50 protein-coding genes, 1 tRNA gene and 1 pseudogene (2 of these 52 cut by a window edge) are annotated in these 57,097 nt (G+C 74.6%); 18 read left to right on the top strand and 34 right to left on the bottom strand.

Going from position 1 to position 57,097, the window contains the following annotated elements:
* On the top strand, positions 1–125 hold the end of the coding sequence (locus D7I43_RS02005) for an SDR family oxidoreductase (protein WP_120326590.1). 667 nt of this gene lie to the left of the window's left edge; the window shows 125 of its 792 coding nt (coding positions 668–792); its start codon lies beyond the left edge, outside the window; the stop codon is at positions 123–125.
* A gap of 76 nt (positions 126–201) precedes the next feature.
* On the opposite strand, the gene D7I43_RS02000 is transcribed toward D7I43_RS02005, so the two are convergent.
* Positions 202–1,503: a low temperature requirement protein A gene (locus D7I43_RS02000; RefSeq protein WP_120326589.1), complete on the bottom strand. Its 1,302-nt coding sequence runs from the start codon at positions 1,501–1,503 to the stop codon at positions 202–204.
* A 110-nt stretch (positions 1,504–1,613) separates the two neighbouring features.
* Complete coding sequence (locus tag D7I43_RS01995) at positions 1,614–2,516, bottom strand: AraC family transcriptional regulator (RefSeq protein ID WP_120326588.1); 903 nt, start codon at positions 2,514–2,516, stop codon at positions 1,614–1,616.
* 149 nt (positions 2,517–2,665) lie between these two features.
* Here D7I43_RS01995 and D7I43_RS01990 point away from each other — a divergent pair, with 149 nt between their 5' ends.
* From D7I43_RS01990 to D7I43_RS01975, 4 genes are all read left to right on the top strand, one after another.
* Positions 2,666–2,971 carry a putative quinol monooxygenase gene (locus tag D7I43_RS01990; protein ID WP_120326587.1) on the top strand — a complete coding sequence of 102 codons (306 nt, stop codon included), beginning with the start codon at positions 2,666–2,668 and terminating at the stop codon, positions 2,969–2,971.
* A 29-nt stretch (positions 2,972–3,000) separates the two neighbouring features.
* Entirely contained in the window at positions 3,001–3,987 is a 987-nt protein-coding gene (locus D7I43_RS01985) for an alpha/beta hydrolase (protein WP_120326586.1), read from the top strand.
* A 2-nt stretch (positions 3,988–3,989) separates the two neighbouring features.
* On the top strand, positions 3,990–4,748 hold the full coding sequence (locus tag D7I43_RS01980; protein ID WP_120326585.1) for an SDR family NAD(P)-dependent oxidoreductase: 759 nt from the start codon (positions 3,990–3,992) through the stop codon (positions 4,746–4,748).
* A 180-nt stretch (positions 4,749–4,928) separates the two neighbouring features.
* The gene (locus tag D7I43_RS01975) at positions 4,929–5,486 is read left to right on the top strand and encodes a GIY-YIG nuclease family protein (protein WP_120326584.1); all 558 of its coding nucleotides are present in this window, start codon (positions 4,929–4,931) and stop codon (positions 5,484–5,486) included.
* Positions 5,487–5,730: 244 nt separating this feature from the next.
* Here D7I43_RS01975 and D7I43_RS34005 read toward each other — a convergent pair whose 3' ends face one another.
* Positions 5,731–6,708 (bottom strand): DUF5937 family protein, encoded by a 978-nt coding sequence (locus D7I43_RS34005; RefSeq protein ID WP_120326583.1) that lies wholly within the window; start codon positions 6,706–6,708, stop codon positions 5,731–5,733.
* A gap of 66 nt (positions 6,709–6,774) precedes the next feature.
* On the opposite strand from D7I43_RS34005, the gene D7I43_RS01960 reads away from it, so the two are divergent.
* Positions 6,775–8,061, top strand: a complete 1,287-nt coding sequence (locus tag D7I43_RS01960) for an MFS transporter (protein WP_120326582.1) — start codon at positions 6,775–6,777, stop codon at positions 8,059–8,061.
* Here the strand turns inward: D7I43_RS01960 and D7I43_RS01955 are convergent.
* From D7I43_RS01955 to D7I43_RS34000, 5 genes are all read right to left on the bottom strand, one after another.
* Positions 7,974–10,502: a transglutaminaseTgpA domain-containing protein gene (locus D7I43_RS01955; protein WP_420870177.1), complete on the bottom strand. Its 2,529-nt coding sequence runs from the start codon at positions 10,500–10,502 to the stop codon at positions 7,974–7,976. The genes D7I43_RS01960 and D7I43_RS01955 overlap by 88 nt on opposite strands.
* A 2-nt stretch (positions 10,503–10,504) precedes the next feature.
* Positions 10,505–11,800, bottom strand: a complete 1,296-nt coding sequence (locus D7I43_RS01950; protein WP_120326709.1) for a DUF58 domain-containing protein — start codon at positions 11,798–11,800, stop codon at positions 10,505–10,507.
* A 14-nt stretch (positions 11,801–11,814) separates the two neighbouring features.
* Positions 11,815–12,810, bottom strand: coding sequence for an AAA family ATPase (locus D7I43_RS01945; RefSeq protein WP_120326580.1), 996 nt, complete (start codon positions 12,808–12,810; stop codon positions 11,815–11,817).
* A gap of 27 nt (positions 12,811–12,837) precedes the next feature.
* Positions 12,838–15,468: a fibronectin type III domain-containing protein gene (locus tag D7I43_RS01940; protein ID WP_396845204.1), complete on the bottom strand. Its 2,631-nt coding sequence runs from the start codon at positions 15,466–15,468 to the stop codon at positions 12,838–12,840.
* A 152-nt stretch (positions 15,469–15,620) separates the two neighbouring features.
* The gene (locus tag D7I43_RS34000) at positions 15,621–18,965 is read right to left on the bottom strand and encodes a fibronectin type III domain-containing protein (protein WP_275670798.1); all 3,345 of its coding nucleotides are present in this window, start codon (positions 18,963–18,965) and stop codon (positions 15,621–15,623) included.
* Positions 18,966–19,186: 221 nt separating this feature from the next.
* Between D7I43_RS34000 and D7I43_RS01925 the strand changes: the two genes are divergently transcribed.
* A tRNA-Leu gene (locus D7I43_RS01925) sits at positions 19,187–19,273 on the top strand.
* Between the two features lie 359 nt (positions 19,274–19,632).
* Entirely contained in the window at positions 19,633–20,364 is a 732-nt protein-coding gene (locus D7I43_RS01920; protein WP_120326579.1) for a dienelactone hydrolase family protein, read from the top strand.
* Positions 20,365–20,509: 145 nt separating this feature from the next.
* Here D7I43_RS01920 and D7I43_RS01915 read toward each other — a convergent pair whose 3' ends face one another.
* From D7I43_RS01915 to D7I43_RS01890, 6 genes are all read right to left on the bottom strand, one after another.
* The gene (locus D7I43_RS01915; protein WP_120326578.1) at positions 20,510–22,357 is read right to left on the bottom strand and encodes a glycoside hydrolase family 15 protein; all 1,848 of its coding nucleotides are present in this window, start codon (positions 22,355–22,357) and stop codon (positions 20,510–20,512) included.
* A 73-nt stretch (positions 22,358–22,430) separates the two neighbouring features.
* Positions 22,431–23,198, bottom strand: a complete 768-nt coding sequence (locus D7I43_RS01910) for a cation efflux transmembrane domain-containing protein (protein ID WP_120326577.1) — start codon at positions 23,196–23,198, stop codon at positions 22,431–22,433.
* On the bottom strand, positions 23,198–23,527 hold the full coding sequence (locus D7I43_RS01905; RefSeq protein ID WP_120326576.1) for an ArsR/SmtB family transcription factor: 330 nt from the start codon (positions 23,525–23,527) through the stop codon (positions 23,198–23,200). The genes D7I43_RS01910 and D7I43_RS01905 overlap by 1 nt, the downstream gene beginning before the upstream one ends.
* Before the next feature lie 101 nt (positions 23,528–23,628).
* A complete protein-coding gene (locus D7I43_RS01900) occupies positions 23,629–23,964 on the bottom strand; it encodes a YnfA family protein (protein WP_120326575.1) in 336 nt (111 codons plus the stop codon).
* Positions 23,961–24,173, bottom strand: a complete 213-nt coding sequence (locus D7I43_RS01895; protein WP_240032745.1) for a MerR family DNA-binding transcriptional regulator — start codon at positions 24,171–24,173, stop codon at positions 23,961–23,963. The genes D7I43_RS01900 and D7I43_RS01895 overlap by 4 nt, the downstream gene beginning before the upstream one ends.
* Positions 24,170–24,520 (bottom strand): hypothetical protein, encoded by a 351-nt coding sequence (locus D7I43_RS01890; RefSeq protein WP_120326574.1) that lies wholly within the window; start codon positions 24,518–24,520, stop codon positions 24,170–24,172. The genes D7I43_RS01895 and D7I43_RS01890 overlap by 4 nt, the downstream gene beginning before the upstream one ends.
* 265 nt (positions 24,521–24,785) lie before the next feature.
* Between D7I43_RS01890 and D7I43_RS01885 the strand changes: the two genes are divergently transcribed.
* The gene (locus D7I43_RS01885; protein ID WP_120326573.1) at positions 24,786–26,459 is read left to right on the top strand and encodes a Na+/H+ antiporter; all 1,674 of its coding nucleotides are present in this window, start codon (positions 24,786–24,788) and stop codon (positions 26,457–26,459) included.
* Between the two features lie 49 nt (positions 26,460–26,508).
* Here the strand turns inward: D7I43_RS01885 and D7I43_RS01880 are convergent, their stop codons facing one another.
* A complete protein-coding gene (locus tag D7I43_RS01880) occupies positions 26,509–27,453 on the bottom strand; it encodes an acyltransferase domain-containing protein (protein ID WP_120326572.1) in 945 nt (314 codons plus the stop codon).
* A gap of 85 nt (positions 27,454–27,538) precedes the next feature.
* Positions 27,539–28,357, bottom strand: coding sequence for a type I methionyl aminopeptidase (map, locus tag D7I43_RS01875; RefSeq protein ID WP_120326571.1), 819 nt, complete (start codon positions 28,355–28,357; stop codon positions 27,539–27,541).
* 75 nt (positions 28,358–28,432) lie between these two features.
* Between map and D7I43_RS01870 the strand changes: the two genes are divergently transcribed.
* Positions 28,433–28,699, top strand: coding sequence for a helix-turn-helix domain-containing protein (locus D7I43_RS01870; protein WP_120326570.1), 267 nt, complete (start codon positions 28,433–28,435; stop codon positions 28,697–28,699).
* Positions 28,700–28,834: 135 nt separating this feature from the next.
* Here D7I43_RS01870 and D7I43_RS01865 read toward each other — a convergent pair whose 3' ends face one another.
* Positions 28,835–30,220, bottom strand: a complete 1,386-nt coding sequence (locus D7I43_RS01865) for a DEAD/DEAH box helicase (protein WP_120326569.1) — start codon at positions 30,218–30,220, stop codon at positions 28,835–28,837.
* A gap of 173 nt (positions 30,221–30,393) precedes the next feature.
* Positions 30,394–30,612 carry a hypothetical protein gene (locus D7I43_RS01860; protein WP_120326568.1) on the bottom strand — a complete coding sequence of 73 codons (219 nt, stop codon included), beginning with the start codon at positions 30,610–30,612 and terminating at the stop codon, positions 30,394–30,396.
* Between the two features lie 159 nt (positions 30,613–30,771).
* Here D7I43_RS01860 and D7I43_RS01855 point away from each other — a divergent pair, with 159 nt between their 5' ends.
* The gene (locus tag D7I43_RS01855; RefSeq protein WP_120326567.1) at positions 30,772–31,152 is read left to right on the top strand and encodes a VOC family protein; all 381 of its coding nucleotides are present in this window, start codon (positions 30,772–30,774) and stop codon (positions 31,150–31,152) included.
* 62 nt (positions 31,153–31,214) lie between these two features.
* On the opposite strand, the gene D7I43_RS01850 is transcribed toward D7I43_RS01855, so the two are convergent.
* Complete coding sequence (locus D7I43_RS01850; RefSeq protein WP_120326566.1) at positions 31,215–31,556, bottom strand: ArsR/SmtB family transcription factor; 342 nt, start codon at positions 31,554–31,556, stop codon at positions 31,215–31,217.
* A gap of 124 nt (positions 31,557–31,680) precedes the next feature.
* Between D7I43_RS01850 and D7I43_RS33170 the strand changes: the two genes are divergently transcribed.
* Positions 31,681–32,409: a DUF2510 domain-containing protein gene (locus tag D7I43_RS33170; protein ID WP_158610063.1), complete on the top strand. Its 729-nt coding sequence runs from the start codon at positions 31,681–31,683 to the stop codon at positions 32,407–32,409.
* Here the strand turns inward: D7I43_RS33170 and D7I43_RS01840 are convergent, their stop codons facing one another.
* Complete coding sequence (locus D7I43_RS01840; RefSeq protein ID WP_204985138.1) at positions 32,410–33,057, bottom strand: response regulator; 648 nt, start codon at positions 33,055–33,057, stop codon at positions 32,410–32,412.
* Positions 33,058–33,065: 8 nt separating this feature from the next.
* Entirely contained in the window at positions 33,066–34,322 is a 1,257-nt protein-coding gene (locus tag D7I43_RS01835) for a sensor histidine kinase (protein WP_120326563.1), read from the bottom strand.
* 108 nt (positions 34,323–34,430) lie between these two features.
* Between D7I43_RS01835 and D7I43_RS01830 the strand changes: the two genes are divergently transcribed.
* Positions 34,431–35,171, top strand: a complete 741-nt coding sequence (locus D7I43_RS01830; RefSeq protein ID WP_120326562.1) for an ABC transporter ATP-binding protein — start codon at positions 34,431–34,433, stop codon at positions 35,169–35,171.
* Positions 35,168–37,108 (top strand): FtsX-like permease family protein, encoded by a 1,941-nt coding sequence (locus D7I43_RS01825; protein ID WP_120326561.1) that lies wholly within the window; start codon positions 35,168–35,170, stop codon positions 37,106–37,108. The genes D7I43_RS01830 and D7I43_RS01825 overlap by 4 nt, the downstream gene beginning before the upstream one ends.
* A gap of 54 nt (positions 37,109–37,162) precedes the next feature.
* Here D7I43_RS01825 and D7I43_RS01820 read toward each other — a convergent pair whose 3' ends face one another.
* The 6 genes from D7I43_RS01820 to D7I43_RS01795 form a co-directional block, all read right to left on the bottom strand.
* On the bottom strand, positions 37,163–37,453 hold the full coding sequence (locus tag D7I43_RS01820) for a DUF4287 domain-containing protein (RefSeq protein WP_120326560.1): 291 nt from the start codon (positions 37,451–37,453) through the stop codon (positions 37,163–37,165).
* Positions 37,454–37,608: 155 nt separating this feature from the next.
* Entirely contained in the window at positions 37,609–38,265 is a 657-nt protein-coding gene (locus D7I43_RS01815; RefSeq protein ID WP_120326559.1) for a DUF3105 domain-containing protein, read from the bottom strand.
* Positions 38,258–38,890, bottom strand: a complete 633-nt coding sequence (locus D7I43_RS01810; protein WP_158610062.1) for a flavoprotein — start codon at positions 38,888–38,890, stop codon at positions 38,258–38,260. The genes D7I43_RS01815 and D7I43_RS01810 overlap by 8 nt, the downstream gene beginning before the upstream one ends.
* Positions 38,872–41,106 (bottom strand): peptidase domain-containing ABC transporter, encoded by a 2,235-nt coding sequence (locus tag D7I43_RS01805; RefSeq protein WP_120326557.1) that lies wholly within the window; start codon positions 41,104–41,106, stop codon positions 38,872–38,874. The genes D7I43_RS01810 and D7I43_RS01805 overlap by 19 nt, the downstream gene beginning before the upstream one ends.
* Entirely contained in the window at positions 41,094–44,273 is a 3,180-nt protein-coding gene (locus tag D7I43_RS01800; protein ID WP_120326556.1) for a type 2 lanthipeptide synthetase LanM family protein, read from the bottom strand. The genes D7I43_RS01805 and D7I43_RS01800 overlap by 13 nt, the downstream gene beginning before the upstream one ends.
* A gap of 95 nt (positions 44,274–44,368) precedes the next feature.
* Positions 44,369–44,551 (bottom strand): mersacidin/lichenicidin family type 2 lantibiotic, encoded by a 183-nt coding sequence (locus D7I43_RS01795; protein ID WP_120326555.1) that lies wholly within the window; start codon positions 44,549–44,551, stop codon positions 44,369–44,371.
* Between the two features lie 346 nt (positions 44,552–44,897).
* Here D7I43_RS01795 and D7I43_RS01790 point away from each other — a divergent pair, with 346 nt between their 5' ends.
* Positions 44,898–47,522, top strand: coding sequence for an AAA family ATPase (locus D7I43_RS01790; RefSeq protein ID WP_158610061.1), 2,625 nt, complete (start codon positions 44,898–44,900; stop codon positions 47,520–47,522).
* Between the two features lie 218 nt (positions 47,523–47,740).
* Here the strand turns inward: D7I43_RS01790 and D7I43_RS01785 are convergent, their stop codons facing one another.
* Genes D7I43_RS01785 through D7I43_RS01770 form a run of 4 tightly spaced genes read right to left on the bottom strand, consistent with a single transcriptional unit; the run spans position 47,741 to position 51,280 of the window.
* Positions 47,741–48,964, bottom strand: a complete 1,224-nt coding sequence (locus tag D7I43_RS01785) for an ABC transporter permease (RefSeq protein WP_240032762.1) — start codon at positions 48,962–48,964, stop codon at positions 47,741–47,743.
* Positions 48,964–49,626, bottom strand: a complete 663-nt coding sequence (locus D7I43_RS01780; RefSeq protein ID WP_120326553.1) for an ABC transporter ATP-binding protein — start codon at positions 49,624–49,626, stop codon at positions 48,964–48,966. The genes D7I43_RS01785 and D7I43_RS01780 overlap by 1 nt, the downstream gene beginning before the upstream one ends.
* Positions 49,623–50,708 (bottom strand): efflux RND transporter periplasmic adaptor subunit, encoded by a 1,086-nt coding sequence (locus D7I43_RS01775; protein WP_120326552.1) that lies wholly within the window; start codon positions 50,706–50,708, stop codon positions 49,623–49,625. The genes D7I43_RS01780 and D7I43_RS01775 overlap by 4 nt, the downstream gene beginning before the upstream one ends.
* Complete coding sequence (locus D7I43_RS01770; protein WP_147427220.1) at positions 50,705–51,280, bottom strand: hypothetical protein; 576 nt, start codon at positions 51,278–51,280, stop codon at positions 50,705–50,707. Before D7I43_RS01770 ends, D7I43_RS01775 begins: the two co-directional genes overlap by 4 nt.
* Positions 51,281–51,407: 127 nt before the next feature.
* Here D7I43_RS01770 and D7I43_RS01765 point away from each other — a divergent pair, with 127 nt between their 5' ends.
* Together D7I43_RS01765 and D7I43_RS01760 are read left to right on the top strand one after the other, a co-directional pair.
* Entirely contained in the window at positions 51,408–52,064 is a 657-nt protein-coding gene (locus D7I43_RS01765) for a response regulator transcription factor (RefSeq protein ID WP_120326550.1), read from the top strand.
* Positions 52,061–53,251: a sensor histidine kinase gene (locus tag D7I43_RS01760; protein WP_120326549.1), complete on the top strand. Its 1,191-nt coding sequence runs from the start codon at positions 52,061–52,063 to the stop codon at positions 53,249–53,251. The genes D7I43_RS01765 and D7I43_RS01760 overlap by 4 nt, the downstream gene beginning before the upstream one ends.
* Positions 53,252–53,414: 163 nt before the next feature.
* Here the strand turns inward: D7I43_RS01760 and D7I43_RS01755 are convergent, their stop codons facing one another.
* Together D7I43_RS01755 and D7I43_RS01750 are read right to left on the bottom strand one after the other, a co-directional pair.
* Entirely contained in the window at positions 53,415–53,738 is a 324-nt protein-coding gene (locus D7I43_RS01755) for a DMT family transporter (RefSeq protein WP_120326548.1), read from the bottom strand.
* A complete protein-coding gene (locus tag D7I43_RS01750; protein ID WP_120326547.1) occupies positions 53,735–54,406 on the bottom strand; it encodes an FMN-dependent NADH-azoreductase in 672 nt (223 codons plus the stop codon). The genes D7I43_RS01755 and D7I43_RS01750 overlap by 4 nt, the downstream gene beginning before the upstream one ends.
* A gap of 94 nt (positions 54,407–54,500) precedes the next feature.
* Between D7I43_RS01750 and D7I43_RS01745 the strand changes: the two genes are divergently transcribed.
* A complete protein-coding gene (locus D7I43_RS01745; RefSeq protein ID WP_240032744.1) occupies positions 54,501–55,079 on the top strand; it encodes a TetR/AcrR family transcriptional regulator in 579 nt (192 codons plus the stop codon).
* Positions 55,080–55,164: 85 nt separating this feature from the next.
* Here D7I43_RS01745 and D7I43_RS01740 read toward each other — a convergent pair.
* Positions 55,165–57,097 (bottom strand): annotated as a pseudogene (locus D7I43_RS01740) (amylo-alpha-1,6-glucosidase) (it continues 151 nt past the right edge of the window).

Genomic DNA, 57,097 nt, shown 5'->3' with positions numbered 1-57,097 from the left:
TGGCCGAGGAGCGCTTCCTGATCCTGCCGCACCCGGAGGTCGCCGCGTACGCGAGGCGCCGGGCCGAGGACCCCGACGGCTGGCAGGCCGGGCTGCGCAAGCTCGTCCGCCGCCTCACGACCTGACCGTCCCGCCGCCGCGGAGGTGGCCCGGCCGGGATGCCGCGTCGTGCCGCGTCGTGTGAGCGGGCCGGGGCCGCGGTCACAGGTACCGCTGCCGCCACTGGCTCGCGGCCGCCTCCAACGCGTCCTGTTCCTGCTGGATGAGGTCGCGTACCCGGCGGCGGACACCCCGCTTGGCCGCCAACTGGACGACGGCCGTCGCCACGGTGACCACGGCGAGCATGGCCAACCCGATCAGCGCGGGAAACTGGCCGGCGACCGGTATCAACACCACCAGCAGCGCGCCGGACGTGGCGAGGACGACGTCGACTCGACCGGACACCCGCAGCTCGACGGCGACGAGCGCCAGCAGGTACAGGACGACCCCGCCCAGGAGGATGACGACGTCCAGCCCGCCGACGGCGCTGTGCGCGGTGGCCTCCGGCCGGTTGATGATCCCGCCGAGCAGTCGCTCCAGGCCGAGCGCGAACAGGATGACGCCGATGACCAGCGGAAGGTGCAGGTAGGTGTAGACGTCCCGGGCGGCGGGGATGCGCTCCGGCCCCCGCACCCCGTGCAGGATCTGCTCCACCCGCGACGCGAGGACGTCGAAGTAGAGCCACCACAGGGCGGCGATCACCGCGATGCCGAGCATGGCCGCCACGACGACGGAGGCGCTGATCGGCCGCCCGTTGCGGTTCGTCGCTCCCACGCCGAGGGCGAGGACCGACTCGCCCAGGGCGATCAGCACGATCAGGGCGTGCCGCTCCGCCCAGTGCCCCATCGACCGCAGCCGCCAGCCGGTGCGGCCGAGCAGCAGACCGACCGCGTACTCGACCAGCAGCGCCAGTGCCCAGCACCCGATGCGTACGTTGTCGGCGACGTCGCTGGTGAACAGCCGCTGCGGCACGATCGCGCCGACGACGATCAGGGCGACGCCGAGCACCATCGGCACCGCGAGGACCAGCGAGCGCAGCCTCGGTCCCCGCTGCGCCGGCACGGTGCTCCACAGCGCGGCGATCAGGATCACCCACATCAGCGTGTAGGCGCAGGCGAAGACGAAGAGGCCGTCGAAGCTCCCGGGATTCTTCCGGAACGCCGTGTCGGTCGACAGGGCGAGGACGAACACGGCCGCCATGACGCCGAACCCCAGCAGCGGCATGACGCCCTGGTCGGCGCGGAGGATGTTGCCGAGCGCGGCGAAGCCGCTCCAGCACCACCACAGCAGGGACAGGACGAGCAGGGCCTCCACCAGTCCCTGCACGCTGAAATCAGCCTCCGTCAACGAGCTGACGTTCAGGAACGCGAACACGAACACCAGGTCGTAGAACAGCTCCAGCCGGGTCACGCGGGAACCGGGTGCGCCGAGATTCAGTGCGCGCGACGGCAGCTTCGTCCTCACATCGGCAGTGTGTCAGCAACCGATCACGCCGGTGCCGGCTACGCGTCGAACCGGCACCGGCGGCGACCGCCGGGTCGCGTCCGGCCGGAGCGGTCGGGGACGGGCCACCGTCACAGCGCGGCGGGCGCGGCGGCGGCCGGTGCGCGCAGGCGGGCGGTGTCCTGGCTGGGCGGCGCGCCGAACTGCCGGCGGTACTCGCGGCTGAACTGTGAGGGGCTCTCGTAGCCGACGCGACGGCTGACCCCGGTGACGTCGCTGGGATTCGTGGCGAGCAGCAGCCGGGCCTCCTGCAACCGGATCTGCTTCTGGAACTGGATCGGGCTCATCGCGGTGACCGCCTGGAAGTTGCGGTAGAAGGCGGACACGCTCATGCCGGACCGGCGGGCCACGTCCTCGACCCGGAAGGACTGCGTGTAGTGGTCGCGGATCCACTGCACGGCTCGCGCGACGTGCGAGAGGCTGCTGTCGGCGAGGCCGAGCTGGCGGACGACGGCGCCCTGCTCACCGGTGATGAGCCGCCACAGGATCTCCCGTTTGACCAGGGGCGCCAGCACCGTGGCGTCGCGCGGGTGGTCGAGCAGGCGTAGCAGGCGGACGACCGCGTCGAGCAGCTCGTCCGGCGCGTCGCTCACGGCCATGCTGGACGGGGTGCCGCCGCCGACGGGCGGCAGGTCTCCGGGGGCCGCCTGGAGCAGGAGCTCGGCCACGGCGGCGGGGCGCAGGATCATGCCGAAGCCCAGCGCCGGCCGCTCGGGGGTGGCCTCGGTGAAGTGGCCGGTGACCGGCAGGTCCACCGACGCGATGAGGTACTGCCCGGCGCGGTACTCGTAGACGCGGTCGCCCAGCGCGAGCCGCTTCGCGCCCTGCGCGATGACCGCGAGCACCGTGCCGGACATCGACGACGACGGGGGAGTCGACTCCTCGACCCGGGAGACGAGAACGTCGTCGATGGCCGTGGTCGCGTCGGGCCGGGCATGGCGGATGACCAGGTCACGCAGTTCGTCGAGACTCACGACCCGATTGAAGCACCATCCGATGGTCCCGACAATGAGAGGATCAGGCAAGAGTTCGAGACGATCTTTCTAACGTTTTCCCTGGTGGCCCTGTTTCGATTGGGTGGTCGATATCCCACGGCAACTCATCGAGAGGGAGACAGCCAATCATGGTCGTCAACCATGGCTTCCACGCCACCGTGACCGCCCGGCCGGGCCGGGGCGACGAGGCGGTCGCGCTTCTGCTCGACGCGCCCTCCCTGCCGCACCCGGACTGCGTCGTGTTCCTGGTCGGCCGCTCGGCCAGCGACCCGGACGTCGTCCACGTGACCGAGGGCTGGACCAGCCAGGAAGCCCACCAGGCGTTCTTCGCCACCGAGGCGGCGCAGGCGTTCGTCGCCCGGCTCCAGCCGCTGCTGGTCGGCGAGTCGCAGTACACCGACGAGGTGCCCGCCGGTGGCAAGGCCGATTTCTGAGACCGCCCCGCAGCAAGGAAGGACCCACCGTGACGTTGGCACGACCCGACCTCGACCCCGAGCTGCGCGCGCTGCTGGCCGACATGCCGTTCGTGCCCCGGCTCGACATGGAGGTGTTCGCGCAGATCCGCCCGCTCGCGTCGGGGCCCGTCGACGCACTGCTCGACGGCCGTGCCGTCGAACGGCGCGAGGTCACCATCACCGCCCCCGACGGCGGGCAGATCCCACTGTCGATCCTCCGCCCCGCCGCGGCCACCACCGCCACCGCGCCGTGCGTCTACTGGATCCACGGCGGGGGAATGGTCATGGGGGACCGCTACTCGCAGCTCGACATCCCGTTGGAGTGGCTGGACCTGTTCGGCGCCGTGGTGGTCTCGGTGGACTACCGGCTGGCGCCGGAGGTCACCGGGACGACCCTCGTGGACGACTGCTACCACGGTCTGCTCTGGACCGCCGAGCACGCCGCCGACCTGGGCATCGACCCGGCCCGCCTCGTCGTGGCGGGCGCGAGCGCCGGCGGGGGCCTCGCCGCCGGGGTCACCCTGATGGCGCGCGACCGCGGCACCCCGGCGATCGCCGCCCAGGTGCTCATCGGCCCCATGCTCGACCACCGCAACCGCACCGTCTCCAGCCGCCAGTACTCCGGCGAACCCGGCGTCTGGACCCGGGAGATGAACGAGTTCGGCTGGCGCTCGGTGCTCGGCGATCTCGCCGGGGAGGACGTGCCCGCGTACGTGTCTCCCGCGCTCGCCGACGACCTCTCCGGCCTGCCCACCACGTACGTCGACGCGGGCTCGGCCGAGGTCTTCCGCGACGAGGACGTCGACTTCGCCAGCCGGATCTGGGCGGCCGGCGGCCAGGCCGAACTCCACGTCTGGGCCGGCGGCTTCCACGGATTCGACGCCCTCTACCCGCGGGTGCCGGTCTCGGCCGCGGCCCGACGCACGCGCAACGACTGGCTCGCCCGGGTGCTCCACACGACTGCCCAGCCACACACGAACGGAAGGAAGGGCTGACCATGCGGGTCGCCATCGTCACCGGCGCCAGCTCCGGCATCGGACAGAGCGCCGCCATCCAGGTCGCCAAGCGCGGAACCGGGGTGATCCTCACCTACAACGGCAACGAGTCGGGGGCGCTGGACACGGTCGCGGCGATCGAGAAGGACGGCGGCACGGCCGTCGCGCTCCGGCTGGACGTCGGCCGATCGGAGACCTTCCCGGCCTTCCGCGACTCGGTGACCGCCGCCCTGCGCCACACCTGGCAGCGCGACACGTTCGACCACCTCGTCAACAACGCCGGCTACGGCCAGATGGCCATGTTCGAGGACACCACCGAGGAGATGTTCGACGGGCTGCTGCGGGTCCTGCTCAAGGGCCCGTACTTCCTGACCCAGACGCTGCTGCCGCTCCTGGCCGACGGCGGCGCCATCGTGAACGTCGCCAGCAACTCGGCACTGTTCGCCGGCATGGAACCCGGATACTCGGCCTACGGCACCATGAAGGGCGGGCTGGTGGTGCTGACCCGCTACATGGCCAAGGAGTTCAGCGTCCGCGGCATCCGGGTCAACTCGGTGTCCCCGGGCTCCACCCGCACCCGGATCGCCGACGACGCCTTCGCGCGCTTCCCCGAGGTGATCCCCGGCCTCGCCGCGAGGACCGCCCTCGGACGGCTCGGCGAGCCGGACGACATCGGGCTGGCCATCGCCGCCCTGCTCGGCGAGGAGGGCCGCTGGATCACCGCGCAGGACATCGAGGTCTCCGGCGGGTACAACCTGTAGCGCCGAGGGCCGGTCCGCGCCGCGGACAGCCGGCCACGGTCCCGGCCACCGCGTGACGGCGGCCGGGACCGTGGTCACGGCCGTGTCGACCGCGGCGGGCGCGGCGCCGCTACGCTGCCGTACGCACCGACGCCCCGCCCCGGGGACTCACGCGGCCCCTCACCGGGAGGCTGTCCACACATGACGACGCCGGTCACCGCCCACACCCGGGCCGTCCGCGACGGTCTGAACGACACGCCCGTACCCCTCGTCGACGCCGTGCCGCTCCTACCGCGTACGGCCGGCCTCTACGCGTGGTGGGCGGAACCCGGCGTGCTTCCCGACCTGCCCGGCCCACCCAACGACGCCGACCCGGATGTCCGCCTCCTGTACCTGGGGATCGCGACCAGCCTCCGCACCAGGGTCGTGCGCAACCACCTGGCGCGCTCGGGGAGTTCCACCCTGCGCCGGACGCTCGCCGGCCTGCTCCTGCCGACCGAACGCTACCGGACGACCTGGACCGACCGGGTTGTCCTCGTGCCCGAGGACGAGGATCGTCTCACCGCCTGGATGCGGGCCAACCTGCGGCTGACCTGGTTCGCGTGCGAGCAGCCCCGGCAGCACGAGACCGCACTGATCACGAGCCTCCGACCACCGCTGAACGTCGACGGCGCGCGGCCGGGCGAGGTGCGCGACCTGGTGAAGGCCGCGAAAGCGGCCTACGCGGCGAGCGCCGGCCCGCGACCTGCCGCCTCCTGAACGGACGCTCGCGGTCGCGCCCGCCGGCTGGGCCACGTCCCCGCCCGTCCCGGCTCGGGCGCGGGCGGCCGCGTCCCGTCCTCGATGTCGTGGTACCCCATGCGGTTGAAGGCCTTCACGACCCGTCGAGCTCATGGTCAGCCGGCCGCAGCGACGCCGGCTACGGGCCACACCCGACGCGGAGGACGCCGCCGCGGGGGAGGGGTGAGACCACCGTCGGCGGCACCACCTCCTGAGCGCAGAGTCAGTTGCCGACCAGGAGATCGCCGAGCGGCGTACGCCGGTAGAGGACGGAACGGCCGGCGCGGGCGGCGTCCAGGAGGCCGGCGCGCCGCAGCGCGCGCAGGTGGTCGCCGACCGAGCCGGTCGGCACGCCGATCGACCGGGCGAGCTGGGTGGTGCTCGCCGGTTCGCGGAGGGCGACCAGGACGCGGGCCCGGGACCGGCCGATGAGCTCCTCCAGCGCGGCCGACGGCCGGGCGGGATTCCCCGTCCACCATTCGGCGATGCCCCGGGCCGGGTAGATGATGCAGCGCGGCCACGGGTCGTCGGTGTGCGCGGCGAGGCCGGGCCAGACGAAGACCGACGGGATGAAGGTCATTCCGGTGCCGCCGGCCGTCACGGTGGTGTCGCGCATCCGGGTCACCTCGATGGCGCCGTCGTGCCAGCGGACCCTCCGGTGGAGGCCGTCGAGCGCCGCCGCCCAGCCGTGCCGGGCCAGCAGGCCGGAGCGGTAGACGATGTCGCGTTCGCAGATCGCCCGGAGGTGCGGCCAGTCGGGAGCGAGCAGGGCGTCCCACGCGCGCCGCAGTGCCTCGGCGAGGCGGGCGGTCACGTCGGGCGCGTCGAGGATCTCCCGCACCGACGGGTCGGCGGGCGGCCGGGCGGCGAGGCTCGCCGTGATCTCCGACCGTGCCACGTCCAGCGGCGCCGCGCGGACGGCGGCGAGGTCGTCGTCGATGGTCTGGAGGGCGCCGCGGGTCGGGGGTGGCGCCACGAAGCCGGCGCCGCCGCGCGAGTGGTGCAGCGCCAGCAGCGCGCGTACGGCCGGATCGGCCCGGCGCAGCCGCTCGAAGGCCGGCCGCAGCCGGGCGACGAGCTGCTCCGGTCGTCCGCGGTCGATCCGGTCGAGGACGCGCAGCAGGCTGGCGAGTTCGAAGCCCGGCGACAGCGCGAACCGGCTGTGCAGCAGGTCGTCCGCGCCGACGAGGTAGCGGAGCACAGCCCGATGTTACGGCCGTACCCGTAACGTTGGCGTGCCCGCTCCCTCCCGCCGCAGGCTTCCGACATGGCGACGGTGGAAGCTCCCGCGGCCTACCGCGACGTGTGGGCGGTGCCCGCGTTCCGGGTGGTGTTCGTCAGCCGCGTGGTCGCGGTCGCGGCGGACATGCTGCGGATCGTGGCGCTGTCGGTCCTCGTGTTCACCGCCAGCGGGTCGGCGTGGCTGGCCGCGCTCACGTACGGCGTCGGGTTCCTGCCCCAGGTGGTGGGCGGGCTGCTGCTCGGGTCGCTCGCCGACCGGATGCGGCCCCGGCCGCTGATCGTCGCGGGCTACCTGGCCGAGTGCGCGGCCGCCGTCGCGCTGGCGGCGCTGCCGCTGCCCGCGTGGCTGTGCCTCACGGTGGTCGCGATCGTCGCGGCGGGCACACCCGTGTTCGGCGGCGCGGCCAACCGGGTCGTCGCCGACGTGCTGACCGGCGACGCGTTCGTGCTCGGCCGCTCGCTGATCGGCATGGCGGCCGGCGGCGCCCAACTGCTCGGTCTCGCCTGCGGCGGTGTCGCGGTCGCCACGCTCGGCGCCCGGCACGCGCTGTTCGCCTGCGCCGCCTGCCACCTCGGCGCGGCGCTGCTCGTACGCAGGGGCCTCCCGGACCTGCCGGCACCGCCGGCCGCCGGCGTCTCGGCCGTACGCCAGAGCTGGTCGACCGTCGCGGGCCTCCTGTCCGACCCGGTGGTACGCCGGCTGCTTCTCGTCCAGTGGCTGCCGTGCGCGTTCGTGGTCGGGGCGGAGGCGCTGCTCGTCGCGTACGCGGGGGAGCGCGGGTTCCCGCCGGCGGCGTTCGGCGCGCTGCTGGCGTGCTCGCCGCTGGGCATGCTGGCCGGCCAGTTCGTCGTCGGCCGGCTGGTCCGGCCCGCCGTACGCCGGCGCCTCGTGGCGCCGCTGATCCTCGTGCTCGGCGTGCCGCCGGTCCTCCTCGCACTCGACCCGCCGCTGCTGGCCTGTGCCGCGGCCATGGCCACCAGCGGGGTCGGCTTCGCCTACTCGCTCGGGGTGCAGCGCCCGTTCCTCGACGCGGTGCCCGGGCGGGTCCGCGGGCAGGCGTTCGGTCTGCTGTCGACCGGGCTCATGACGTTCCAGGGGCTCGGGCCGGCGCTCTTCGGGGGGCTGGCGCAGGCGACGACCGTCCACGCGGCGATCGCCCTCGCGGGCGCCGCCACGGCGGCCACGGCGGTGCTCGTGCCCCGCCGGCCGGCTGACGGCGCCGGTCAGCGGCGCCACCGCAGCGGGCCGGGATGGACCGGCCACAGCAGGCGGCGGATCCGGGAACGGGTGGCGCGCAGGGCGTCCACGTAGGACCGGGCGACGACGGTGGCCCGCGCGGCCTGCTTTCCGGTGGCGGTGCCGGGGGCGAACGCGACCTGGTTGAGCAGGTCGGCCAGCTCCTCCACGCCGACGCCCGCGCCGGCGTCGGCGGGGCTGGGTGCGTCGTCCGGGTGCGGGACGGCGGCGGTGGCCGTTCCCGGTGCGCCCTGCCCGACGGCGCCGGCGGCCGGGTCGGTGGTGGCCAGGTCGTGGCCGGTGGACGGCACGGCGCGGCGGGCGCGGGCGGCCCGGCCGGTGGTGGCCGCGTCGCGGCCGGTGGACAGGACGGCGCGGCGGGCGCGCGCGGCCACCTCGGTGGCGGCCAGGTCGGGGCCGACGGGATGGCCGGCCAGCCGGAGCGCGTCGGTGACCTCCCGCCAGGCGCCGGCGATGCGCTGGGCGGGGTCGCCCCGATCGAGTCGGGCGCGGGTCAGCGCGCGGCGCATCGACAGCAGGGTGAGCAGCACCGCACCGACCAGCAGCAGCAGTCCACCGGTGCCGCCGCCCACCAGCACCGGGGTGGACAGCCCGCCCGCGTCGGCCGGCCCGCCCGCCGCCGCCTCCGGCTCGGGCGACGCGGTCGGTTCGAGGGTGGGCTCGGGCGCCTCCGACGGCGGCGGGTCGTCCGGCGCCGGGCGGAAGTCCTCCTCCACCGGCCGGGGCTCCTGGTCGGGCCGGGGCAGCGGGTGGAAGGGCACCCAACCCAGCCCGTCGAAGAGCACCTCCGGCCAGGCGAACGCGTCCCCGGCGGTCACCGGACCGTCCCCCGTGGACTCGAAGCCGACCACCACGCGGGTCGGCAGGCCGGTCAGCCGGCCGAGGACGGCGAACGCGGCGGCGAACTGCTCCGACGTGCCGCGCTGCCCGCCGCCGTTGCGGGGACCGAAGAGGAAGAACGCCAGGTTCGGGTACGCGTGCCCGCTCGGCGCGTCCGCCACCAGCCGGTAGTGCTCGGCGAGGAACTGCTCGATGGCCGCGGCCCGGGCGTACGGGGCGCCGTTCTCCTCGGCGAGTTGGGCGGCCAGCCGCTGGAGGGGCTCGGGCGCACCGTCGGCCACCCGCAGCACGCGGGCCACCGAGTCCCCGGCCGGCACGTTCGCCGTGGTGAGCAGGTTCGAGTCGACGTGCTCCCGCTCCGAGGTGACCGTGTACCGCAGCCCCGGCGCCAACCCCTCGGGCCGGATCAGCGTCCCGGTCTCCCGGTCGTACGCCACCCGGGCACCGCTGACCTCGCGCGGCGTGGCCACGGCGGGCAGCAGCCGCCCGGTCAGCTCGGCGACGGTGATCTCCTGGTGCACGGTCTCGACGGTGCTGCCCGGCGACGGGACGGCGGCCGGCAGGATCCGCCCCGCGTTGCGGTACGTGGCGCCGACCCGCCAGGTGACCCCGTCGTAGTCGCTGAGCACCGCCAGCCGGATCCGCAGCGGTTCGCGGGCCGGTGGGCCGCCGGTCGCCGCGCCGTCGACCGGTCCGTCGCCGTCGACGGGTCCCCGCGCCGGTACGTCGCCCGTTGACGGGCCGGCGCCGGGCCGGTCGGTGCGCACCTCCAGCAGCTTCTGCTCGGGGTGCAGGGCCCATCCCGAGATCCGGATCAGCGGGTTCTCGTCCAGCGTCTCCACCTGCGGCGGCTCGACGTACCGGCGCGGGTCGACGGGCCGGCCGTCCACGCGTGCCACGACGGCCGGCCCGACGACGGCGACCAGGCCGACCACGACGGCCATCCCGAACGCCGCGCCGGCGGCCAGCCGCACCCGGACGGCCGCGCGCACGCCCGGCGCGAGCCCGGCGACCGGGTCGGCCGGATCCCGGGCGGGGCGGGCGGTGGCCGCCAGCCCGGCGACCGCGACGGCCACGAAGACCACCGTGGGCCAGAGCGCCGGCTCCGCGTTCGGGCCCACCACGTAGAGCGCGCCCGCGTACAGCAGCACCGGTGGCAGGTAGCCGGCCAGCACCCGGCCGGCCCGCAGCGCCACCTCGGCGGCCGTCAACCCGGCCAGCCAGGCGGCGACCACCGGCACCAGCACGGTGTCCGGGGCGGGCTCCACCGGGATCATCGCGGTGAGCAGCCGGGGGATGCCGTTGCGCGCGGCGTCCGCGGCCACCCCGGCCAGCGTGCCCGGCACGTCGGCGTGCGCGGCGGCCAGCCGCAGCGACCACGCCGTCCAACCCGCCAGCGCCAGCACCGAGACCGGGGCGACCAGCCAGGACGGCAGCCGCCGGGCGGCCAGGCTCACCAGCACCGAGCCGACCGCGGCGCCCGCCACGAGCCGGGGCAGCAGCGGACCGGCGTACACCCGACCGAGCACCACCCCGGCCAGCGCCGTCATCACCACCAGCGCCAGCGGCACGGCCGCCGCCCGCAGCACGCCGGCGACACGCCCGCGCCCGGCCGCCGCGCCGTCCGGCTCGGCCGGCGGTCGTCCCTCGCGCACGGTCACCACCGCCTGACCCCGTCCCACTCGGCGGCGAACCCGGCCCCGTCGGCCGCGTCGATGACCACCAGGCCGGCCGCGCCGGGCGGCGTCGGCTCGGCCGCGCCGAACACCGCGACCACCACCGAGGGGTACGTGCCGCGCAGCGCCCCGACGTGCCCGAGGTCGCCCCGGCCGCCCGGACCGGTGAGGAAGACCAGCGTGTCGCCGAACCGGTCCCGGCGCAGCCGGGTCGCGGTCGCGCGCAGCGGGTCGCCCGGGTCGGCGGCCGAGCGGGCCGCGACGAGTTGGGCCTCCGCGAGCCGGTCCAGCGGCCCGGCGGGGGAGTCATCGGCGGACGCGCCGCCCGTCTCCCGGCGGCGGCCGGCACGCCACCCCGACCACCGGCGGGCGAGCCGGCCCGCGCGAACTTCCTCGCCGACCTCGGGACCGGTGACCTCGGGCGGCGGCCGGTCGGTCGCCCCGGCCGAGGGCGCCACGAGCAGGAGGGTGACGGGCAGGTCCGCCCGGTGGGCCGCGGTCACGACGCTGGCGGCAGCCTCGCACGCGGCCTCGAACGACGGGGACGTCCCGCCGCTGCCGTCGGGGTGGGCGGCGGCCCGGTTGTCCAGCAGCACCACGATCCGGGGCAGGCTGGTGTCCACGTTCTCCCGCACCATGAGTTCGCCCACGCGGGCGCTGGTGCGCCAGTGCACCCGGCGCAGCTCGTCGCCCACGACGTACTCCCGCAACGAGTCGAACGTGATCGACCCGTGCGGCACGGCGTCGACCCGGCCGTCGAGGCTGCGCCCGGCCCCGGTCGGCACCGCGGCGAGCGGATGCACGCGCGGGTGCACCCAGACCGGCACCGTCGGCCCGTACGCGCGGGCCAACGCCACCAGCCCCAGCGGGTCGCGGCGGGTCACCCGCAGCGGACCGACCCGCACCACGCCGCGGCGGACGGTCGGCACGTCGTACCGGACGGTGGTGTCCCGGCCCGGTCGCAGCCGCAGCAGCGGCACGGGCACGGCCTGATCGCCGCAGCGGTCCTCGGCGAGCAGGTTCGCCGCCCGCAGCCGCCCGGTGTTGCGGACGGTCAGCGTCATGCTGGCCGGCTCACCGCGCGCCACCCGGTCCGGGTCGGCGAGGCGGGTGACCGTGAGGCGGGGCCGCCACGCCGCGACCAGGGCGGCGTAGCCGACCGCCGTGCCGGCCGCCACGCCCAGCAGCGTCAGCTCCGGGTACGCGAAGCGGACGCCGGTGCCGACCAGCACGACGGCGGCGACGAGCAGCCCGACGCCCCGGGCGGTGATCCCCATTCCGGTGCGGCCGGTCACCCCTGCACCGGGGCCGGCTGGCCCGAGGGGAGCGGCACCGGCACCGAGGCGACCGCCTCCCGCAGCACCTCGGCCGCGGTCACGCCCCGCACCTGGGCGTCCGGGGTGAGCAGCAGCCGGTGGGCGAACACCGGCTCGGCGAGGGCCTTCAGATCCTCCGGCATGATCCAGCCCCGGCCGTCGATCAGCGCGTACGCGCACGCCGCGCGGGTCAGCGCGATCACGCCACGCGGGCTCACACCGACGCGGACCTGCGGGTGGTTGCGGGTGGCCGCGGCGAGCCGCACCGCGTACGCGTAGAGCGGCTCGGCGATGTGGACCCGGCGGGCCATGCGGACCATCTCCCCGACGGTGGCCGTGTCGGTCACCGCCGACAGCGCCTCCGGCGAGCGGACGGTCGCCCCGCGCAGCACCTCCACCTCGACCGCCTCGTCCGGGTAGCCGACGGAGAGCTTCACCAGGAACCGGTCGAGCTGCGCCTCCGGCAGCCGGTAGGTGCCGTCCATCTCCACCGGGTTCTGGGTGGCCACCACGAGGAACGGCTGCGGCACCGGGTGCCGCACACCGTCCACGGTGACCGTGCGCTCCTCCATGACCTCCAGCAGCGCCGACTGCGTCTTCGGCGAGGCGCGGTTGATCTCGTCGGCGATGACGATGTTGGCGAACACCGGGCCGGGGTGGAACTCGAAGCCGCGCGTGGCCTGGTTGAAGATGGTCACCCCGGACACGTCCGAGGGGAGCAGGTCCGGCGTGAACTGGATCCGCCGCCACTGGCCCTTCACCGTGGCGGCGATCGCCCGGGCCAGCGTGGTCTTACCCACCCCCGGCACGTCCTCCAGCAGCACGTGCCCCTGGGCGAACAGGGCGGTGAGCGCCAGCCGGACCACCTGCGGTTTGCCCAGCACGACCGCGTTGACGTTCTCGGCGAGCCGGGCGGCGAGGGCGGCGAAGCCCTGCACCTCCGGCTGGGTGAGCGGCTCACGGGTGTTCACGTGCGTGGTGCTCCTTGCCTGGGCGGGTCAGCAGGTGGGCAGGACGTTGATGTCGTCGCCGCCCTCCAGGTTGAGCCAGGCCCAGGGGATGTAGTTCTTCCCCTCGTACTCGACCTGCACCCACCAGGTGCTCTGCTTCTGGTTGTTGTAGATCCACGCGTCGACGTTGTCGCCCCGCTTCTTGCAGTACGCCTTCAGCCGGGTGCCCGGCTCCGCCCACCCGACCTGCTGGTCGTTGTCCTGCCGGGTGACCTTGAAGATCTCGTTGCCGTTGCGGCCGTCCCGGTCCTTGTCGCAGTAGGTGCGTTGGTCGCCGTCGGGGCCGTTGTTGCAGGTGGCGATCCCGTACATCGCGTCGGTGCTCTGCGCCCGGGTGGCCGTGCCCGAGCCGGCCGCGTTGCTGGCCGTCACGGTGAACGTGTACTTCGTGCCGGGCGTCAGGCCGCTCATCGTGATGCTGGAGCAGCCGCCCGACTTCGCCGGCTCACCGGGCGTGCTCAGCGTGCAGGTGGCCTTGCCGCCGCCGGCGTCCACGGTGAACGACACCGTCGCCGAGGTGGCCGTCGCCGACGAGCCGGTCACCGTGACCCGCGGCTCGGCGACCGTCCGCGCGGTGGCGGTCGCCTCGGCACCCGGCCCGGCCTCGTTGACCGCCTTCACCTTCACGGTGACGTTCTGGCCGTTGCCCAGCCCGCTCACCGTCGCCCGGGTGTCGGTCACCTCGCTGGTGCGCCCGGCCACGTCCACCACGTACCTCGTCACGGGACGGCCGTTGGGCTCGGCCGGCGCCCACTGCACCGAGACGGTGCCGGGCTGGTCGGGCACCGTGCTCGCCCGCAGGTCCGCCGGACGCCCCGGCGCCGCGTACGGCACCACGGTGTTGCTGACCGGCGACGCCGCCGAGGCCGCGCCCTTGTCGTTGACCGAGACCACGGTGAACGCGTACTGCGTGCCGTACTCCAACTCGCCCGCCGGCACCACCAGCTCCGTCTTCGTCGACTCGCCGACCGGGGCGTTGGCGCCCGCGGAGGACGCCGTGACCGCGTACCTCGCGATCGTGTTGCCCTGCCCGTTCGCCTCCGGCCAGCGGACCAGGACGGTGCCGTCCGGCCGCTCCTCGGCGGTCACGCTCGCCGGCGGGTCCGGGACCGCGGCCGTCGGCGTGACCGGGTTGCTGGTCCGGGACGGGCCGGCGCCCTTGGCGTTGACGGCGTGCACCTCGAACCGGTACGTCTCGCCGTTGGTCAGGCCCTTGATCTCCACGGACCGCTGGTTGGCGCCCACCTCGTGCCGCTGGCCGGCGCCCTCCACCACGTACCGGATGATCTCCGCGCCGTTGGCCGGCGCCGGGCGCCAGCTCACCCGGGCCAGCGCGTCGCCCGCCGCCGCGGTGACACCGCGCGGCGCGCCCGGCTTGCCCACCTTCGGCTTCTTCGGCGGGGGCGGCGGCGGGGGAGCGGGCGGCGGGTCGCCGCCGAGGACGTCGTTGGCGTACTTGTCGACCTCGCGGACCTGGTGCTTGTCGTCGACCACACGTGCGGTCGACGTGTCGGGAGCGTTGATGAACAGGTGGTTCTCCCGCACCTCCAGCTCCAGCGGGCCGGTCGCCCGGCCGCGGATGGTGTCGACCAGCTGACCGGTGGCGTCGAACGCGTAGATCGTGCCGGTCGCCTCGTCGGCGCAGTAGAACCGGTCCGCCCAGGCGACCGCCGGGCTGAGCTGGTCGCCGCTGCCCGGCACGGTGAACGTGCTGACCTCACCGCCCTTCGCGCCGACCACGTGCACCCGCCGCTCGCCGGGCACGGTCACCGGCACCCTCGGCCCGGTCGTCCGCGTCGGCAGCGCGCCCCGCGCGGCCATGGCGAGCTTCGTCGGCGTCACCGTGCCCCGCTGCACCGTGACCAGGGCGGCGGCGGTGCGGTCGAGCACCGCGACGCCGTCGTCCAGGGTGGAGACGACCAGCTCGTGAGCGGGTTCGGCCACGTCGTACGTCTCGACCTGCTTCGGGCTGAGCCCGCCCCCGGCGGGTGCCGACGCCGGCGTCTCCGGCAGCGGCGCGGCGGTGATCGCCGAGACGGTGCCCTCGCTGGGCACCGCGATCCACAGGCGACCCTCACCGTCGAACGAGCCGCCCGTGATGCCCGGGGGGTAGCGGATCGGCTCGCCCACCGGTGCGAGCGACCGCGGGTCGAGCTGCCGGACGACGCCCTGCACGGCGTCCACGACGAAGGCCGCGTCCTCGTGCAACGCGACGTTGACCCCCAGCCCGGGCGTCGTCCGGGTGGTGGCCGTGATCTGGAGGGTGGCCAGGTCCAGTGAGCTGACCTGCCCGGTGTTCAGGTCGCGCAGGAGCAGCAGCCGGTCGGTCTGGGTGACCTGCATCGGGTGCCGGCGGGCCGCGGGCACCTCGGTGCGCGTGTCGACCCGCGCCGTGACCCCGTTGACCCGGGCCAGCTCGCTGCGCGCCGCGCTCCACAGCCAGGAACTCGCGTCGTAGTTCGCGACCGCGTTGTCGGCGGCGCCGAGCCCCAGGACGGTCAACCCCATCGCGGCGAGCAACGCGGCCACGGTGGCGATGGTGACGATCCCACCCCGCAGCCGGGACCGGCGGCGGACGGGACCGGACCCGGTGTCCACGGCGTCGTCGATGGTGGCCACTACCGGCTGCCTCCCGTGTCGTCGTGCCAGGTGGCGCCCCCTGCCGGCGACCCCTCCCCTGAGCCGGGTGCCATCATATGGGCCCGGTCACGACGGCGGGAACCCGCACCGTCTCCCTGTGGACACTCAGCGTGCGGGTGGATCGTCCCAGGTCAGCTCGACGGCGTACGCCCCTCGCGTTCCGTGCACACCTGCCCCGACGTGGCGAACGTGTCCGTCGACCAGACGGCGAGCACGGTGAAGCAGTAGTCCACCCGGGAGTTCAACCCGTTGACCGTGTAACTGGTGCTGCCCGGGTCCACACTGGCCATCACGCCCAGGGACTGCCCGGCCCGGCCACCGGCCACCATGAACGGCACCACCCCGCCGGACGGGTCCGTCCACGTCAGCGTGATCGTGGTCAGGTCGTCGCGCAGCCGCAGGTCACCGGGGGGCGGCCCGCTCGCGGTGGGGGCCGCCGGCGTCGGTGACGGCGCGCCCTGCGGCGGTTCGGCGTCCCGTCCCAGCACCAGCGCGCCCACCCCGGCCGCCGCGGCGACCGCGACGATGGCGGCGGTCACCGCGACGGCCACCGCGCCCCGCCCGCGGCCGCGCGGCTCCGGCTCGTCGACGGGGTACGCGGGCGGCACCGACACCTGGTACGCCGGGTGACCCGGGACACGGGCCGCATCGTACGCCACGCCTCCCGTTCCGGTCGGTGCCTGCGACGCTGCCGGCTGCGCCGTCGGACCGTACCCGGGCTGCGGGTCGGCCGCGCCTGGCACGGCGCCCGGCGCCTCCGGCCGGTGGTCGGCGGAGTCGGCGGGGTCGGCCGGCCCCGGGTACGCCGGTCCGTCCGGCGCCCGCGTGGCGGGATCCCCGTGCTCCGGGCTGTCCTCCGGGTGGGGCGTCGTTCCCGGGGCCGGCGGTTCGGCCATGTCCGCCGGCCCCGCGGATTCAGGGTCGGACTCCCCGGTGGTGGGCAGGGGCTGGGGTGGCGCCGTGGTGCTCCACGGTGGTGCCGTCAGACCCCACGGTGGCACCGGCGGGGCGCTCACCGGCGCGCCGCTGACCGGCGGCATGAACCCGGGCGGCGCGCTGACGGGTGACGTGTAGCCGGGCGGTCCGCTGACCGGCGGTGTGAGTCCGGGCGGCGCGCTCGTGGGTGGCGCGCTGACCGGCGGCGCGTAGCCGGGCGGTGCGCTGACGGGCGGTGCGCTGACCGGCGGTGCGTAGCCCGGCGGTGCGTAGCCCGGTGGTGCGCTGACGGGCGGTGGGCTCACCGGCGGCGCGTAGCCCTGTGGTCCGCCGACCGGTGGTCCGCTGACCGGTGGTGCGGCGACCGGCGGCGGCACCTGCGGGGGGATCGGCGGCGGCACCGGCTGCGGGTGGCCGGAGGCGCCGGCCGGACGGAGGCCGGCTGCCTGCTGGTGCGGTGCCGGCTGGGCGGACGCCGGGGCGTTCGGCGCGGGCGGCGGACTCACGTGCCCGTGCTGCGGTGCCGGCCGGGCCGGTGCCGCCGCCGGGACACCCGGTGCCGGTGGGCTCGGGTGCCCGGAGGGTGCGGGCATCGGGGCGTTCGGCGGGGGTGGTGCGCTCACGTGTCCAGGAGGCGTCGGCATCGCGGCGGTCTTCGCGGTCGGTGCGCTCGCGTGTCCGGGAGGTGCCGGCATCGGGGCGTTCGGCGGGGGTGGTGCGCTCGCGTGTCCGGGCGGTGGTGCCGGCATCGACGAGGCTGGGCCGCTCGGCGCGGCTGGTGGGCTCACGGGCTGGACCGGCGGAGCCGCCTCCGCAGGGCGCCGGAGGATGCCGCCGGCGGCGTGGTCGGCCGTGGGCGCGGTGGCCGGAGCCGACACCGGCGCCGGGCCGACCTGCGGGGCCGGGCCGACCTGCGGGGTCGGATTGACCTGCGGGCCGGCGGCCGGGCCGGACGTGCCGGGACCGCCCGGCCCGGGCTCCTGGTCCCGTTGGCGCTGGCCGGTCCGGGCGCGTGCGATCTCGTCCGCCAGCAGCGGCTCGATCTGCCGAACCTGGATCGTCGGCCGGTCCCACCCCGGCGCGGCCGGTGGGGTGGCGTGGCTGACCGGTGGGGTGGCCGGGCTGACCGGAGTCGGCTGCGTCGCCATCTCCGGCGGCGTGGACGGCGGACGATCGTCGCCTCCCGGCGCCCGGGTGGGTGCCTGCTGCGGAACCATGCCCGGGGCGGGAGCCGGCGAGGGCGCCACCGGCGGCGGCAGGTTACCGGCCGGTGGCGTCGGCACGGGCGGGACCGGCGGTCCGGAGGCCGGAGCCGGTGGAGCCGCCAGTGGCGTGCCGGATGGCGCCGGCGGCGCGGGTACGGAGCGCGCCGGTGGCCCGGAGGCCGGAGGCGGTGGCGCCACGGCGGGAGGTACCGGCGGCGGCACGGGTGCCGTCGGGCCGGAGACCAGTGCTGCGGGAGCCGGCGGTGGCGGCGCGACACGTACCCCCGGGGCCGTGGGCTGGACGGCCGGGGTGGCCTGCGGGGCGACCGGGCCCTGGTGGGGAGGCGCGGGCGGCGCCGGCGGTACGGGTGGCGCGACCTGCGACATCGCGGGCGCGCCCGGGGGAGGAGGTGGAACCCGCGGCGGTGACCCCGCCGGCGCGGTGGGTGGTGCCCAGGGCGACTGCGGCGGTGGCGGCACCGGGGCGGCGGTGGAACCGGGTCGTGCCGCCGGAGCGGCGGGGGAGCCGCCCGGCCGTGGCGCCCAGGGCGACGGGGGCGGTGGCACGGGGTTCGCGGCCGGCGTGCCCGGGGGAGTCGGGGCGACCGGGGGAGCTGGCGGCGGCGCCGGGACGCCACCCGACGGCGGCGTGGCGGGAGCCGCGGTCGGCTGCGGAGCCCAGGGCGACGCGGGCGGAGGCGGCACGGGAGCGCCGGACGCGGCGGGGGCCGGTGGCGGGGGCGGCACGGCCCCGGGCGGGTGCGCGACGGGCGGCTGTCCGCCGGCGGACGCCGGGGCGGGTCGGGCCGGCGGCAGCGCCGAGAACGCCATCGTCGGCCCGGCCAGGGCGGCCATCGTGCCGGCGTCCGCCGGTGCGGCGGCGTGCGGGGCGGGCGGCGTGGAGTCGGCCGGCTGGCCCAGGTAGCGGCGCGCGGCGCGTACCGCCGGGTGGTCCTCGCCGAGCACGGCGGGCCCGGCGGTGGCGATGCGGCTGTAGTTGCGGCGGGCCTCGTGCCGGTTGCCCAGCTCCTCGGCGACCCCCGCGAGCTCGTAGCTGAGGGCCAGCATCAGCGGGTCGCTGGGATCCCAGCTCCGCTCCGCGGCGGCGTACGCCTCCTCGAGCACCCGCCGGGCGGCGAGCGGGTCGTCGGCCTCCCGGTGCAGCCGGGCCAGCAGGTGCGCGGTGTTGAGCACCTCCGGGTGATCTCTCCCGTACGGCGGGTGGACGGATTCGACGGCCTCGGTCAGCAGCTGACGGGCGGCGGTCAGATCACCCGCGGTACGCAGGGAGAGCGCCGCGTGCTGAACGGCGGCCAGTGGGGAGGGATGGGACACATGGTCATGCTGCCGGTAGATCGCCCCCGGACGCTACCCGGACCCGCCGCGGCTGCCTCTGGGAGGCGCCTGACCAGGGTGAAGATCGCCTCCAGCGACCCCGGGGGACGGCGATGTGCATGATCCATCCGGGCCGTGTACAGTAACTCCCCGTGCGGCCCGCCGGGCCGGTCCTCGGGTGTCGAGAACACCTGGGCTGGCGCGGTAGGCTGGACAGGCAAGTCCGGGTGGCGGAATGGCAGACGCGCTAGCTTGAGGTGCTAGTGCCCGTATAGGGCGTGGGGGTTCAAGTCCCCCCTCGGACACCATCTGATACATGATCCGCTTGGGGTCGCCCGAGCGGATGTTCTCCCGCTCCGTCTCGGGCACGGCCCGGGGTCGTCTGCGGTCCTCCAGCAGCTCAGCCCCCTGGCGTCGTGGGCCACTTCGCGGCCCGGCCGCCGCCACCCCACCTGCCCTGTGCCGGGTATCGAGCGCTTCAGGCACATGCCTCCGTAAACCCGTTGGCGGCCACGGCCACCACTGCTAGCTTCCGGTAGGCCGTGCCGGAGAACGAGGAGGTGGTACCCGTGAACGCAGTATCGACGTGGGTGCTCCCCTCGGGGGTCACGGTCGGGCGATAGGTCGTCCGGGAGCGCCGTTTTCCGCGCTTCCGAAAGGCACGACCATGCGATTCACGTCCGAACAGCGCCTCGACGACGGTGTCGTCGAGCGCGGATTCACCCTCGGCGAGGTCCCCGGCATCCTGTGGACGCCCGGATCCGCGTCCGCGCCGGCCCCGCTGATCCTGCTCGGCCACCCCGGCGGACTGCACAGGATGTACCCACGACTGGTGGCCCGGGCCCGGCACACCGTGGCGGAGGGCTTCGCCGCCGCCACCATCGAGCTTCCCGGGAGCGGCGACCGGCCCCGTCTCGCCGCCGTCGACGAGGCCCGCGCCGACCTGCAGCGGGCGCTCGCGGCCGGTGCGCCGGTCGACGGGGAGATCGTCGACCGGCTCGTCCTCCCGCTGGTCGAGAAGGCGGTCCCGGAGTGGCGGGCCGCCCTGGACGCCCTCCTCGCGCTGCCCGGGATCGGCGGCCCGGTCGGGTACGCGGGAGGGGTGATCGCCATCGGCGTGCGGCTGGCCGTGGTCGAGCCGCGCATCTCGGCCGCCGTGCTGTTCGCCGGGAGTTACGTGCCCCGCAGCATGTTCGAGGAGGCCCGGCAGGTCACCATCCCGCTGCTGGTCCTGCTCCAGTGGGACGACGAAGGGAACGACCGGCAGATGGCCCTGGACCTGTTCGACGCCTTCGGGTCCCGGGAGAAGACGCTGCACGCCAACATGGGCGGGCACACCGGCGTACCCGGGTTCGAGGGGGACGACGGGAGCCGGTTCTTCGCCCGGCACCTGAGGTGAGGCCGGGCCCGGGCGGCAGGCGGTAGGAGCCGTCGGTCCGGATCCCGCTCGTCGACGGCAGCCGGCGACCCCACCCCGGCGACCCCACCCGCGGCGACCGGCGGGCGGCCCCAGCCACAGGTGGTCCACCTGGGCTGGGGTCGCCCTACTGGCGGCGCCGGGCGTTGGCCTCGACGTCGAGCAGGTCGTTCAGCGCCAGCGCCGAGTTGATCAGGGAGAGGTGGCTGAACGCCTGCGGGTAGTTGCCGATCTGCTCACCGGTCGCGGCGATCTCCTCGGCGTACAGGCCGAGGTGGTTGCTGAAGGTGAACATCTTCTCCAGGGTGAGCCGGGCGTCGTCCAGGCGACCGGAGCGGGCCAGCGCCTCGACGTACCAGAACGTGCACATGTTGAAGGTGCCTTCGTGCCCGGGGAGGCCGTCGGGGGAGTGGACCGGGTCGTACCGGTGGACCAGGCTGTCGGACACCAGCTCGCGCTCGATCGCGTTCAAGGTGGACTGCCAGAGGGGGTCGCTCGGCGTCACGAAACCGACCGCCGGCATGGTGAGCAGCGCCGCGTCCAGCATGTTCTCGTCGTACGCCTGCACGAAGCAGCCGCGTCCCCGGTGGTATCCGCGGGCCATGACCTGGTTGTAGATCCGGTTGCGTTGCTCGGTCCAGCAGGCGACGTCACCGGGGCGGCCGGTGCGGGTGGCGAGGCGGATGGCCCGGTCCAGCGCGACCCACGACATCACCCGGCCGAAGGTGTAGTTGCGGGGGTGGTGGCGGCTCTCCCAGATGCCGGCGTCCGCCTGGTCCCAGTGGTGACAGAGCCAGTCGACGAGGCGGACGGTGCTCTTCCACACCTGGTGCGAGACGCGGATGCCCTGCTCGTCGGCCAGATGCATGGCGTACAGCGCCTCGCCGTGGATGTCGAGCTGGAGCTGGTCGGCCGCGCCGTTGCCGATCCGCACCGGGCGGGAGCCGCGGTAGCCCTCGAGGTGGTCGAGCACCTCCTCGTGCAGCTCCGAGGAGCCGTCCACCCGGTACATGATCCTCAGCGGGTCCTGGTGGTCGCCAGCCTCGCGGATCCGCTCGTCGAGCCAGTTCATGTACCGGCTGACCTCCTCGGTGAAGCCGAGACCGAGCAGCGCGTGCACCGAGAACGAGGTGTCGCGGACCCAGGTGTAGCGGTAGTCCCAGTTGCGGGTGCCGCCCACCAGTTCGGGCAGCGCGGTGGTCGGGGCCGCGATCATGGCGCCGGTCGGCGCGTACGTCATGAGCTTCAGCGTGATCGCCGAGCGCTCGACCATCTCCCGCCACCGCCCGGTGTAGCGGGAGCGTTCGACCCAGCGCCGCCAGTAGTCCCGGGTCCACTCGAACATGCCCTGGACCTCTTCCGCCGGGATGAACCGCGGTTCGGTGCCGCCCGTCTCCAGGACCACCCCGCCGGTGTCACCCTCGTTGAGCGTGCCGTACGCGATGAGGTCGCCGTCCTCCATGCGGACCTCTCCGGTTTGGGCCCACAACTGCCGCACGGGGTCGACGGGGTTGAAGGTGAGCGTCGCCGACGGGCTGCGGAACAGGTAACCGTTGCGGTGGCGCTCCAGTGCGTGGTTCTCCCGGGCGTAGTCGAACCGGGGTCGGCACTCCACGCGGAAGCGCATGGTGCCCCGCACCATGTTGACCACGCGGACGAGGCGGTGCGAGTCGGTGGCGCGCTCGCCGGTGACCGGCATGAAGTCCATCACCTCGGCGACGCCGTCCGCGCTGATGAACCGGGTGATCAGGATCGGGGTGCCGGGCAGGTAGAGCTGCTTGGTGACGTACCGGACGTCGTGCGGGGCGATGCGGAAGTAGCCGCCGCGCTCGCGGTCCAGCAGGGCGGCGAAGATGCTCGGAGAGTCGAAGCGCGGCGCGCAGAACCAGTCGATCGTCCCGTCGCACGTCACCAGCGCGGCGGTCTGCAGGTCACCGATGAGCCCGTGATCCTCGATCGCCGGATAGCTCTCCACGTCGCCTCCCGGTCTCGACTGCCCCTGGGCAGTAACCTAAGGGAGGGAATGTCGAGTTTCGCTCGATTCGCGGTCAGCCACCCTCCCGCGCCCCGCGTCCTGCGCCTGCCGCCGGGCCCCGGCCCGCACCGGCGCAGCAGGAGCAGCCCGGTTGGCATCCGCAGCCGTCGCCACCCGCGCCGGTGCCGGCGAGGGGAGCGGCCACCGCGCAGCAGGCGTCGCCGCGCCACGCCTCGCGGCCCTCCTTGACCGCCACCGCCGCGATGACCAGCGCGGCGACCGGGTCTGCCCAGGACCACCCGAACAGGCTGTTCAGGCCCAGGCCCACGAGCAGGACCGCCGACAGGTACGTGCACAGCAGGGTCTGCTTGGAGTCCGCGACCGCCGAGCGCGAGCCGAGTTCGCGGCCGGCGCGGCGCTGGGCGTACGACAGCACCGGCATGATCGCCAGCGACAGCGCGGCCAGCACCAGGCCGATGCTGGAGTGCTCGGCCTCGGCGCCGCCGACCAGCGCCCGCACCGACTCGACGGTCACGTAGGCGGCGAGGGCGAAGAACGAGACCGCGATGATCCGCAGCGCCACCTTCTCCCGCGCCTCCGGGTCGCGGCCGGCGAACTGCCACGCCACCGCGGCGGCCGAGGACACTTCGATCACCGAGTCCAGCCCGAAGCCGATCAGCGCGGTCGACGACGCGATCGATCCGGCGGTGATCGCCACGACGGCCTCGACGACGTTGTAGGTGATCGTGGCGGCGACCAGGAGCCGCACCCGGCGGGCGAGCACCCGACGGCGCGCCGGCGTCGGCCCCGCCGGTGCCAGGTCGACCAGGGGCAGGTTCATCAGCAGCAGCCCTTCTCGCCGGAATCCGGGCAGGCTGCCGGGTCGACCGCCAGCACGAGGCCGAGCAGGTCCGCCAGGGCGTGGGCCAGGCGGGGGTCGGCCAGCTCGTAGCGGGTGCGGCGGCCCTGCGGCACGGCGACCACGAGACCGCAGCCGCGCAGGCACGACAGGTGGTTCGACAGGTTCTGCCGGGTGGTGCCGAGCAGGTCGGCCAGTTCCGCCGGGTATCCCGGGGCGTCGCGCAGGGCCAGCAGCAGCCGTGCGCGGGTCGGATCCGAGAGGGCATGACCGAAGCGGGCCAGCACCTGCCCGTAGGTCGACGTCTCCACGCGCTGATAGTACACCAGACGCTGTATCAAAGGGTTCGACGGTCGCACCGCCGTCGGTGCCCCCGTGGGCTCCGTCCCGGGCCGTCGGCGGGAGCCGGTGATCAGTCGGCTCGCGGGGCGTACATGATGACGGCGACGCCCACGAGGCAGATGGCGGCGCCGATGACGTCGTAGCGGTCGGGGCGGAACCTGTCGACGACCATGCCCCAGGCGAGGGAGCCGGCGACGAAGATGCCGCCGTAGGCGGCGAGGACGCGGCCGAAGTTCGGATCGGGTTGGAAGGTGGCGACGAAGCCGTAGAACCCGAGCGCGATGACGCCGGCCGCGATCCACAGCAGCCCCCGGTGTTCCCGCCAGCCCTGCCACACCAGCCAGGCCCCGCCGATCTCGGCGAGCGCGGCGAGCACGAACAGCAGGATCGAGCGGACAACCGTCATGCGTCAGACCGTAGCGTCACCACCTCGCGGCCCTCTTGGTCACTGTGCCCGCGGGAGCAGGTGCCCGTGTCGGCCGGGTAGAGCCGGTGCCCGCCCGGCGACCGCTGCGGGGACGGGAGCAGCCCCCGGCGCTCGTAGTAGCGCACCGTCTGGAGGTTGACCCCGGCCGCGTCGGCGAGCTGGCCGCTGCGCAGCCCCGATCCGCTCACCGGGAGCCTGCCGCGCAGGCGGCGCGACCGGCGAGGCCGTCGAGCACGTCGACGTGGGCCGCCGGTACCCGGACGTCCAGCACCAGCGCGTCCGGGCCGGAGCGGGAGATCTCGAAGGCGAAGAACGAGCAGCACGACGACTCCCGGGCGATGAGGTCCCGCGTCGTCTCCTCGACCTGCGCGTCCGCGGCGAGCCGCAGCCGCAGGTGCTGCGGCGTCGGGCGGTCGACACCCCGGACCGCGTCCCGGAAGAGCTGGTCGAACTCGGCGAGTCGCAGTGGCCGTTCGGCCGTCGGAAGGGTGCACGCATCCGGCACCCAGGAGTCGTCGAGATGGCGGTCGCTCATGCTCCGACGGTAAGCCCGTACCCCGGTACCGGATGCAAGCCCCGGTCGAGGTGCGGAAACGACGTGCCCGCCGATCTCGTCACGATTGCCGGGACCATTCGGTCCGGGGTCGACGGCCGTCCTCTAGCGTGGGTTCGGGCTCGCAGGTCGAGGGCGGTGGTGATGGCGCCCTCTGCCGAGGCGGCCGGAGGTGTCCGCCCTGAGCCTCACCAGTGACGGACGGTCGCCGGTCGCGGGGCTGGTGGGCGTGAGGGGGAGTGCGTACGTGAGTCCCGAGGCCCTGCTGTGGTTCGTCCTGGCGGCCGTCGCGGTCGTCGTCGCCGCGCGGTGGCTGGCCTCGCGCACCGGCCTGCCCTCGGCGGCGCTCCTGACGCTGATCGGCATCCTCTACGCGCTCCTGCCGGGACCGAACATCACGCTGGACCCGCACATCGTGCTGACCGTCGTCCTGCCACCGCTGCTCTACAGCGCGGCGCTCGACTCGTCACTGCTCGCGATCCGCAAGAACATGCGAATCGTCGTCAGTCTCTCCGTGGTCCTGGTGCTCGTCACCGCGTTGGCCATCGGGTGGGGGTTCCACCTGTTCGTCGCCGGGGCGACCCTGGCCGCGGGTGTGGCGGTCGGCGCGGCCGTCGCGCCTCCCGACCCGGTGGCGGCGCTCGCGGTGGGCCGGCGGGTGAACCTCCCACCGAAGCTGGTCACCATCATCCAGGGCGAGGGGCTGCTCAACGACGCCACCGCGTTGACGATTCTCAGCGTGGCGGTGACCGCGGCCGTCAGCGGCACGTTCTCCTTCGCCGCGGCCGCCGGGCAGTTCGTCCTCGCGGCGGCCGGCGGCCTCGTGGTGGGGGCCGCGGTCGCGTGGGCCGTGCGTCTGGCGCGGCCGTTGACCAGGGATCCGCTGCTGTCCAACGCGATCTCGCTGGCCACCCCGTTCGTGGCCTTCCTGCTCGGCGAGGAGCTGCACGTCTCCGGGGTCCTCGCGGTGGTGGTCGCGGGGCTGATCGTCGGGCACCACACGCCCCGCCTCGCCTCCGGAGCGAGCCGGCTCCAGACCAGCGCCGTGTGGCGGCTGGTCGACTTCCTTCTCGAAGGGTTCGTGTTCCTCCTGATCGGCCAGCAGTTCCCCAACGTCGTGCGCGGGCTGCGGCAGTACGACACCTCCACGATCGTCGTCGCGGTGGCGGTCTCGGTCGGCGTGGTGCTGCTCCTGCGCCCGTTGTGGCTGATCCTGAACCAGTCGCTGCCGCGCTGGATGCACACCCGACTCGGCGGCGCCTCCGACTACGACGACGACACCCCCGGCTCCGCCCGCCGGGCCGCGCGGGAGGCTCGCAACGCCCGCCGGCTGACCGGTCGCGAGGTCGTCGCGCTCAGCTGGTCTGGCACCCGCGGCGTCATCAGCCTCGCCGCGATCTTCACCCTGCCGCTGGTGACCGACAGCGGAGAACCCTTCCCGGACCGGGATCTGCTGTTGTTCTGCGCGTTCGTCGTCGTGCTCGTGACGCTGGTCGGTCAGGGGCTCACCTTCGCGCCGTTGGTGCGGGCGTTGGGTCTGCGGGCCGACGAGGCGGACCAGGCGCGTGTCCGCAACGAAGCGCGGTCGGCATCCGTCGAGGCCGCCCTGGCCCGGCTCGCGGAGGTCGCCGCCGAGGAACCGGAGCACATCGACGCCGTCGAGGCGATGCGTACGCAACTGCACAGCCGGCTGACCCGCTACCGTGGCCGCCTCGACCAACTCCAGGCGACCGACTCGTCGCGGCTGCCGGACTCACCGCGGTACGAGGCGGCGTTGCGCATCCGCCGGGCCGTGATCGACGCCCAGCGCGAGGAGTTGCTGCGGTGGCGGGACGCCGGTCGACTGCCGGACGAGGGGCTGCGCGTCCTGGAGCGCGAGCTGGACCACGAGGAGCTGCGCCTGCCGGCCCGGAAGCCGTAGGAGCGCCCGCGGGCCGCGAAACATGTGCCTGCCCGCGGGCCGGACCTGGCTAGATCGGGAATCGGCCGCGGCGCCAGCGCCAGTGACGGCCGGACTTCAGGTGGTCGACGACCGCGCGTTGGAGCACGGTGCGGCGCGGCAACTGGTCGAGCGGCGTGCTCAGGGTGCGGAACACGAACCGCAGCACCTCGATGTCGGCGTCCAGCCCTTCCGGCTCCTCGTAGGGCTCCAGCTCGAACATGCGCTGGAACCGGACGATGTTGGAGTCCTCCGGCAGGTACTCCTGAAGCTGCGGGTCGAGCAGCCACGAGCCGCAGGCGAACGCCGTGTACTGCTCGTCGGGGAAGTGGCGCGGGAAGAACGCGCGGGCCTCGTCGAGCGACGCCGCGATCGCCTCCGGGGTCAGCGGCCCCGACTCCGGGACGTGCAGGTCGATGGTGGTGTCGCCGCGCTGGTGCTGCAGCCGGCCCAGTTCGTAGACGCCGCCGCGCGCGTGCAGGGTCAGCCAGCTCTGCATGACCGGCCAGCCCTCGCGGTGCATCCGCCGGTCGATGGCGAGGTTGCGGCCAAGGTCCGCGAGGGTCGCCCACGACACGGCATCGGGGATGCCGTGGTCACGGTGGTACTCCCTGACGACGTCGACCAGGGCCAGGTACGCGTACACGTAGAGGTGCCGCCAGGCGGGGCCCCGGTCGCGCGGAAGCGCCGGACCCGGCGGCAGCCAGGCGTAGCCGCCGAGGTCGGCGCGGACCAGGGCGGTCGAGCGGTCGAGCAGCCAGCGCAGCTCCGGAGTCCACAGCGGAGAGTCGGCGTCGGGCCAGCCCGCCATGATCTCGGCGGCGTCGTCCGGCCGTACCGCGAGCCGGTCGAGGAGAGCGGGCGCGTCGGCCTTGGCGGGCAGCGGTGCCGCGGGCCGGTCGCCGGCGAGCCGGTGTACGCGGTCGACCTCCTCGACGGGTACGCCGAGCCGGGCGGCGATGTCGTCCAGATCCACGCGGACGACCCTACCCACCGCGGGATCGCCGCGACAGGCGTCGGAGCGTCCCCGCAATGCCCTCGCCTCGGGAGCGGGCGGTGGATCAGGAGGCTGCGGCGGGCCGCCCGGTGGGGCGGGTCGAGGTGGCGCCGGGGGTGGGACGGCGGGTCAGCACCTGGGGGCCGGAAGCCGTGATGGCGACGGTGTGTTCCGAGTGGGCGGTGCGGGAGCCGTCGGCGGAGCGGATCGTCCAGCCGTCGGCGTCGAACGTGATCCTGTCGGTGGTGCGGCAGAACCAGGGCTCGATGGCGATGGTGAGGCCGGGTTCGAGCTTCATGCCGCGGCGGGCGCGGCCCTTGTTGGAGACGTGCGGGGCCTCGTGCATGGTCCGGCCGATGCCGTGGCCGCCGAACTCGGCGTTGACGCCGTAGCCGTAGGAGTGGGCGACCTCGCTGATCGCGGCGGAGATGTCGCCGAGGCGGCCGCCGGGCTGGGCGGCGGTGATGGCGGCCTCCAGTGCGACCTCGGTGGCCTCGATCAGCCTCAGGTCGGCCGGGTCGGGGGTGCCGACGACGACGGAGACCGCGGAGTCGGCCACCCAGCCGTCGATGCCGACCGCCATGTCGATGCTGAGCAGGTCACCGTCGCGCAGAACGTAGTCGTGCGGCAGGCCGTGCAGCACCGCGTCGTTCACCGACAGGCACAGCACGTTGCGGAACGGGCCGCGCCCGAACGACGGGGCGTAGTCCCAGTAGCAGGATTCGGCGCCGCGTTCGGCGATCCGGCGGCGGGCGTGGTGTTCGAGGTCCATCAGGTTGACGCCGACCGCGGCGACGTCGCTCAGCTCGGCGAGCAGTTCGCCGACGAACTGGCCGGTCACCGCCATCCGGCCGATCTCCTCGGCGGACTTCAGCTCGATCACGACAGCCTCCCTCTCCGGAACCGGTATTTTTATACCACGCCCCGGTCGGGAGGCTTCGAGGGATATCCTGCTGGCATGGTTCGCCAACCACTGACCGCCGAACAGATCGCAGCGGGCCAGCGCCTCGGAGCCGCCCTCCGGGCCGCGCGCGCCGGGCGCAGCCTCGTCGAGGTGGCGCTGGCGGCCGGCATCTCCCCGGAGACGCTACGCAAGATCGAGGCGGGTCGCCTTCCCGCGCCGGCGTTCGGCACCGTGGTCTGCCTCAGCCAGGCCCTCGACGTCCCCCTCAGCGACCTGGCGAACGTCTGGCTGGCCGACATGCCCGTCCGGCAGGCGTCCTGAGGATCAGCCACCCGGTTCCGATGGGCCGTCGCGGCCGCTGGCCGGGCTCGCGCTGGTCGCGGCCCTCGTGGTGGCGTACCTCATGAGCCGCTGAGGCGGCGGGCCCGACCGCGGTGATCGACGGGCGGGCCGGGGTCAGCGCCCACCGCGGCGCGCGGCCGGCCGGGCCCGGGCGGAGAAGGCCGCCGCACCGGATCGCGTCGGCGCGGATCGCGTCGAGGTGGTCGGCGCCGGTTTGCCGCCGCGCCGGCTCCGGCCGTCGTGGGCGGTTTGCGCCTCGTGCCGCGGCCGGGCGGCCGGCGGTACGGGCTGGGGGACCAGCGTCCGTTCACCCGGGGCGAGTTCGCGCAGCAGCGCGTCACCCGGGCGCAGCCGCGTCGTGGTCGCCGTGATGCCGGCCTTGCGGGTGAGTTCCCGCACCTCGGGCACCTGCCGGTCGGTCATGAGCGTGACGACGGTCCCGGCCGCGCCGGCCCGGGCGGTACGGCCGGAGCGGTGCAGGTAGGCCTTGTGCTCCTCGGGCGGGTCGGCGTGCACGACGAGGGTCACGTCGTCGATGTGGATGCCCCGGGCGGCGATGTCGGTGGCGACCAGCGTGTGCGCCGTGCCATCGGAGAACGCCTGCAGGTTCCGGGTGCGTGCGCCCTGGGCCAGGTTGCCGTGCAGCTCGACGGCGGTCACGCCGGCCGTGACCAGCCGGCGGGTGAGCGTCTTCGCGCCCCGCTTCGTACGCGTGAAGACCACGGTGCGGCCCGGCGCGGCGGTCAGCTCGACCAGCACGGCGAACCGGTCGTCGGCGTGGACGTGCAGGACGTGGTGCGTCATCGCGGCGACCGGCGACAGCGTCGAGTCGACGCTGTGCACGACCGGATCGGTGAGGAACCGCCGCACGAGGACGTCGACACCGGCGTCCAGGGTGGCGGAGAACAGCAGACGCTGCCCACCGCGCGGGGTCCGTTCCAGCAGCCGCCGCACGGTGGGCAGGAAGCCGAGGTCGGCCATGTGGTCGGCCTCGTCGAGCACGGTGATCTCGACGGCGTCCAGGTGCGCGTGGCCGGCGTCGACGTGGTCGGCGAGCCGGCCCGGGCAGGCCACCAGGACGTCGACCCCGGCGCGCAGCCCGGCGATCTGGGGTCGGGCGGCGACGCCGCCGAAGACGGTCATGGTGCGGAGCGACAGCGCCTGCGCCAGCGGCGCCATCACGCTGTCGATCTGCGTGGCCAGTTCACGGGTGGGCGCGAGGATCAGCGCCCGGGGGCGTCCGGCCCGCCGTGGCGTGGCCGTGGCGGCCAGGCGGGTCAGCACCGCCAGCGCGAAGGCGTACGTCTTGCCCGAACCGGTGCGGCCTCGGCCGAGCACGTCCCGCCCGGCGAGGGCGTCGGGCAGTGTCGCGGCCTGGATCGGGAACGGCCGCTCCACCCCGGTCGCGGCCAGCACGCGGGTGAGCGCGTCGGGCACGCCGAGGTCGGCGAAGGTGAGGGAGTGGGACGAGGTGGTCTGGCGTGGGCGGCTTACCGCCATGAAGGCTCCGAACGTCGATGGGATGTCCCGCCCGGCGCTGACCGTTTCGGCCGCGGCGCGTGGCGTGGGGCATCGGAACCGGCCGGCATGCTGCGCGGGCCGTGCTGCCAGTCTACCCGCACCCGCTGCCCGGTGCCTGCCAGGTCACCTGCGCGGAGACGAGCGTCGGCCGATCAGGGCGCCACGACCTGCCACCGGCTCTGTCCGTCCATCCATGCCTGGGCCAGGATCTCCGCCGACTGCCGGCCCGGGCACTGGTAGATCTTCGACCGGCCGGCCTCGCCGCCGGCCCGGGCCTCGACCTCCCACGACTCGCCGTCGGTGCGGATGTACACGTCGCGACGCCCTCGTGGGGTGCGGTTGCCGTTCCACCAGTGACTCTCGGTCTTCACCTCCCGACCGTATAGCACCGGGACCGGGGGAGGGAATGTTAACGATCTTGACAACCGTCGGCGGGAGGCCGGAGGGCGGCCACCGACGGGGGCAAAGTGGGGCAAAGCGAAAGATTGTCGGCCTGCTGCCGCCTACGCTGTGGCAGGAGGTGAACCGTCATGTTGAGAGATGCCCCGGTGCAGGCCGCCCTTCCCGCGAGCGACATGGAACGGGCCAAGCGCTTCTACCGCGACACCCTGGGCCTGACCGTCTCCGGGGAGGCCGAGGACGCCGTCCACTTCGAGTCCGGTGGAACGCGGTTCTTCATCTACCCCACCTCCAACGCCGGGCAGGCGCCCCACACGTTGGCGGCCTGGCTGGTCGCCGACCTCGACGCCGAGATGGCGGACCTTCGGGGGCGCGGTGTGACGTTCGAGGAGTACGACCTCCCCGGTCTCCGGACGGTCGACGGCGTCGCGGAGTTCCCGACGATGCGCGGCGCCTGGTTCAAGGACAGCGAAGGCAACATCCTCGGCGTGACCCAGCCCCGCGAAGGCTGATCCCCGGTGCCGCCCCACCTGCGGCGACGGGACCAGCGTGTGGCGACGGGACCAGCGCCGCCTCAGCGGGCCTTCTTGGTCGCCCGCTTGCGGGGCGGCGTCAACAGGTCCGCGATCGCCGCGATCGCGGACGGCACCAGACGGTAGTACGCCCACACGCCACGCTTCTCGCGTTCGAGCAGACCGGCCTCGGTGAGGATCCGAAGGTGGTGGCTCACGGTCGGCTGGGAGAGGCCCAGCGGCGCCGTGAGGTCACTCACGGTCGCCTCGCCCTCCGGAGCGGACTGGATCAGGCTGAGCAGTCGCAGCCGGGCCGGGTCGGCGAACGCCTTCAGCACTCCCGCGAGCCGCTGGGCGTCCGCACTCTTGATCGGCTCGCCGGCGAGCGGCGAGATGGCAGGCATGGCAGTCTTGGCAGGTCCCACGCCCTCATCGTCGCACCCTGTCCCACCGGCCGGCCCCGCGATCCACGATCTGGGCGGTAAAGCCCCCTTCCGCACCAGGAGGCTCTCGTGGCACGGTTTCCCGGTGCGCGGTGGCGGGGTTGGTACGACGGGTGGGCCGGGGCCCGGCTGGTATCCGGATCCCTCGGGGCGGCAGCCGTTGCGCTGGTTCGACGGCGGCCGGTGGACGGCGCACGTGATCGACGTCCGGCAGCAGCCGCAGGTCGACCCGCTGCCCGATCACCCCGTCACGCCGCCCGTTCCGCCGGGCCCGCCGCCGCAGGTGTCCGTCGCGCCGGCTCCCGCGCCGGGGCAGCCGCCGGCGAGGGTTCCGGTCGGGTCGCTGGTCGTACGGTGTCTGGCGCTCGGCGGCGTGGCGGTGCTCCTGGTGCTCGGCTTCCTCGTGCTGCCGTACGCGGGGGTCGACGGCTTCCCCCGGGACTTCACCTACGCGCCGGTGCGCTATCCCGATCTGGGCGTCTGGCTCGCCGCGTACGACACGAAGATGGGCGGCTGGGGACGGGCGTACTCGAAGGGCCTCGGCGCGCTGATCGCGCTCGTGGTGTGGGCCGCCGTCGTCGGCACGGCGCTGCTGGTGGCGCTGGTGCCCCGCTACCGGTCCCGTGAGCCGTGGTGGACGGTGCCGGTCTTCGTGCTGGCGGTCGCGGCGCTGTTCGGGGCGATGGTCGCCTCGCCCGGCAACGGCACCGTCGCGCTGCGGTCGGCCGCCGGTTACTTCACCGTGCTGGCGGCGCACGCGCTGCTGGTGGTGGCCTGCCCGCTCACGCACAAGCGGCGGCGGCGACCTCGCTGATCACGACGCGCCCCGCAGGTAGGTGAGCACGGCCGAGACGCGGCGGTCGGAGTCGGGGTCGAGATCGAGCTTGGCGAAGATGTTGCCGACGTGTTTGCGTACGGCCGCCTCGCTGACCACGAGGTGCTCGGCGATGGTGGGGTTGGTGTACCCCTCGGCCATCAACGCGAGGACCTCGCGCTCGCGTGGGGTGAGCGTGGCCAACGGGCCGTCGTTGCGGCGTCGGGTGACGAGGTGGCGTACGACGTCGGGATCGACGACCGTGCCACCCGCGGTCACGCGGTCGAGGTTGTCGAGGAACTCCCGGACGTGACTGACCCGGTCCTTGAGGAGGTAGCCGATGCCGCCGCCCGTGGTGGAGGCGAGCAGGTCGGTGACGTACGCCTCGGCGACGTACGCGGACAGCAGGACGATGGCGATGTCGGGGTACCGGGCGCGGATGGCGACGGCGGCGCGCAGCCCCTCGTCGGTGTGGGTCGGCGGCATGCGGATGTCGGTGACGACGACGTCGGGCCGCTGGTTCGCGGTGTAGACGAGCAGTGCGTCGGCGTCCGCGACCGCGGCCACGACCTGGTGGCCGGCCCGCTCCAGGATCCCGACGAGCCCCTCCCGCAGCAGGGCCGCGTCCTCGGCGATCACGATTCTCAACGGCTTGGTCACGTCGGGCCGATCGGGCATGTCATTCTCACGTGGGTCGGGCCCCCGGGCGGGCTGGTGATGTCGAGGGTGCCGTCGATGGCGTCGATGCGCGCCGCGAGTCCGGCGAGCCCGGACCCTCGGGCGGGGTCGGCGCCGCCGCGGCCGTCGTCGACGACGGTCACGGTCAGGGTGCCGTCGGCCATCCAGGCGTGCACCTGGGCGTCACGGGCGCCCGAGTGGCGGGCGACGTTGGTCAGGGCCTCGCTGACGAGGAAGTACGCGGCGGTCTCCACCCGTGCGGGGAGTCTTCCGGCCAGGTGGAGGTCGGTGTCGACCGGGACCGGGGAGCGGTCGGCCAGTTCGTGGATCGCGGCGGCCAGGCCGTGGTCGGTGAGCACCTGGGGATGGATGCCGCGCACCGTGGCCCGCAGGTCCTCCAGCGCCTCCTCGGCGAGGGCGTGGGCCCTGGTGACCAGGTCGAGCGCGGGGCCGTCGTCCAGTTCGAGCTCGGCCTGCCCGAGTGTCATGGTGAGGGCGACGAGGCGTTGCTGCGCGCCGTCGTGCAGGTCGCGCTCGATGCGGCGGCGCTCCGCCTCGAAGGCGTCGACGAGCCCGACGCGGGAGCGGCGCAGCTCGGTGACCGCGGCGACCAGCCGTGCCTCCGGCGGATCGAGCAGGAGCCGGGTGAGCGCGGCCTGGGCGCTGGCGAGAGCGGTCAGCAGATAGGCGACGACGGCGAGGACCAGGACGCCGACCGCCACGGCGGGCCAGGCCTCGGCGACCGTGTCGATCCGCCACCCGAAGATGTCCACCGCGTCGTACCGGACCAGGGCCGGCGCGAGGATCAGCACGACCGGGGTGGTGACGGCCAGGGTCAGGACGACGGCGTCGACGACCCAACCGACCGTCGCGAGGAGGGTGGCGTAGCCGATCTCCGACCACGAGACCGGGACGGTGCGCCAGGTGCGCAGCCGCTCGCGCAGCGTCGGGTGCTCGCCGCCGGACGGCTGCGGAAGCACCAGCCGGAGCCGGGCGCGCTCGATCTCCGCGATGACGGTCGCCACCAGGGGGACGCCGGCCAGCAACAGGAGCCCGACGACGATCACGGCGGTCAGGAGCCCGAGGCCGACGACCGTCGCGAGCACCAGCAGTACGCCGATCCCGATCGGCACCGTCGAGGCGAGGTAGGCGAGGGACCGCCACGGCCAGGCCGAGACCAGGAAACGCCACGGCCTGCCGCGTACGGCGGACCAGGCGTCGGCGTGGGGGCTCACTCCACCCAGCGTAGGGCGTGCCCGGCTCCTCGACGGTAGCGCCAGCGCTACCCCCGATCTCGCGTACGGGCCAGTGCGCCGGACCAGCCGACTCGCTGGACTGGACGCATGACGCAGACACCGACGGCGCCCGCTGTCGCGCTCGAGAGCGTGACCCGCACGTACCGTTCCCGCGCGGGCAGCGTCCACGCCCTGCGCGGCCTCACCCACGCCTTCGCCCGCGGCAGCTTCACCGCGATCATGGGCCCCTCCGGATCCGGCAAGTCGACCCTCCTCCAGATCGCGGCCGGGCTCGACCGGCCGAGCCACGGGCGGGTGACGATCGGCGGCACGGCGCTGGACAGCCTCAACGAGACCGCGTTGACGAAGTTCCGGCGCACCTCGATGGCGTTCGTCTTCCAGTCCTACAACCTGCTCGATGCCCTGACGGCCTTCGACAACGTCGCCCTGCCGGCCCGGCTCGCGGGACTGCGGGTCGACCGTGCGGCGGTGACCGACGCGCTGGACCGGGTCGGGTTGCGGGACCTCGCGAGGCGCCGGCCACCGGAGCTCTCCGGCGGCCAGCAGCAACGGGTGGCGATCGCGCGCGCCCTCCACGGCAGGCCCGACGTGATCTTCGCCGACGAGCCGACCGGCGCCCTCGACCGCAACACCGGCCGCGAGGTCCTCGCGCTGCTCCGTGCCCTGGCCGACGGCGGACAGACCATCGTGATGGTGACCCACGACCCGCTCGCCGCCTCGTACGCCGACGAGACCCTGTTCCTCGCCGACGGGCAGATCGTCGGCAGACTGCACCGCGCCGACGCCGCCGCCATCGCGTCGCGCATGAACGATCTGGAGCGTCGATGAGCCCGGCGACGAGCGGGCTCTCCCGCCAGACCGTCCGTACGTCCTGGCCCGCCTACCTCGGCGCCTTCGTCGCCCTCTCGAGCGGCGTCGTACTGATGGCCACCACCGTCAACCTGGTCGGCTCGGTGGAGGCCACCCTCACCGACCTCGGTGGCGCGGCGACCCGGGAGCAGCGCCAGCAACTCGACGACCTGACCTCGATGTTCGGCATCATGTCGGCGATCTCGCTGTTCATGGCGGTCTTCGTCGTCGGCAGCACGTTCGGGTTCGTCGTCGCGACCCGCCGCCGCGAACTGGGACTCCTGCGGCTCGTCGGCGCCACCGGGCGTCAGGTGCGCCGCCTCGTCCTCGGCGAGTCGGTCGTCGTCGCCGCGGCCGCGGTCGTCGCCGGGTGCCTCACGGCGACACCGCTGGCGGCGCCCGTACTCGGCCTGATCCGCCGCCTGGGCCTCACCGACCTCCACCTGGTGGCCCCTCCCGCGTGGCTGGCCTGGGCGGTCGCCGCACCCGCCGGCATGGCCGTGGCGCTGCTCGGAACCTGGCGGTCCTCCCGCCGGGCCGCCCGCGTCCCACCGTCCGCGGCGCTGCGTGAGGCAGCCGTCGAGCGCCGCCGCCCCAGCGTCGCGCAACTGGTCGTCGGCACCCTCTGCCTCGCCGCCGTGCTCACCGCGACCGTTCTGGCCCGGCACGCGGAGCCGCTCTTCGCGCTGGTGGCCTCCGTCCTGCTGCCCGAGGTCGTGGTCATCGCACTCATGTGCTTCGGCACCCTGCTCGTCCCACGACTCGCCGCGCTGCTGGCCCTCCCGTTCGTCAGCCGCGACGTCGCCGCCCGGCTGGCCCGCGACGAACTGCGCGCGGCCGTACGCACCACCACGTCGGTGGCCGCGCCCGTCCTCGCGATCTCGGCCGTGGCCGGCTCGATGCTGCTCGCGCTGAGCTTCACCGCCGACTGGACGTCGGCCCAGGACCGCGCCCAACTCCGCGCGCCCCTGGTGGTCCGCCCCGGCGCCGGACACGCCACCGAGGTCGCCGCCACGGTGGCCGGGCACCCCGCCGTGAAGCTCGTCGACGCCCGCCGCCGGCTCACCGTTGCGTTCGGCGACGAGGGACGCCTGGAGGTCGACGCCGTCGACGTGACGACCGCGAGCGTGGCGCGGGGCCTGCACGCCACGAAGGGCAGCCTGCGCGACCTTCGCGGGGCCACCGTCGCGGTCTCCGAGACGCAGGTGGTCGACAGCGGCACCGGACTCGGCGGCCATCTCAGGGCCAGGATCGACGGCCGCACGGTCGACCTGACGGTCGTCGCCGTCGTGCCCGCCGCGCCCGACCTGTACGGCGACATCCTCCTGCCCGTCGACCTCGTCGCCGGGGAACTCGACGACGCGCCGGCCGACGAGCTGTTCGTCGTCCCCGAACCCGGCACCGGGACCGGCGCGGCGAGGACGGCTCTCGGCGAAGCCCTCGCCGGCACCGGCAGCCGCGTCCTGACCGGGGAGGAGTGGATCGCGGAGGTGACCGACCAGGTCCGGCGCAGCAACAACGTGGGGCTCACCATCCTGCTGGGCCCTGCCGGGTTCTACGCCGCCATCGCCGTCGTGAACGCCACCCTCATCGGCGCGAGCCAACGACGCCGACAGCACCGGGCGCTCGGCCTGCTCGGCGCGACGCGCGACCAGTTGCGCCGTACGGCGCTGTGGCAGGCCACCCTCGTCACCGGTGCGGGCCTGGTCCTCGGGGGGCTCACCACCGGGTACCTCGGCTGGCTCGTGCGGCGCGCGGTCACCGCGGACCTCGCCGGCACCGGTGTGGACGTTCCGATGACCGTCCCCTGGGCCCCGCTGATCGCGATCGTCGCGGCCTGCGTCGGCCTCGCCGTGGCGGCGGCCACGGCGGGCGCCGTCGGGCTGCGGAAGGGCCTGTATCGAGGCCGGCCGTAGGGGCGGTGGCCACCTGCCGGCCGGCCCCGGACCCCGGGTCGGGTCCCGGCTCGGTCAGGCCGGCCGGGTGGCCCTGCCGTCGAGCCAGAGGGTGTCCGTGGCGTCGCGGTGCGAGCCGTCCGAGCCGACGTGCTTGGTGCTGATCTTCGGGCCCTTCTTGATGACGTGCACCAGGGCCATGGCGTGCCCGCGGCCGAGGCCGTACTCGTTCTTCAGCCAGTCCACGATCACGCCGGCCTTCACGTCGGCCTTGTCGTAGCCGCGCTGCTTGGCCTCGTCGACGAGGACCCGCGGCGTCTTGCCGGTCTTCTCCTCGATGGCGTCGAGGTACGCCTGGAAGGACATGTCGCCAGTCTCCGATCCGGTGGTGCGGGTGGACAAAGGTCGATGTGGCACCGCGGCGTGCCCGGTCGACGAGCGTACCGTCTGATCGGCCCGCGATCGGTCCCGCCGACCGCCGGACGCCGCACCGCCGAGGGCCGATCCGCGACCCCGGCGGGTCACATGCCGGTCGGCTCGGGCGAGTCGACCGGCGGGTGGGCCAGCACGAACCGCTCCACGGCGGCGCCACTGACCGCGGCGCAGAACTGCCGGTACCCGGCCGTGGCGCCCCAGTGTGACAGGGCGAGCGGGCGGCCGGCGGGGAACTCCCCGTACCCGGGATCCCACGGCGCCACCACGAACCGCCCCCCGTACCGGTCGTCGCCGAACTTCTGCGCCAACGCGCGCAGCGCCTCGATCTGGTCCCGGACCAGCGGCTCGACGTACCAGAGGATGGTGTAGCCGTGCTCCAGGTTGTGCACCAGGATCTCGATCGCCGGCCGGTCGCGGGTGGTGTAGAACCGTCGCACGGCGGGCGCCGGCACCACGAAGTGGGGCCCGGACGACGGGGGGACCAGGTCGTACTGGATCCGGGTGGCGTACGGCTCGGCGGTGCCGGGTCCGACGTGGACACCGACGCCCCGGACCGGGTCGGTCAGCTCCGGGTCGCAGCCGGACCGGGCGAGGTCGACACCGATCTCGGCGGCGGGCCGGTGGGCCGCCGAGTCGGCGTACGCGCGGACGAACGGGACCACCGCCACCGCGAGCAGCAGGGTGCCGAGCGTGACCGTGACGGCGGCGATCCTCGGCCCGGCCGCCCGACGCGGCTCAGCCACGGCGCCCGTCCACGCGTCGCAGGTGGTCGGCGGCGAACTCCAGCACCACCTCGATGGGCGGCGTTCCGCGGCCGGAGAGGGTGCCCGTGCTCAGGGCGAGCACCGGCACCGGGGGCACCACGGCGTACCCGTCGTCGCGCAGCTGCGCCACGTTCCGCTGCACCGCGGGGCGTTCCCACATCGCCTGGTTCATCGAGGGCACCAGGACGACGGGCGCCGACGCGGCGAGCAGGCAGGTGCCGACGAGGTTGTCGGCGATGCCGAGGGCCGCCTTGGCCAGGGTGTTGGCGGTGGCCGGCAGGACGAGCACCAGGTCCGCCCAGGTCGTGAGGGCCAGGTGCGGCACCTCGGTGGTCGCCTCCTCGTCGACGAGGGCGGGATGTCCGGTCAGGAGGGTGAACGAGCGGGCGGGCACGAAACGCGCCGCGGCCGGGGTGAGCACCACCCGCACGTCGAGCCCCAGCGCGTGCCGCATCACCATGATGGACTGGGGGAGGGTCAGCACGTCCGCGGAGCCGCAGGCGGCCAGCAGGACCCGGCGCGCCGGGAACGGACCGGCGCCCGCCGCGGGCGGCCCGTCCGGCCGCCGCGGCTGCTCGGTGGTCGTCACGGTACGGGTAGCCACGGATCGCCTCCTGGCAGGGGAGAGTTGTCGTCGGTCAGTTGGCAGCGGACCAGGTCGGCGTAGACGCCGTCGGCGCGCAGCAGGTCCTCGTGCCGGCCGCGCTCGACGATGCGTCCGTCGGCGACCACGAGGATCTGGTCGGCGTTGCGGACGGTGCTCAGCCGGTGCGCCACGACGATCCGGGTGCAGCGCAGGGCCGAGATCGCCTGGTCGACACGTCGTTCGGTGGCCACGTCGAGGTGGCTGGTCGCCTCGTCGAGCAGGAGCACCGCGGGTTGTCCGGCCACCGCGCGTGCGATGGCCAGCCGCTGCCGCTGCCCGCCGGAGAGGGCCTGGCCCCGCTCGGCGACCTGCGTGTCGTAGCCCATCGGCATCGCCGCGATGTCCTGGTCGATCGCGGCCACCTCGGCGGCCGCCCGGATCGCCGGCATTCCGATGCCGGGGTGCACGAGGCTGACGTTGCGCCGGATGGAGTCGCGGAACAGGTAGCTCTCCTGGAGCACGACGCCGAACTGGCGGCGCAGCGCGGTCGGATCGATGTGCGACAGCGGCACCCCGTCGAACAGGATCTCCCCGGTGGTCGGCCGGTAGAGACCGGTCAGCAGCATGGCGAGGGTGCTCTTGCCGCTGCCGGAGGGGCCGACGATGGCGACCTTCTCCCCGGGTGCGACGTCGAACGAGATCCCGTGCAGGACGGGCGGTGTGGCGCCGTCGTAGCGGAAGCTGACGTCGCGGACGCTGATCCGGCCGGTGAGGTGGGGCGCGGGCAGGTCCGGGTCGCCGGCCGGTTCCGGGCGGGCGGCGAAGACGTCCCGCAGCCGTTGCAGGTGCGACACCACGGACTGGAGGACCTGGGCGCTGGCCACCAGGGAGGCCAGCGGGGTGAGGGCGGACATGGCCAGCGCCTGCAGGCCGAGGGTCTGGCCGAGGTTGGCGCCGTCGAAGAGCCGCCCGGTGCCGAGCCAGAGCAGCGCGAGCGGGCCGGCGAGCTGGACGCTGGCGGTGATGTTGGCGACCGTGGCGGAGAGCCGGTTCTGGGCCACGTCGGCGTCGAGCGCCGTGGTGTAGCGGCGCAGCCAGCCGTCGAAGACCTGCCGCTCGGCACCCATGGACTTGACGGTCGCGATGCCGTTCAGCGCTTCGATCAGTGCGCTCTCCGCGTCGGCCTGCACGGTGAGGTGCCGTTGGCTCAGCCGCAGCAACCGGCCGTTGACCACCGCCACGGCCACCACCTGGGTGACGCCGATCGCGGCGGCCATCCCCGCGAAGGCGAGGTCGCTGGCGAGCAGCACGCCGAAGTACGCGATCACCAGCACGCCGTCGATGACCGCGGTCAGCACCTGGGTGGTGACCAGTTCGCGCAGCAGGATGCTGCTGGACAGCCGCTGCATCAGGTCGCCGCTGGAGCGTTGCTGGAAGAAGGCGTACGGCAGCCGCAGCAGGTGCCCGAACAGCCTCGTCATGAGCGCGGCGTCCACCCGGGCCTGGAGGGTGACCAGGAGCCGGGACCGCAGGTAGGCCACCCCGAACTGGGTCAGCACGAGCGCCGCGATGGCCAGCGCCAGGTACGGCATGAGGGCCGTCTCGCGGGCCGGCATGATCCGGTCGAACGCGACGGTGGTGGCCATCGGCAGCGCGAGGCCCAGCGCCTGCAGGACGAGGGACACGGTGAACGCGGCGCCGAGCTGCGGCAGGAACGGCCGCAGCAGCGGCCGGGCGCGTCGCAGCCGGGCGATCGGTCCCGGTCCGACGGTCGGCGGCGCGGGCGGGGACTGCGGGTCGCGGGTGTAGGTGAGCACGGTCCCGCTGAACCCGGCCGCGAACTCGGCCGGGGTGAGCAGCCGCCGCCCGAGCGCCGGGTCGACCAGGCGGACCCCGCGCTCGCTGACGTGCTCCACGACGACGAAGTGGGCGTTCTCCCAGTGCGCGATGGCGGGGAGGGGCAGCGCGCCGACGTGCGCCGCGTCGGCCCGGAAGGCCCGGCCGCGCAGCCCGAACCGGGGCCCCGCGGCCAGCAGCGCCCGCGCCGTGATCCCGTCGCGGCCGATGTCGAGCACGTCGCGTACGGCGGCCAGCGAGGCCCGTACGCCGTGCCGGCGGGCGATCATCGCCAGGCAGGCGGCGCCGCAGTCGGCGTCGGCCATCTGGAGCACCAGCGGGACCCGGCGCCGGCCCGGCCAGAACCGGCGCGCCCCGCTCCCGGTCAGGCGGCCCACTGTCGCTCCCGGCGGGCCGGGGCGCTGGCGCCGGAGCGGGCCGGCCCGGCGCTCGCGGGTGGTGCGAGCAGGAGCACGGACGGCACCCGCTCGGGTGCGGCGAGCCGCAGCAGGGCGAGTCCGACGCCGGACAGGCCGGTCATGAGTTCGGGGGACGCGAGCGCCGTCGGGTTCGCGCAGCGCCAGCCGCCGCCCAGCCCGTCGCGGAGCACCGCCGCGGCCGGCGCGGTCGCCTGCCGCGGGTCGGCGGCCAGCAGCAGGTCGAGGTTGCCGAGGTCGCCGTGGCACAGCGAGTGGTTGCGCCCGAACCCGGTCGCGAGCGTGGTGGCGACCGCGGTGGTGATCTCGGTGTCGAGCGTGTCGTCCGGCCCGAGGGCGTCCCGGATCAGCAGCCGTGACAGGCCGATCCCGGGGGCGCCGTGGCACCAGGTCACCCCGCAGCGTCCCGGCCGGCGCAGGTCGGCCCAGTTCGCCTCGGCGGGGCGGAACAGGCTGCGGTCGTACGCGAGCGCGCGGGTGGCGGCGTCGGCGTACGCGGGGTCGCCGGTCACCGCCCAGGCGTGCGCCAGCGCGGCGGCGATCCCGGCCGCGCCGTGGGCGAGTCCACCCAGGGGGGCGCCGGCCGTCCCGCCCGGCGGGTCGGCGTACGCGGTGTCGGCGGCGGCGAGCAGCCGGCGGGCCGCACCGCGCACGACCGGGGCGACCCGCTCGGGGTCGAGACCGGCGCGGGACACGGCGAGGACGGCGCCGGCGAACCCGTCGACCAGATCCGGGGCCTGGTCGGTGGCGGCGAGCGCGGTGACCCGCGCGAGCGCCACGTCGACGGCCGGGGCGAACCGGCGGGTCTGCCACAGCTCCCCGAGGTGGCCGAGGGTGTAGACCAGGCCGCCCCAGCCGGTGAACGCGCCGATCCGGTCACCGGGGACCCGGCGGTCGAGGATCCGGGCCGTGAGCCCGGCGGCGGCGCGGTCGGCGAGGTCGGTGAACCGCTGCTCGCCGGTGAGCCGACCGGCGTGGGCCAGGAAGAGCGTCACCCCGGCGATCCCGTCGTAGAGGTGCGGGCCGAGCGGCGCCGGCGCCCAGCGGCCCGGGGTGGCGGTGTCGGGGGTGAGGCCGAACCAGGTGGGTTCCGTGCCCGGGAAGGCCAGGGCGGCCACCGCGTCGGCCACCGAGGTCGCCGCGGCCAGGTACGCCGCCGCCGGCGGCACCGGAGCCGGCGGCACCTCCGCGAGGTGCCAGCGCACCCGGGCGTGCGGGGCGTCCGCCCCGTCCACCTGTGGGGTGAAGGCGGCCCGGACGAGCCATCGCTGCCGCTCCAGGTCCGCCTCTCCCAGCCGTCCGAGCCGGCGCCGCGCCTCGGCGAGGCCGGACCGGGCGAGCAGACCGGGCAGCCGGCGGCCCCGGCTCGTCCACAGGTCGCGGGAGTCCACCGTGGTGGTGAACATCGGCACGTCGCGGCGCGCCAGGTCGGCCCGTTCCGCCGCGACGGTGGCGGCCAGCAGCGGCAGTTCGGCCACGCCCGACCAGAGCCAGTCGTGCAACCGCTCGGTGTCCAGGCCGTCCTGCAGCGCGTCGGTGTGCAGGGCGGCGTCGCGCAGCCGGAGGTACGTCCGGGTCGGGCGCAGCACCACGCGGATCTCGTCGGCCGCGAACGCGGTGACCGGTCCGTCCGGGGCGAGCAGTTCGTCGCGTACGGCGGCGAGCAGCCGGTACGTGGCCGTGAAGCCGTCCAGCACCTGCGGCAGGTGCGCGGCGAGGTCGGCCGGGTCGGCGCCGGGGTCGAGCGGGCCGTGCTCGTCGTGGTGGTGGCCCGGCGCGCACAGCCGCATCTCGTCGGTCCCCTCGGCCTGCCAGGCCGAGCAGTTGCAACGGTTGGCGGCCGGGCCCGCCGCCTCGTCGGCGCGGGGCAGCAGACCCACGGCGAGCACGGAGTCGGCGATCGCGTCGCCACCGCCGCGGGCCCCCGCGGCCCGGGCGACCGCGGGGGTGAACGCGGTCTCGAGGTCGACCAGGACGGGATGCTCGCCGTGGACGACCACGTTCTCCCGGTGGCAGTCGGTGGCGCCGACGGCCTGCAGCAGGGCCAGCAGTGACCCGTAGCGGCGGGCGAACCGCCGCCGCCCGCCGGGTGTCGTGGGGGCGGCGGACTCGACGTACTCGGCCCAGCCGTGATCCCCGCGGGGCAGGACCGTGAACGTGTGCAGGTCGGTGCCCCGCTCGTTGAGCCATTCCAGCAGGTGCTGGAAGCGGGCCTCGACGGCGACCGGTCGGGGCTTGTAGACCAGCCGCAGGCCACTGTCGAAGGTGGCCACCAGCACCCGCCGGCCGTCGCGGTGCGGGTCACCGGTCTCCTGGATGTCGACCAGGCGGCCCGGCCGGGCGCCGCCGTGGAAGGTCGTGGCCAGCGCCGGGGCGTCGTCGGCGAGCCGCCGCAGGAACTCGATGGTGCGGTCGGCCCAGCCGCGCGTCAGGTCGTACGCCTGACGGGCCAGGACCGGGTACTCGGCCAGCAGGGCCAGGGCCGCCTCGGGCGCGCGGTGGCGGCGGAAGAAGGCCGCGTACCGTTCCTGCGGCGTGTCGCCGGCCGACGCCCCGCGCAACCGGTCGATGTTGAGTTCGAGGACGACGGCGCGGCTGAGGACCACCACCAGCTCGTCGAGCAGCCCGGTCACACCCAGCCGGTCGGCGTCGGGGGGCAGCAGGTCGGGAGCGTCGTCGGCGAGGTGCCGGACGTGTCGCGCCACCCGGGCCCGGGCCCGCGCGACCAGCGGCGCCACCAGGGCGAGGGACGCGTCGAGCGGGCGGCCGGGCAACAGCTCCGGGTCGATGTCGGAGGTCGACGCCGCGCGGTAGCACGCCACGAGGTCGCGGATCCATTCCGGGGTCCCGCCGAGGCGGGCGGCGAGCCGCGCCGGCGACTCGTCCAGCAGCGCGAGCAGGGTTCCCTCGTCCAGTCCCTCCGCCGCCAGCCGGCGCCGCCACTCCTCGTCGTCGGCGAAGGCGCCGCCGGTGCGCCAACGGGACAGCCGCCACCGGGACCGCTCACCGGGCTCGGCGTCCGCGGGCGGGGGAGCGGCCAGCCGTTCGGTGACGGTCAGGGCGGCCAGGAGTCGCTGTTCGATCGGGGTGGTCGGGTCGTCGTCGGCGGGATGCGGGACAGTGGACATGCGGCGCTCCAGCGGCGGTGGATCGGACGGAGGGTGGGGCCCGGGCCGTGGCCCGGACCCCCCTGGGACCCGTGGTCGGGTCGGCCCGTGCGGACTCAGCAGACGCAGTGGCAGCAGGCCGTGGTGTGACCGGTGGTGGCGGCGGCGCCGCCGGCGACCGTCTCCAGCTGGTCGCGGTCCAGCTCCACCACGCCCACCGGGTGGGCCTCGGCGGCCTCCGGGGCGGCGGCGCGCCGGTACTCGTCCTTCCAGCCGTTGACGATGTCGGTGATGGACATGCGGTTCTCCTTTCACGACGACCGTCCGGCCTGCCCGGCGGTCGCTTGCAGGACCAGCCTCCGCGCCGCGGGCCGCCGGCACATGAGTAGCCGCTACCTCAGTCCGGCCCGGTCCTGTCGCGCCGGTGACAACCAATCCGGCGGGCCGGAGCGTTCCGTGTGCGGGCGTGTCCGGAAGGCGACGGCCCCACCGCGTGCGATGTGTGAAGGTGGGCCAGAGTCACACTCAGGCCGCCGCACGTCCTGATCCGGTCGGCCGAGCGGATCGAGGACGAGATTGGCGACCGGGCCCCGGGGTGGTCCGGCCCGGGGTTGAGGGGGTCCAGTGGCTGCGCCGGGATGTCTCGTGGACGGCAACGGCGGGTGGCCGTTCGTCGGCCGCGCGCGTGAGCGGGAGCAGACGGTCGCCGCGCTCGACACGGCGTCCGGTTCGGGCGTCCTGCTCACCGGGGATCCCGGGGTCGGCAAGAGCTCACTGCTCGACGAGGTGCTCGACCACGCCCTGCGGCGGCAGCGTGTCGTCCTGCGGGTCACCGCCACACCCGGCTGGCGGGACGTGCCGTTCGGGGTGCTCGCGAGCCGCCTGCCCCAGCCGTCCGACGCGAACGTGGCCGACGTGTTCCGGGACGTCGAGCGGCGGCTGCGCGACGTCGCGGCGGGCCGCGGCGTGGTCATCGGCGTCGACGACCTCAACTGGCTCGACGACGCCTCCGGAGCCCTGCTCGAACGGCTCGTCGTCGGCGGCACCGTCCAGGTGGTCGCCACCGTACGCACCGACGCCCTGGACGCCGCGCCGGTGGCCGCGCTGCGGCGGTCCCGCTCGGTGGACCGGGTGCACGTGCCGCCGCTGGATCCCGACGAGACCGCGCTCGTCGTACGGGAGGCGCTGGGTGGCCCGGTCGACGGCCTCACCCTCGGCGCGCTGTGGCGGATCAGCCAGGGAAACCCGCTGTTCCTGCGGGAGGCGCTGCGGTGCGGGCTGCGCGAGGGCGGGCTGGTCCGCCGCGACGGCATGTGGACGTGGCCCGCCGAGTCGCTGTGCCCCACCCACCTCGCCGAGCTGATCGAGCAGACCCTCGGCACCCTCGACCCCGACGAGGCCGAGGCGTTGCAGTACGTCGCCCACGCCGAGCCGGCACCGCTGGCCCTGATCGAGCGGATGGTCCCACCGCGCACCGCCGAGCAGTTGGAGGAGCGGGGCCTGATCCGGCTGGTGCAGCACGGCGCGGACGTGCTGGTGCAGACCGGCCACCCGCTGTACGCGGAGGTGGTGCGCAACCGCACCGGCGCGTTGCGTGCCCGCCGCCTGCGCCGGAACCTGGCCGAGGCGCTGGCGGCGGTCGACGGCGGCGGCGAGGGCGACCTGGCCCGGGTCGTGGCCTGGCGCTGCGAGGCGGATCTCCCGGTCGCCGCGGACGACCTGCTCACCGCCTCCGAGTACGCGCTGCGCCGGCACGACTCGGTCCTCGCCGAGCGGCTGGGCCGCCGCGTCGACTCCGCGCGCGGTGACTGGCAGGTGGCGCGGGCGCTGGTCGCGCAGGGCCGCAGCGACGACGCGGACGCGCACCTGGCCCGGGCGGCCGCGGACCTGACCGATCCGAGGGACCGCGCGGAGGCGGCGGCGCTGCGGGCGCTGAACCTCTTCTGGGGCGGTCGCCGGCCGGACCAGGCCCGCGAGGTGATCGACGCCAGCCACCGCGACCTGCCCGCGGAGGCGCACCCCGGGTTGCTGGCCGCGCAGGCGGGGATCGGCGCGTTCAGCGGCGCCAGCGGCGGTGCCCGTGAGTCCCTGGCGCGCCTGGCGGTGGATCCGCCGCGCGATCCGCTGCTGGCGACCGCCGTCACGGCCCTGCACCCCTACCTGCTGCTGTTCGACGGGCAGCCGGGCCGGGCGGCCCGGATGTTCGACAGCGGCGAGGTCGAGATCCCCGACACCTGGGCGACGATGCGGGCCGCCACGCAGGCCTGCCACGTGCAGTCCCTGCTCATGTCGGGCCGGCTGCCCGAGGCCGAACAGCTGGCGGAACGCTACTACCGGGATGCGGTGGAGCGGGGCGCCGCCGACGCGGTGGGGCTGCTCGCCTTCGCCCGTGGCAAGTGCGCCTACCACGCCGGTCAGATGCACCGGTCGATGCGCTGGCTGCACGAGGCCCGCACGCTCGCCGGCGACCGCACCCTGTTCCCCGTCCGGGCCTACGTGCTGTCCGCCAACGCGTACGTGGCGGCGCAGCTCGGTGAACTCGCCGAGAGCCGGCGGCTGCTGCAACAGCTGCTCGACGACCACGCCGGCGCCGGCGACGGGCAGCTCAGGGGCCTGGTAGCCGCCGACGCCGAGCTGACGGCCGCCTGGCTGGCGGCCGCCGACGGCCAACTCGCCACGGCCGTCGGCACGCTGCGCGAGCTGCCCGGCCGGGCCGACCAGGCCACGACGATCACGGTGGAGTGCCTGCACCTGCTCTCCCGCCTGGAGCCCACCACCGGCACCGCCGAGCGGTTGGCGCAGGTCGCGGCCGGATGCGACAGCCCGCTGTTCACGCTCTGGGCCGACTACGCCCACGCGCTCGCCGCCGACGACCCTTCCGCGCTCGAACGGATCGGCATCGAGTTGGAGGCCAGCGGATACCTGGCTCTCGCGTTGGAGGCGATGGTCGCCGGGGAGGCGGCGTACGGCCGTCGCGGCGACCACCGGCGGGCGAACCTGCTGGCCCGCAGGGCCGACCTGCTGCACAAGCGGTGCGGGGGCTACTGGCCGCCGCTGAGGCCGCGCCCGGTCGGCCGGGACGATCTCACCCCGCGGGAGCGGCAGATCTGCGAGCTGGCGGCGACGGGGCACGACAACGCGGCGATCGCCGCCGAGCTGGTGCTGTCGGTGCGGACCGTGGAGAACCACCTCCAGCGGGCGTACGTGAAGCTCGGGCTGCGGGGGCGGGCGGGTCTCGCCCAGGCCCTCGGGCTGCAGCGGGCGGGCTGACCGTACGCCGTCGGCGGACACTGACCGGCCCGGCTGCCGCCCGGATCGGCCGCCCGGACCGGGGCCGCGGTGCCGCCCGGATCGGGCCGCGGTGCCGCCCGGAGCGGCCCAGGTGCCGCCCCGGGCGGAGACGGGGCCCGCCGCCCCGCCCCCGCCCGGAGGGCGCCGCGTCGGGAGGACTCACGTCTGGCGCATTCGCGGGTCACCTGCCCCGGCCGCTAGGACGCGGCGAGCGCCTCGGTGGGTGCCAGCCGGGCGGCACGGACAGCCGGGTACAGGCCGGCGATGCCTCCGATGAGCAGCGTCGCCCCCACCCCGCCCACGGACGCCCAGGCCGGCACCACCGCCGGCCAGGACCGGGAGCTGGCGTATCCGGCGGTCACCGCGACGCCGATCAGCACCCCACCGGCACCGCCGATGGCGCTGAGCAGCAGGGACTCGGCGAGGAACTGGAGCCGGACCTGCCCCCGGGTCGCGCCGAGGGAACGGCGCAGTCCGATCTCGGCGCGGCGCTCCAGCACCGAGATGACCATGGTGTTGGCCACCCCGACCCCGCCCACCAGCAGAGCCACCGCGCCGAGGCCGAGCAGCAGACCGGTGAACGCCTGGTCGGCCGCCCGCCGGGCGGCCAACGCGTCCGAGGGCCGGGACACCGTCACCTCGTTCGGTGACTCCGGGTTGGCCGTCGCCGCCAGGACGCCACGTACCGCCTCGACGTCCGCGTCACGGGACCGGGTGTAGACGGTGGTCGGGTGACCGTCGAAGCCGAGCTGCCGCTGCGCGGCGGGCCAGCCGACCAGGGCGGCCGAGTCCAGCTCCGGGGCGAGCGGCACCGGGTCGAGGATGCCGACCACCGTGAACCACTGCCCGTCGAGGTGGACCTGGACGTCCGGGTTCACCTCCGGGACACCGAGCTGGCGGGCGGCCGCGGACCCCAGCACCACCACCGGGTACCGCTCGGTCGCCGCGTTGAGCCAGGCGCCGTCGGCCAGCGTGGCGCCCACCGTCTCCAGCAGGTTCAGCTGCGCGGCCAGCACCGCCAGGCCGCCGGTCTGCATCCGTGGGATCCGGTCGTTGCGGTAGACGCCGGCGTCGGGGACGGTTCCGGTCGCGGCGACCTGGCGTACCGGTTCGATGCGGGCGATCATCGCGACCGACTCGGCCGGCAGCGTGGCGGTGTCGCCGCTGAGCGAGTGTCCCGGCGCCACCGTGAGCAGGTTCGTGCCGAGCGCGTCGAGCTGGCGGTCCAGTTCGACACGGCTCGACGACGAGATGCCGACCACGGCCACCATGGCGGCGATGCCGATCGCGATGCCCAGCGCGGAGAGGAACGCCCGCAGCGGCCTCGTCCGCAGTCCCGCGCTGCCGACCCGGAGCACGTCGGCGGGTCGCAGTGCCGCGGGGGAGAGCGACCGGCGCGGATCACCGGGTGCCGGTCCGATCACCTCGTCACCTCCCCGTCGCGCATGACCACCCGCCGGGGCAGGGCGGCGGCGATCTCCTGGTCATGGGTGATGACCAGGACGGTCGTGCCGGCCGCGTTCAGCTCCCGCAGCAGCGCCATCACACCCGCCCCCGCGGCGGAGTCGAGGTTGCCGGTCGGTTCGTCGGCGAGCAGCAGCGCCGGGTCGCCGGCCACGGCACGGGCGATGGCCACCCGCTGTCGCTCGCCGCCGGAGAGTTCGTGCGGCCGGTGGTCCAGCCGGTCGCCCAGCCCCACCCGGACGAGCGCCGCCGCCGCCCGGCGCCGCCGCTCCCGCAGGGGCACGCCGGCGTAGAGCAGCCCGTCCGCGACGTTGTCCAGTGCGGTCGCCGCCGGCGCGAGGTGGAACTGCTGGAACACGAACCCGATCCGGTGGGCCCGCAGCGCGGACAACTGGCGGTCGCTCAGCGTCGCCACGTCGTACCCGTCGACGCGCACCGTTCCGGACGACGGGCGGTCCAGCGTGCCGATCAGGTGCAGCATCGTGGACTTGCCCGAGCCGGACGGGCCCACCACGGCGACCATCTCGCCGTACCCGACGGCGAGGCTGACCTCGCGTACCGCCGTCACTCCGCCCGGGTACGTCCTGGTCACCCCGGCCAGCTCCACGACCGCGGTCACGACGGCATCCCCACGGTCGTGCCCTCCGCCACGCCGGCGCCCGAGACCTCGACGCGGCCCTCGGCGAACAGTCCCGTCTCGACCGGCACGACCCGGACGGCGTCGTTCTCCACCACCTGGAGGCCGTACCCGCCCTCGGCCAGGGCGAGCAGCGCGGCCACCGGCACGGCCAGCACGTTCTCACGCTGGGAGGCGGTGAACGCGACCGGCACGGTCGCCTCGTCGAGCCCGGCCAGGGCCTTGGCGTCGGTGACGCCGACGGTCACCCGGAGTCGGGTCTCGGACTCCTGGTCCTTGCCGTCCGCCGGTACGACCACCGTCTCGGTGCTGATGACCTTGCCGGGGGTCGCCGTGCCGCTGGGCAGGGTGCAGGTCACCGCGGCCCCGGTCCGGGCCATGCTCCGGTCGGTCACCTCGAGGTCGACGGTCACCACCCGGGTCGTGCCGGTGTGCGACAGCACGGGCTCGCCGGGCTTGAGGAGGGTGCCGACGGTCGCCTCGTGGCTGGCCACCCGCACCGTGCCGTCCGCGTACGCGACGCGGCCCAGTTCCACCGAGCCGGTCCCCGGCAGGCCGAGGTCCTCCTGCCAGCGTTCGACGGCCGTCGCGGTCGCGGTGGTGTACTCGTCGTCGACGGTGAACCCCGTGTACCCCAGTTTCCGCAGGTTCTCCTCGAACTGCCGGACGTCCGGCCCCTCGGTCCCCGGCGCCAGGTCCCGGTACGCCGGAAGGCGGCCGTAGAGCAGCACGGTCGGCTTGTCGTCGACGCGGAAGAGCGCCTGCCCGTGCGCGACGGTCTGCCCGACCGGCGGGAGGGCCGTCAGGGTGCCGCCGACCCGGTCGGCGAGGACGGTCGCGTCCCCGTAGCCCAGGGTGCCGTCCACGGTCTTGCGCTCGACCAGCGTCTGCCGGGTCACCGTGGCGGTCTCCAGCGACCGGGACCCTCCGGCGGCCGACCCCGTGCGCTTCCTGCCGAAATCCAGGCCGGACCCGGTGGCCGCCACGGCCGTGGTGCCGACGGCGAGCGCCGCCGCCACCACGACCGCCAGCCGACGGGTCCCGCGTCGGGCGAACCCTCTCATTCCTTGTTCTCCGTGGTCAGCCCGCCGGCCGGCGCGCCGTCCTTCGGGTTCGGCCGGTACCTCTTGCACTTCTCCTGGGCCGCGGTCAGCCGCGGGTCGTCCGGCTGCATCCCGAGCGCGTCGTTGCTGACCTGCAGGCCGGCGTCGGTCGGGTCGGGAAAGTTCGGCACCCCGTTCTCCCGCATGCACTTCGAGAAGGCCCGCAGCTGTTCCACGACCTCGGGATCGGCCTTGGTCGGCTCACCCCCGTTCGGCATGTACCGCTTGCACCGCTGTTCCGCCGCGGCGACCTTCTCCCTGCTCACCCCCTCGGGCAGGCTGAGGTTGACGCCGCCGTTCTGGTTGAACTTCGGGTCGGGGTACTCCGGGACGCCGTTCTCCCGCATGCACTGGGAGAACCGCACGAAGTTCTCCCGATCCTGGTCCGCGCCGGACGCCGCGGCTCCGCTGACCTCGGCGGTCGGTGTGCCGCCGGCCGTGGCCACTCCGCCGCCGGCCTCGGCCTCACCACAGCCGGCCACCGCCAGCGTCACGAGCAGGCCGCCGACGGCGAGCAGGGTTCTGATACGCATGGTCTCCATCTCCGTCCGGGCCGAGCGGGCGTCGGCCCTGCGACGAAGTACAGCGAAACGGGGTTTTCCCGGCCGTCAGCGAAAGTGTTGACGCGGAGGTGACGCGGGGGCGGGTCACCATGGACCCATGCGCATCCTGGTGGTCGAGGACGAACCGCTGCTCGCCGACACGGTGGCGCAGGGCCTGCGGCGGGAGGCCCACGCCGTCGACGTCGTCCACGACGGCGCGGCGGCGCTCGAACGGCTCGACGTGCACGACTACGACGTCCTCGTGCTCGACCGCGGCATCCCCGTCGTGCACGGCGACGACGTCTGCCGGGCGCTCGCCGCCCGCGACACCTCCGTACGGGTGCTGATGCTGACGGCCGCCGCCGAGATCGACGACCGGGTCGCCGGGCTCGCCCTCGGCGCGGACGACTACCTGCCCAAACCGTTCGCCTTCCGGGAGCTCGCAGCCCGGGTGGCCGCGCTCGGCCGGCGCTCGCGGGCGGCCGCGCCACCCATCCTCGAACGCGGCGGGATACGCCTCGACCCGCACCGGCGCGAGGTGTACCGGGACGGCCGCTACGTCCCGCTGTCCCGCAAGGAGTTCGCCGTCCTCGCCGAGCTGCTGCGCGCCGACGGCGCCGCGGTCTCCCAGGAGCACCTGATGGAGAAGGCCTGGGACGAGCACGCCGACCCGTTCAGCCACGCCGTGCGGATGACCATCCTCAAGCTGCGGCGCAAGCTCGGCGAGCCACCGGTGGTGCTGACCGACCCGGGAGTGGGGTACCGGATCCCGTGACCGCCGCCTGGCTCGCCAAGCTGACCATCCGGGCCCGACTCACCCTGGTCTACGGCGGGCTCTTCCTCCTCGCCGGTCTGCTGCTGCTCGGCGTGACGTACGTGCTGGTGTCGCAGCGGCTTCCCCAGGGGAACACGGTGTCGACGAGCGGACGTTCGGTCGGTGGAGCGACGCCGTCGCCGATGCCCGGCGGTGGGCCCCCGCCGGTGACCGGCGAGGCCCCCGAGCCCTCGTCCACCCAGTTCGTCACGGACACCCGGCACGACGCCCTGGACGCGCTGTTGACCCAGGGCGGGATCGCGCTGGCGGTGGTCGGCGCCGCCGCCATCGCCTTCGGCTGGCTGATCGCCGGTCGTCTGCTCCAGCCGCTGCACCGGGTCACGGAGACGGCCCGGCGGATCGCGGCCGCCCCGGACGCGGACCGGGGGCTGCACGAGCGCATCGCCCTGGCCGGCCCGGCCGACGAGATCAAGGAGCTGGCCGACACGTTCGACGTGATGCTGGAACGCCTCGACCACGCCTTCGACGCCCAGCGCCGGTTCATCGGCAACGCCTCGCACGAGCTGCGCACCCCGCTCACCCTGAACCGGACGCTGCTGGAGGTCATGATCGATCCGCGTACGGCGTCGCCCGAGATGGCCCAGCTCGGTGGGACGCTGCTGGCCATCAACGAGCGGCACGAGCGGCTGATCGAGGGGCTGCTCCTCCTCGCCCGATCCGAGCGCGAGATCCCGGAGAGGTCGTACGTGGACATGGCGGACGTCGTGGATCACGTGGTGGCGCGCGTCGCCTCGGGCGCGGTGTCCGTGAAGGCCGAACCGGGGGAGGCGCCGACCACCGGGAACCCCGTACTGCTCGAACGGCTGGTCCAGAACCTGGTGGAGAACGGGGTGCGGCACAACGTGGCCGAGGGGGGCTGGGTGCGGGTTTCCAGCGGCACCGGCCCGGACGGGGCGGTCGAGGTGCGGGTGGCCAACAGCGGTCCGGTGGTGCCCCGCTACGAGATCCCGAGCCTGTTCGAACCGTTCCGCCGGCTCTCCGCCGAGCAGTCCTCCGGTCCGCCCGGCGCGGGCCTGGGGCTGTCCATCGTGCGGGCGGTGGCGCGCGCGCACGGTGGCGGCGTACGCGCCGAGCCCCGCGACGGTGGCGGCCTGGTCGTCACGGTGACCCTGCCGCCCGCCGGTTGACGCGACGCCGTCGACCCCTCCGAGCCGAGGCGCGTCCGGACCCGCGGAGCGACGGTGCGGCGGGCGCCGGCACCGGTCCGACGCCCAGGCCCCACCGGGCTGGGCGCCGGCCCCGGTCCTCACGCCCCGGTCCTCACGCCTCGGTCGTCACGCGCGCGGGGCCTCACGCCTCGGTCGTCACGCGCGCGAGGACGACGCCGGCCAGGATGAGCGCGAGCGCGCCGATCCTTCCGAGCGACACCGGGTCGTCGAAGAGGACGACGCCGAGCACGATCGCCCCGAGGGCGCCGATGCCGGTGAAGACGGCGTACGCCGTGCCGACGGGAAGCGACTCCATGGCCCGGGAGAGCAGGTACACCGCCGACACGCCCAGCACGACGCAGAGCGCGGTGGGGCCGGGCCGGGTGAAGTGGTGGGTGGGCTTGATGCTCTGCGACCAGGCGATCTCGACGAGGCCGGCGAGGATGAGGAGCGGCCAGCCGGTCATGACACGGCCTCCAACTCGGCTGCCAGCTCGCTGGCGATCGCCTCGATCCGCGTCAGCGCGGCCGTCACGGAGGCCGTGTGCCGGTCCCGCAGGTGCGCGAGGCCCGGGTCGAGTCGCGCGTTGGTCAGCTCCGCGTGGACGAACCGGACGTCCTGCACCGCGAAGTGCCCGGCGAGGAAGTCCCGCAGGTAGCGCTCCTGGTGGTCGTAGGGAGCCCGCGGAGCGCCCTCGACGTACGAGCCGCCGCGCGCCCCGGCCACGACGAACCGCTTTCCGGCGAGGTTCATCCGGGGAAAGGTCACCTGGTCGATCCATGCCTTGAGGGACGCGGGGACCGAGAAGTTGTACATCGGTACGCCGATCAGGACGACGTCGGCCGCGAGCAGCTCGTCGAGGAGCGGCTGCACCACGTCCCAGGCCCGGTGCTGGGCCGGCGTACGCACCGCCTCGCGGTAGCGCGCGGGGTCGGTGATCTGCTCGGCCAGCATCGTGTCGCAGATCTGCGTCCACGCCTCGCCGATCGGCGGGATCGGCTCCCGCGTCAGGTCCCGGCAGGTGTAGCCGCCGTTCGGGTACGCCTCGCGCCAGCGACGGGCGAAGCGTGCGCCGAGGTCGCGTGAGAACGACGCGGTCCGCGCGCTGGAGTCCAGGTGGAGCAGATTCGGCATGTCTGGCCCTCCTCGAAGTATCCGGACACAATGTCCACTTATGGAGCGTACGGAGAACTGGACGCCGTGTCCAGATGCTCCTAGGCTCGATCGTGTGACGCGTCAGTCGGTGGAGCACCCGCACCATGAGCGTGCCGACGCTGCCCGCAACCGCCGGCTCATCCTCGAGGCGGCTGACCGGCTCTACGCCGAGAGGGGCGCCGCGCACGTGACGATGGACGACATCGCGCGTGCCGCGGGCGTCGGCCGGGGCACGCTGTACCGCAGGTATCCGGACCGTGCGTCGATCGCGCTGGCGCTGCTCGACGCGCACGAGCGGGACCTCCAGGAGACGCTCCTGCGGGGAGAACCTCCGCTGGGTCCGGGTGCGTCGCCGGCCGAGCGGCTGGCCGCCTTCTACGCGGCGATGGTCGCTCTGCTCGACCGGCACGTCCACCTGGCGCTCGGCGCCGAGGTCGGCCGTTCCCGGTTCGAGGCCGGCGCCTACGGGTTCTGGCGAGCCCACGTCCGCGCCCTCGTGGCCGAAGCGGGCCACGCGGATCCCGACGCGATGGTCGAGCCGCTCCTGGCCCCGCTCGCGCCCGACGTCTTCGCCCGGCAGCGGGAGATCGGCATCGGTGCCGACCGCATCGCGGCGGCCCTGGAACGCCTCGCCCGCGCCGCGCTCGGGTGAGCCGGCGGCGCGGAGGCCGAACGACAGCGGTCCGCGTCCCGTCAGCCGGGACGCGCGGCCTGGCCGACCGGTGCGGGGCCTCGACTCACGGCAGCCCGCGGCTGGACAGGAGCCGGCCCGTCTCCACGGAGTCCCGGGCGCGGCCGAGCGCGTCGATCGTGCCCCAGCGGCCGGGGATGTCGAGGAGTTCGATCCGCCCCAATCCCTCCGGCACGTGCGGATCGATGATGAGGTGCCCGTCGTGCGGTCGCAGGCCGAGCAGGACTCTCAGGAGCAGCAGGGGAGCCCCGGCCGACCACGCCTGGGGACTGCACGCGGTGGGGTACTCGACGGGATAGTTCGTCTGGTCGCGGGGGAAGCCGGCGAACGCCTCCGGGAGGCGGCCGCCGAAGTCACGGGCGGCGTCGATGATCCCGGCCGCGATCTGGCCCGCCTCGTGGCGGAAGCCGTAGCGGGCCAGCCCCCAGGCGATGATGGAGTTGTCGAAGGGCCAGACGGTGCCGACGTGGTACCCGATGGGGTTGTACCTGCCCTCGGTGGTGGCGAGCGTGCGCACGCCCCAGCCGGAGAACAGCGCCGGCCCCAGCAGATGCCGCGCGACGGCGGGAGCGCGGGCCTCGTCGACGATCCTGCTCCACAGCAGGTGCCCCATGTTGGACGACAGCGAGTCGACGTGTCCGCCGTCGCGGTCCAGGGCGGTGGCGTAGCACTCGCGGTCGGCTATCCAGAAGTCACGGTTGAACCGTTGCTTCAGCTCGGCGGCCTCGCGTTCGAGCCGCTCGGCGTACGCCGGGTCGTCCCAGACCTCCCGGGCGAGCCGGGCCCCGCGCATCTTCGCGTCGTACGCGTAGCCCTGCAGTTCGCAGGTGGCCAGGGGATAACAGGGCAGGCGTCCGTCGTGGTAGGAGATGGCGTCGGGCGAGTCCTTCCAGCACTGGTTGAGCAGTCCCGTCTCCGGGTTGCGGGTCTTGTAGTAGATGTATCCCGTGCCGAGCATGTTGCCGTAGTTGTCGATCCAGTCGAGTGCCGCACGGGTCGGGAACTCCAGCCGCCGGACGAGGTCGACGTCGCCGGTCCACCGCTCGTACTCGTCGAGGAGGACGACGAACAACGGGGTGGAGTCGGCGGAGCCGTAGTAGGGGGAGTGCGTTGCTCCTCGAAGCCGACGAGTTCGCCGTAGCGCAGCTCGTGCAGGATCTTGCCGGGCTCCTCGTCGCGGAAGTCGTCCAGGCGGCTGCCCTGCAGTCCGGCGAGCATGACGATGGTCGGCTTGACCACTCCCGGTAGGAACGGTAGGGCCTGCAGGCAGGTGAATATGCTGTCCCGGCCGAACAGCGTCATGAACCACGGCAGGCCGGCGGCCACGAGCCGCATGCCGAGGGTGATCGACTCGTATCGCGGCGCGGCGAGGTCGCGGATACCCCTCTGGTAGGCCAGCAGCAGCGCCTCGCTGTCGCACCGCAGCGTCGGAGCGGACTCCAGGAACTGGCGCCGCTCGTCGCGGATCTCCGGTACGGGCCGGTCGGGGCCGAGGGGCACGGACTCCCGGAAGTCGCGGCCGTTGGCGCCGATGATCCGGGCCTTGGCCCGCAGGCGCGTCTGCCACTCGCCATGCGGTTCGATGCGGATCGCGAACGTCATCCCCCGCGCGTCCACGCGCGCCTCGGCACTGGAGGTGATGATCACCTCGCGGTGGAACTTCTCCCGACGGTAGATGAAGCGCAGGGCGCCACCGCTGGTGTCGGCCGTCGCGGTTCCTTGTTTCCGCTGGGCATTCTTGATCTCGAACAGGTCCGCGAAGTCGGCGGCCATCTCCACGCGTACGGTGACCTCGGCGGCCTCGGTGCCGTGGTTGCGCACGCTGAGGGTCTCCTCGAAACTGCCGTCGATCACCCGCTGTCGCTGGACGGAGATCTTCGCGTCCACGTAATGGCTCGGCTCCCCGGCCACGAGGAAGTACGTCGTGGCGTAGGAGTTCTCCTCGTTGACCGACAGCGCACCCAGCCGCTGCCCGTCGA

Source organism: Micromonospora globbae (assembly GCF_003610785.1).
Classification (GTDB): domain Bacteria; phylum Actinomycetota; class Actinomycetes; order Mycobacteriales; family Micromonosporaceae; genus Micromonospora; species Micromonospora globbae.
This window is presented reverse-complemented; position numbering and strand designations above follow the sequence as displayed.

What these genes read in the sequence shown, in the direction of transcription:
- D7I43_RS01890 (WP_120326574.1), bottom strand. Translation starts at nt 24,520, where the DNA reads ATGAGCGACCGCCATCTCGACGACTCCTGGGTGCCGGATGCGTGCACC.
- D7I43_RS01980 (WP_120326585.1), top strand. Translation starts at nt 3,990, where the DNA reads ATGCGGGTCGCCATCGTCACCGGCGCCAGCTCCGGCATCGGACAGAGC.
- D7I43_RS01990 (WP_120326587.1), top strand. Translation starts at nt 2,666, where the DNA reads ATGGTCGTCAACCATGGCTTCCACGCCACCGTGACCGCCCGGCCGGGC.
- D7I43_RS01920 (WP_120326579.1), top strand. Translation starts at nt 19,633, where the DNA reads ATGCGATTCACGTCCGAACAGCGCCTCGACGACGGTGTCGTCGAGCGC.
- D7I43_RS01800 (WP_120326556.1), bottom strand. Translation starts at nt 44,273, where the DNA reads ATGTCCACTGTCCCGCATCCCGCCGACGACGACCCGACCACCCCGATC.
- D7I43_RS01755 (WP_120326548.1), bottom strand. Translation starts at nt 53,738, where the DNA reads ATGACCGGCTGGCCGCTCCTCATCCTCGCCGGCCTCGTCGAGATCGCC.
- D7I43_RS01750 (WP_120326547.1), bottom strand. Translation starts at nt 54,406, where the DNA reads ATGCCGAATCTGCTCCACCTGGACTCCAGCGCGCGGACCGCGTCGTTC.
- D7I43_RS01975 (WP_120326584.1), top strand. Translation starts at nt 4,929, where the DNA reads ATGACGACGCCGGTCACCGCCCACACCCGGGCCGTCCGCGACGGTCTG.
- D7I43_RS01950 (WP_120326709.1), bottom strand. Translation starts at nt 11,800, where the DNA reads ATGGGGATCACCGCCCGGGGCGTCGGGCTGCTCGTCGCCGCCGTCGTG.
- D7I43_RS01870 (WP_120326570.1), top strand. Translation starts at nt 28,433, where the DNA reads ATGGTTCGCCAACCACTGACCGCCGAACAGATCGCAGCGGGCCAGCGC.
- D7I43_RS01795 (WP_120326555.1), bottom strand. Translation starts at nt 44,551, where the DNA reads ATGTCCATCACCGACATCGTCAACGGCTGGAAGGACGAGTACCGGCGC.
- D7I43_RS01765 (WP_120326550.1), top strand. Translation starts at nt 51,408, where the DNA reads ATGCGCATCCTGGTGGTCGAGGACGAACCGCTGCTCGCCGACACGGTG.
- D7I43_RS01830 (WP_120326562.1), top strand. Translation starts at nt 34,431, where the DNA reads ATGACGCAGACACCGACGGCGCCCGCTGTCGCGCTCGAGAGCGTGACC.
- D7I43_RS01910 (WP_120326577.1), bottom strand. Translation starts at nt 23,198, where the DNA reads ATGAACCTGCCCCTGGTCGACCTGGCACCGGCGGGGCCGACGCCGGCG.
- D7I43_RS01900 (WP_120326575.1), bottom strand. Translation starts at nt 23,964, where the DNA reads ATGACGGTTGTCCGCTCGATCCTGCTGTTCGTGCTCGCCGCGCTCGCC.
- D7I43_RS01850 (WP_120326566.1), bottom strand. Translation starts at nt 31,556, where the DNA reads ATGCCTGCCATCTCGCCGCTCGCCGGCGAGCCGATCAAGAGTGCGGAC.
- D7I43_RS01770 (WP_147427220.1), bottom strand. Translation starts at nt 51,280, where the DNA reads ATGCGTATCAGAACCCTGCTCGCCGTCGGCGGCCTGCTCGTGACGCTG.
- D7I43_RS01825 (WP_120326561.1), top strand. Translation starts at nt 35,168, where the DNA reads ATGAGCCCGGCGACGAGCGGGCTCTCCCGCCAGACCGTCCGTACGTCC.
- D7I43_RS01775 (WP_120326552.1), bottom strand. Translation starts at nt 50,708, where the DNA reads ATGAGAGGGTTCGCCCGACGCGGGACCCGTCGGCTGGCGGTCGTGGTG.
- D7I43_RS01820 (WP_120326560.1), bottom strand. Translation starts at nt 37,453, where the DNA reads ATGTCCTTCCAGGCGTACCTCGACGCCATCGAGGAGAAGACCGGCAAG.
- D7I43_RS01865 (WP_120326569.1), bottom strand. Translation starts at nt 30,220, where the DNA reads ATGGCGGTAAGCCGCCCACGCCAGACCACCTCGTCCCACTCCCTCACC.
- D7I43_RS01855 (WP_120326567.1), top strand. Translation starts at nt 30,772, where the DNA reads ATGTTGAGAGATGCCCCGGTGCAGGCCGCCCTTCCCGCGAGCGACATG.
- D7I43_RS01960 (WP_120326582.1), top strand. Translation starts at nt 6,775, where the DNA reads ATGGCGACGGTGGAAGCTCCCGCGGCCTACCGCGACGTGTGGGCGGTG.